Here is a 54260-nt window from a genome sequence, read left to right as displayed (position 1 = left end):
GGCACGCCACCTGGCGGTGTATGCACGCGCCCGTCTTCGTTCGCCATCGCCCGGCGTGGTACTGCGCCGCATGCCGGAAGATGCCGCGGCCGCCGCCCGGGAACTTTTCGCGGCCCTGCGGGACTTCGATGACGCGGGTGTGAAACTCATCTGGGTGGAAACACCGCCGGAGACACCGGACTGGGAAGGCGTGAGGGACCGCCTGCAGCGGGCAGCCGCCGCCTGAATTCGCGGGACGCCTCGGCGACACCCCCGGTTGCAAAGCCTTACAGCGCCAGTCGTTACACTCTTGCTCAATTTTCCTGGAGAACAACATATGGCAGCAAATTGGATGCGCCGCTCCTTCCTGATCGCCGCCTGCGCATCGGCGGCGCTCGTGGCAGCCTGCGGTTCCAGCACCACGGAGTCGGCCCTGACGCCCGATCGCATCATCACCTTCGGCGATGGCTTCACCGACGTCGGCCAGAACGGTGCCCTCTACACCGTGAACGACGGCTCCATCAACAACTGGACGCTGCAGATCGCCAACAACTACGGTCGCCCGCTCGCGCCCTCCGCTTCTGGCGGGATGGCCTACGCCCGGGGCAACGCCCGGGTGACGGCATCCACCGATGCCGCGGGGGGCTCGGCACCGTCCACCACCCAGCAGATCACCACGTTCCTGGCATCCAACACGCTGGGCGGCAACGACCTGGTGCTCATGAACGGCGGCATCAGCGACCTCATCGCCGGCATGTCCGCCGTCACGGCCGGCACGATGACGAGCGACCAGTTCCTCTCGGCCGCGGCCACCGCCGGCACCGAACTGGCCGCCCAGGTGCGCCGCCTGTCGAACGCGGGCGCCAAGCACGTGGTGGTCATCGGCACCTACGATCTCGGCAAGAGCCCCTGGGCCGTGGCGCTGGGCCAGCAGAGCCTGCTGAGCACCGCCAGCACGCGCTTCAACCAGTCGCTGCTCGTGAACATCGAAGATCTGGGCAAGACCGTGCTCTACGTGGACCTGGAGTACTACGGCAACCTGTTCATCGGCTCGCCGGGCGGATACAACTTCACCAACAAGGACAACCCGGTCTGCACGTCGGTCGCTTCGGGCAACGACATCGGCATCGGCGCGGGCCAGGTCAGCTCCCTGCGCTGCAATGCGTCCACCCTGGTGAGCGGCGCGGACCAGAACCGCTACGTGTTCGCCGACAGCATCTACATGACGCCGTCCGCCCACCGCCAGTTCGGCACCTACGCTTACGACCGCCTGCGCGCCCGCTGGTGAAGCGGGGTCGCGCCGGCCTGGGCCGGTGCGGTCCGGCACCTGGAGCGCCAACGCAAAAGCCGACCCGAGGGTCGGCTTTTTCATGTGCCACTGCGACTTTGGGTTCAGAACCGGTAGCCGATGCCCACGGCAAAGACGTTGGGATTCAGCCGGATGTCGATGGTCTGGCCGCTGGACAGATGCGTCCTGGTCTTCAGGAAGCTCTTGTAGTAGGCCGCATCGACGAACCACTTGTCGTTGATGTTCCAGACGAAGCCGATCTGCGGCGTGATGCCCCATTTGTCGTCGATGGACGCCGTCGTGGGATTGGCGGGCGTGCCGCCCGTGAGGCCGTTCAGCGTGGCGGTGGTGCGCTCCTTGAAGAACTTGGCGTAGGTCACGCCCAGGCCCACGTAGGGGCGGAAGGCGGACTTCGCCTCGCCGAAGCGGTACTGCGCGAACACGGTGGCGGGCAACACCTTGGTCTCGCCGACCTTGCCCACGCCGTCGATGGCGCCGGCGCCGCGGAATTCATGCTTGAACGGCAGGCCGAACGGCACATCGACCGCCCAGTTGTCGGTCACCATGTAGTTGATGCCGCCCGTGAATGCGGTGTCCGATCCCACATCCACCCGGGTGTCGGGAAAGGCCGGGGCGGACAGGTTGCCGCTCTTGACCTGCGGCGAAATGTGCGTGGCACCCAGGCGCACGCTCCAGGTGCCCGCGACCTGCGCGGAGGCGCCGGAACATGCGAGCAGGGCGAGGGCACCGGCGGCCAGCGCGGCGGCGGAAGGACGGAAAGAGAGGAATCGAGCCATGGCGAACACTCCTATCCGCATCAGAGCCAGCCCGCCTGGGCCAGCGAACGTGCCACCAGCTGGCCGATCAGCTGATGGCCATAGGGCGTGGGATGGAAGCTGTCGGCGAAGCCGTAGCTCTTCCACCAGTCGGCGCCGCCGGTGGCTCCTGCGGGCGGGGTGGCGGCAGACAGCGCGGCGGCCGTGCAGGTGGGGAAGTTGTAGGTCGGCAGGCCATCGCTGTCCACGCCGGTCGCGGGGCAGACCGGCGTGGTCGCGTTGGTCAGCTGGTACTGCGCCGGGTTGGTGGCCTGGTCCTTGAAGTTGCTGTAGAAATCGACCACCGTCACCCGGCTGTCGCCGCTCAACGAAGCGCCGAGGCGGGCATTGAAGGCCTGCACCCAGCCGTCGAACACGGCGGCGGCCTGGGTGGCCGCCGCGGCGCCATTGGCGGCGGCGACACCGGCCAGCACGAAGCGGAAGCGCGGCGTGAGCGTGACGCCGGGCGCATTGAGCACGGCGACCCGCTTGGCGCCCTTTTCCAGGACGTTGGAGCGGATGGTGCCGGCGAACTGCGTGGCCAGCGCCTGCATGTACAGGCCGCCCGCCTGAGCGAGCCCGGCCGCACCTGCGGCGAAGGCATTGGCGACGGTGGCCGCGTCGAGCTGCGTGAGCAGCAGCGCGCGGTAGGCTGCCCCCCCGTCGCGGGGCACCCGCAGGTAGGCGCCGATGATGTCCGCGGCATCGTTGCCGCCGCCATCGATCAGGACGAGATCGCCGTCGGAGAACCCGGCCGAGCCGGCATCCTTGATCTGCTGGGTGATCGACGCGGGCGCATTCGGTGCCGTGGGATTGTTGATGCGGCCGCCTCCCACCGCGTAGTTGGTGCACGCGGGGTTGACGGTGAACGAGGCGCCGTTGAAGAGGTAGTGGGCGCACAGCGTCTGGCTGTAATTGGCCGCGACGCGTTCCGGCCAGATCTGCGTGGACCCCGCGCCCGTGGCTGCCGTGCCCTGCACGGTGAACTTGAGGCCGAAGGTGCCGCTGTCGGCCAGGCTGTCGCCCATGACCTTCACGGAAGTCACCCGCGCCGCCGGTGCGGTGTCGGAACCGCCACCGCCGCAGGCCGCAAGCATGCAGGCGGCGGCCACCACGGACCAGGACGCTCTGTTGTAGATGGTTTTAGAGATCACGTTTGCTCCGTCTGGTTAAAAAAGCACGATCGTGCGCTTTATCGGAACCCATCGTAATCCTGCACACATTCCACCCAGGGCAGGGGAATTACCGATACCACGCCCGCCCGGTCTGGAAGATAAGTCGCGCGGTCAACTCCAGCGCAAGACTCGCATACCTGCCGTGGCGTGCGCGTATCGTGCCCTGGCCTCAGCGCTCCGACGCGGCCCAGTCCACCAGGGCCTCCATGGCCGGGCGGGCCGCCGCGGCGTTGGGGTGGTTGGCCAGCGCCACGACCACGTAGCGGCGCCCTCCCGCTGCGTGCACGATGCCGGCGAGCGCGGACACGTCGCGCAGCGTGCCGGTCTTGAGATGCGCGGCACGCGCGGCGCGCCCCATCGCGGAACGGCGCAGGGTGCCGTCGGTTCCAGCGATGGGCAGGGACGAGAGCAGTTCCGGCATGACGGGAGAGGCCCAGGCGGCCTGCAGCATGCGCGCGAGCGACGCAGCGCTCACGCGTGCCTCGCGGCTCAGGCCCGCGCCGTTGTCCAGCACGGGCGCCTCGGCCGCCGGCACGCGCTGGCGCCACCACTGGGCCACGGCATTGCGCGCGCCGTCGAAGGTGGCCGTGCCGTTCTTCTGCAGCGCGATGGTCAGGAAGAGCTGCTGCGTCATCACGTTGTTGCTGTATTTGTTGATGGCGCGCACCGTTTCGGCCAGGGGCGGGGACGACACCGTGAACGATGGCGCGAGCCCCGCGGGCACCCGCCCCTCCCGCACGCTGCCGGTGAGCTTGCCACCCAGTTCGCGCCACATGCCCTCCACGGCGCGGGCCGCGAAGCCCTGCGGATCGGGCGGCGCGACGGACCAGACGCGCTCGCCGCAGGCCGCAGGGAACACGCCCTGGAAGGCGACGCCGCCCACGGCACCGCCTGCCGCCGCCTCGGGCCGCAGCGCCGCGCGCCAGTCGCCGCATTCCGAGCCCGGCGCCGCGAGCGGCACCGTGGACGGCCATGGCGCCCCGGCCATCGGCGGCTCGGCCGCCACGCGCGCCAAGCCGGCCGCCACGTCGGGCACGAAGGTCAGCGTGACCGATTTGAAATTGACCAGCAGCGCGTCCGGCGCGGCGTTGTAGGGGCGCAGCGGCTCGCCGTCGAACAGCCCGGCGTCGTGGGACGGCAGGTCGAAGGCGGAGCGATCGAGCACGATGTCGCCGACGATGACCTGCACGCCCTGTGCCTGCAGACGCCGCAGCATCAGCCAGAGCCGCTCCATCACCAGCTGCGGGTCGCCCACGCCCTTGATGTACACATTGCCGCGCAGGCTGCCGCCCTGCGGCCTGGCGTCGAGATAGACGGGGGTGTCCCAGGTATAGGCCGGCCCCAGCAGTTCCAGCGCGGCGTAGGTGGTGACGAGCTTCATCACCGATGCCGGATTCATGGGCTCCTGCGCGCGCCAGGACAGGCGTGGCGGCTGGCGGCCGTCGGCATCGGCCACCACGAAAGCGACGGCATCGGAGGGCACCTTGGCGCGCTGCAGGGCAGCCTCCACCGCGGCCGGCAGGGCGGTATCGGCCGTGCGGACCACCGCTGCGGGGCGTCCGGCGGCGGCCGGGAGGGCTTTCTGCGGCTGGGCGAGCGCCAGGGGCGCGAAAAGGCCCCCGCAGGCCATGCAGGCCCCCAGGGCCAGCAGGCGGCCCCAGGGAGCGAAGGAGGGTCGGCGGGACGGAGAAAGGGTCTGTGCGGGCATGGCCCGGGAGTCTAGCGATCCCCCTGACGCACCCCGCCCGGAGCGCAGCGCGGATAATCCCCCTCTTGCACGCCCCACCCGACCTGCACCGCGGCCGCGGGTCCGCAGCCCCCATCCCACCATGCACCTGCTCGCCTTCGACACCAGCACCGACACCCTGTCCATCGCCGTCCAGCGGCCGGCGGCGGACGGCGGACCGGCGTGCCTCTGGCAGCGCAGCGCCCCCGGCGGGGCCCATGCGTCGGCCGGACTGCTGCCGGCGATCCGGGAGCTGTTGTCGGAGGCCGGGCTGTCGTTCGATACGCTGGACGCCATCGTTTTTGGCCGCGGGCCCGGTTCCTTCACCGGATTGCGCACGGCCTGCGCCGTGGCCCAGGGCCTGGCATTCGGCGCCCGGGGCGGCGCGGGCGTGCCCGTGCTGCCGGTGGACACCCTGCTCGCGGTCGCCGAGGAGGCCCGCGCCGCCCACGGCTGCACGCAGGTGGTGGCGGTGCTCGACGCGCGGATGGACGAGGTCTATGCGGCACGCTATGCATGGCATGCCGAAGGAGGATGGCAGGCAGCGGACGGCGACACCTTCGGACTCTGCGCACCTGAAGCCGTCCAGGTGCCGGAAGGCCATGCCGTGGCCGGCAATGCCCGCGCCGCCTACGGGGAGCGCCTCGCGCCCGGCGCACCCGCCGCGGCGCACGTGGCCGCATTGCCCACGGCCGCGGCGCTGCTGCGCCTGGCGCCCGCGCTGCTGGCCGCCGGCCAGGCGGTGCCGGCTGAGGGCGCGCTACCGCGCTACGTCCGCGACAAGGTGGCGCAGACCACGGCCGAGCGGGCTGCCGCCCGCGAGGCGGCATCCATTGCCGGCAACCCATCCAGCGCCACGGGCGCTGGCGCGTCCCCGCAGCCATGAGCGTCCATTTCCCCCATCCGGACGAAGTCCGCTTCGAGCCGCTCACGCCAGGACGCCTGGACGCATTGCTGGAGATCGAGCGGCAGGCCTATTCGCATCCCTGGACGCGCGGCAATTTCACTGATGCGCTGGCCGCGGGCTACGAAGCGCCGCTGCTGGTGGCCGGCAACGGGGAGCTGATCGGCTACTTCGTGGCCATGCGCGGCGTGGACGAAGTCCACCTGCTCAATCTCACCGTCGCGCCCGCCCACCAGCGCCAGGGCTGGGCGCGCGTGCTGCTCGACGCGCTCGTGCTCTGGGCACGTGGCCAGCGGGCGCAGTGGCTCTGGCTGGAAGTGCGCGTGAGCAACCAGCGCGCCCGCGACATTTACCTGGCCCACGGCTTCCGCACCGTGGGGGAACGCAAGCGCTACTACCCCGCGGCGGACGGGGGCCGAGAAGATGCCATCGTGATGAGCCGCCCCCTATGAGCCTCGACCTCGACGCCCGCCAGCGCGCCATGCTGGCCGAAATGGGCATCACCGTATGGGCACCCACCCCCGTGGCACCGGCCGAGGCGCAGGCAGCCCCGGCACCGGCCACGCAGCCGGCCGTACCCGTCCGTGCCGCCGCCGTCCACGCCCCGCCTCCCGCCGGGGGCACCGGCGTGCGGCAGGCGCCCGCGCCGGCCACGCCGCGGCCCGCGGCCCCCGTGCAGCCTCCCCCAGCAGCGCCCGCCGCCGGAGCGCGCACGCCGGAGGCCACCGGGCCGTTGCTGCGACTCCATGCGCCGCTGCCCCTCTATCCGCAGGCGGACCCCGCCGCCGCGCCCGCCGAGCTCGGCAGCGGCTGGCTCGTGGTCGGCGAAAGCCCGTCGCCCGGGGCGCCGCTGTCCGGGGATACCGGCAAGCTGCTGGACAACATGCTGCGCGCGATGCGCCTGCACCGCCATCCGCGCGCGCATTTTTCCGCCGTGGAGCGGGCCGCCCCCGGGGCAGCAGAGGGCGAGGAGGACACCGCAGGATCGCTGCAGGCCGCCATCGCCACGCTGCGGCCGGCGATGGTGCTGGTGCTGGGCCTGCCGGCCGCCCGGGCCGTTCTGGGCAGCCGCGAGCCGCTCGGCCGGCTGCGCGCCACGGCGCACCAGTTGCCGGACGGCACGCCCGCGGTCGTCACCTACGACCCGGCCTATCTGCTGCGCGCGCCCGAAGCCAAGGCCGCGGCCTGGGCCGACCTGTGCCGGGCGCTCGCCAGGGTGCGCGCGGCTTCGGCGCCGCCACCCGGATGACCGCTCGCTGGCCCCGGCATGACACGCGGCCGTCACACAGCCGCTCTGCCGCGATGCGATAATTCGCGGCTTGCTTTTTTGGAGAAAGCTCCGTGGAAACCTACCCTAGTCGGTAGCTTTCAACTCCCGGCATGCCCAGGGCTTTCGGGGGGTTGAAAGCACCCTTGCGTCATCCCTTCGCCAACGGCGCCGCCGCGCCAACCCACCGGGAACGAGCCCATGCTCAACATTTTCACGCTCGCCAACGGCCGCCTCGTCCAGGAAGAGATCGAATCCCTGGAAGACCTCGCCCGCTTCCAGCCGATCTGGGTGGACCTGGAATCGCCCACGCTCGAAGAGAAGCGCTGGATCAAGCAGCACTACGGCCTGCAGATCCCCGCGGACGCGATGGACGAGGACATCGAGGAATCCGCCCGCTTCTACGAGGAAGACAACGGCGAGCTGCATATCCGCAGCGACTTCCTGATCGACGACGAGGACAACCCCCGCTCGGTGCGCGTGGCGTTCATCCTCAACCTGGTCAACGACACGCTCAAGAGCAAGGGCGTGCTGTTCTCCATCCATGACGAGGACCTGCCCGTCTTCCGGCTGCTGCGCATGCGCGCGCGCCGGGCGCCCGGCCTGATCGAGGACGCCAAGGAAGTGCTGCTCAAGCTCTTCGACCTGGACGCGGAATACTCCGCCGACACGCTCGAGGGCATCTATGACGAACTGAAGGAAGTGAGCACCCAGGTGCTGGCGGGCGACGTGACGGACGCCCGCGCCGGCGAGGTGCTGGCCGCCATCGCGCGCCAGGAGGACCTGAACGGCCGCATCCGCCGCAACGTGATGGACACGCGCCGCGCCGTGAGCTTCATGATGCGCAGCAAGATGCTGAACGCCGAGCAGTTCGAGGACGCGCGGCAGATCCTGCGCGACATCGAGTCGCTGGACAACCACACGGCGTTCCTGTTCGACAAGATCAACTTCCTGATGGATGCCACGGTCGGCTTCATCAACATCAACCAGAACAAGATCATCAAGATCTTCTCGGTGGCGAGCGTGGCGCTGCTGCCGCCCACGCTCATCGCGAGCGTGTACGGGATGAACTTCCAGTACATGCCGGAATTGCAGTGGACCTACGGCTACGCCTACGGCATCGCGCTGATGGTGGCGAGCGCGGTGGGACCCATGTGGTATTTCCGTAAGCGCGGATGGTTGAAGTGAATCCCCGCTGAGGCGCTGCGCGCGCTCCCCCCTGGAGGAACGACGCCGGTGGCGCGGCGGAGCCGGTGGCGCGGCGTATGCCGGCCTGGGCCGCGCCTCCTGCGTGGCACGGGGAAGCATCGGAGGCTGTCGCATCACGCTGTGGATCGGCAGCTCTCCTGGTTTAAAGCATTTGCAGCAAGCGGCGGATGATGCCGTCCGCATAGCGGGCGGCCACGGCCTCCACGAAGCGGGCGAAATCCACGTGCGCCGTGTCGTCGGCGCGGTCGGAGATCGTTCGCACGGCGCCGAAGGGGATGCCATAGTCCGCGCAGACCTGGGCGACCGCGGCGCCTTCCATCTCGACGGCCAGCACGTCGTGGTCCGCGGCGCGCAGTGCGTCGCACAGCGCTTTGGCACCGGCCGCGGTGGAGACGAACAGGTCGCCGCTGGCGACGAGGCCGGCGTGGCGGCGGGGTGCGCGCGCGGGGCCGTCCACGCCGCCGGCCGGCGTGCCAAGGTCCGGATCCTGCAGGCAGCCGTCCACCGCGGCCGAGAGCATGGCGGCCAATGGGGGATCGCACGCCAGCCGCGCGCGGCCGTAGCCGGGCAGCTCCCAGCGCGGAAACAGCGGCGACGCGTCCATGTCGTGCTGCAGGTAATCGTGCGCGACCACCACGTCTCCCACCCGCACGCCGTCACCCAGGCCGCCCGCCACGCCGGTGAACACGATGCGCGCGGCGCCGAAGCGCTCGATGAGCGCCGTGGCGGTAGTCGCCGCCGCCACCTTGCCGATGCCCGACAGGGCCAGCACCACGTCCTGCCCCTCCAGCGTGCCGCAGAAGAACGTCCTGCCGGCGTGCACGATGCGTTCGCCCGATAGCAGGGCGGAGGACAGACCCGCCTGTTCTTCGGGCAGGGCGCTCAGGATGGCGGTTCGGAGCATGGAGGGCAACGCCGTTGCCGGCGACGAAAGACACAGCGATAAAAAAAGCCGGCGGCATCGCGCCGCCGGCCGCCGGGCGAAGTCCCGTTCAGGACTTCTTGCTGTCGCGCAGCTCGCGGCGCAGGATCTTGCCCACGGGTGTCTTGGGCAGTGATTCGCGGAACTCGATCACGCGCGGCTGCTTGTAGCCGGTGAGGTTGGACTTGCAGAACTCGCGCACCTGCGCTTCGGTCAATTCCTGGTTCTTCTTGACGATGACCAGCTTCACGGCCTCGCCGGTCTTCTCGTCGGGCACGCCCACCACGGCGCACTCCATCACGCCCGGCAGCGTGGCCACCACGTCTTCCACTTCGTTCGGGTAGACGTTGAAGCCGCTGACCAGCACCATGTCCTTCTTGCGGTCCACGATCTTGAAGAAGCCGCGCTCGTCCATGGTGCCGATGTCGCCGGTCTTGAAGTAGCCGTCCTCGGTCATGACCTTGGCCGTCTCGTCGGGGCGCTGCCAGTAGCCGGCCATGACCTGCGGGCCGTGGATGACGATCTCGCCGGTGCGGCCGGGTTCGGTCACCGTGCGGCCTTCGTCGTCGATGAGCTTCATGCGCGTGCTGGGCAGGGGCACGCCGATGGTGCCGGTGTATTCCTTCGTGGTGACGGGATTGCAGCTCGCCGAGGGGCTGGTCTCCGACAGGCCGTAGCCCTCGCAGATGGGGCAGCCGGTCTTCTCGAGCCACAGGCGCGCCACCGCGCTCTGCACGGCCATGCCGCCGCCGACGGACACCTTGAGATTCTTCCAGTCCACCGTGTTGAAGTCCGGATGGTTGGCCAGGCCGTTGAAGAGCGTGTTCACGGCCGGAAAGCTGTGGAAGGTGTGCTTGGAGAGTTCCTTGAGCACCGCGGCGAGGTCGCGCGGGTTGGGGATCAGGATGGTCTTGGCGCCGGTGCGCATGGCCAGCATCATGTTCGCGGTGAACGCGAAGATATGGTAGAGCGGCAGCGCGCACACGCTCGCGGGCTGGACGCCCTCCGGGATCTTGCGCATCGCGGGCTCGTTCCAGGCCTCCGACTGCAGCACGTTGGCGATGAGGTTGCGGTGCAGCAGCACGGCGCCCTTCGACACCCCGGTGGTGCCGCCCGTGTACTGCAGCAGCGCGACGTCGTCGGGCCGCAGGTCGGGCTTGGCCAGGCTGGCCCGCGCGCCGCGCGCCAGCGCGTCGTTGAACCGCACGGCCCCCTGCAGCGAGAAGGGCGGCACCATCTTCTTGACCTTGCGCACCACGTAGTTCACGAGCATGCCCTTGAGCAGGCCCAGCTGGTCGCCCATGGCGCACAGCACCACGTGCCGGACCTGCGTGGCGGCGATGCAGGCCTGCAGCGTCGCGGCGAAGTTCTCGATGATGATGATCGCCCGCGCACCCGAGTCCTTGAGCTGGTGCTCCAGTTCGCGCGGCGTGTAGAGCGGGTTCACGTTGACCACCACGAAACCCGCCCGCAGGATGGCGGCGACGGCGACCGGGTACTGGGGCACGTTGGGCATCATGACCGCCACGCGGTCGCCGCGGACGAGGCCCAGGCCCTGCAGGTAGGCGGCCAGGTGGCGGCTCTGCACTTCGGTGTCGGCAAAGCGGATGTCCTTGCCCATGAAACTGTAGGCCGTGCGGTCCGCGTGCTGCCGGAAGGCCTCCTCCATCAGGGCGACGAGCGACGGGTACTGCGTCGGGTCGATGTCGGCCGGCACCCCTTCGGGGTACGCGGCAAGCCACGGACGGTCGTTCATGCTGTATGTCTCCAGAACCTGCTGTTACAAAGGAACCCGCATTCTCGGGGTACCGGCCCCGGGCGCGTGTCTGGGCTTACCCTAGCGCCCGCCCCGCCGGGCCGTCACTGCGCGGGAGGAATCGCCGGCGAAATGGGGAACGGAGGGAAGACCATCCGCCCGTCCATCATCGACACGCTCAGGCGCGCCGCGTCTGCGAGTTTCTCGCTCCAGCGGAAGGCGGGCCGCCCGGCCACGAGGAACTCGTCGTTGGTGTGGGTGACGGGCCGCAGCAGGCTCTGGGCCGCGACCACGTCCACCGAGATGAAGCCGCCGCGGTTGTTCGCGTAGCGGTACATCACGTGCGAATAGGGCACCCCGGGGGCCATGCGCTGCTCCGCCATCCACCGGGACACCCCGGGGCGACTGAGCGCGAGGTAATTGCCCGTATCGGCGCGCCGGCGGTAGCGCAGGCAGTCGGCGCGGGCCGGGCTTGCGCGCGTGCGGTCCTCCACGAAGACGCCATCCTGCTGCGGGCAGGGCAGCGTCCACAGCGTGGTGTCGCGCGGGTAATTGGTGGCATTGGTCTGCACGAAGACCAGGGCCAGCAGCGGACGGTCCTTGCCGGGGCCGCGCAGGGCCATGATGGTGGTTTCCATCGGAAGGTCGTCGGCCGTGTCGTCGGGCAGCACGTCCACGACCATCGGCTTGCCGGGCTGCAGCACTTCCCAGTCGCCCGGGGGCAGTTCAACCTGGGCCCGGCCGACGTGCGGCAGCGACGGCTTCACCGGGGCGCAGGCCGCGAGGGTCAGCAGGACGGCCCCGGCGAGGGGAAGGCATAGACCCGCGCGCGCGGGCAGAAACGACAGGGGCGGCTTTTTCACGGAACTGGGCGCCTCGAAAGGAATGCGGAAGAACCCCGCGGACATCCGGCCGGGCCGCGACGAAGGGCGCGACCCGGCCGAAAGGCGGAGTGCGAGCTTAACCCGGACCCGCAGCCCCGCTCCCCGGTGCGTCAGTTCACCACCTGTGCCAGCGCGCCCGAGGCGTACAGGCCGGCCATCTCCTGCAGGGAGCGGCCCTTGATCTTCGCGCCCTGGCCTTCGCAGCCGAACTCGATGTAGCGCTGCTTGCAGATCTGCCTGGCGGCTTCGCGGGCAGGCTTGAGCCACTCGCGGGCGTCGAACTTGTCGGGGTTCTCGGCCAGGAACTTGCGCACGGCGCCGGTCATCGCCAGGCGGATGTCGGTGTCGATGTTGATCTTGCGCACGCCGTACTTGATGGCTTCCTGGATTTCCTTCACGGGCACGCCGTAGGTTTCCTTCATCTTGCCGCCGTACTGGTTGATGACGGCCAGCAGCTCCTGCGGCACGGAGGAGGAACCGTGCATCACCAGGTGGGTATTGGGGATGCGGGCGTGGATTTCCTTGACGCGGCTGATGGCCAGGATGTCGCCCGTGGGCGGGCGGCTGAACTTGTAGGCGCCGTGGCTGGTGCCGATGGCGATGGCCAGCGCGTCGAGCTGGGTGGCCTTGACGAACTGCGCGGCCTCTTCGGGATCGGTCAGCATCTGGCTGTGGTCCAGCTTGCCCTCGGCGCCGATGCCGTCTTCCTCGCCGGCATCGCCGGTTTCCAGGTTGCCCAGGCAGCCCAGTTCGCCTTCCACCGTCGCGCCGACCTTGTGGGCCATGGCCACGACCTTCTGCGTGACATCGACGTTGTAGTCGAACGACGACGGCGTCTTGCCGTCGGACATCAGGGAGCCGTCCATCATCACCGAGCCGAAGCCCAGGTCCAGCGCGCCCTGGCACACCTCGGGGCTGGTGCCGTGGTCCTGGTGCATCACCAGGGGAATGTGGGGGTACATCTCGGCGGCGGCCTGGATGAGGTGCTTGATGAAGGGCTCGCCGGCGTACTTGCGGGCGCCGGCGCTGGCCTGCAGGATCACCGGGGCGCCGACCTCGTCGGCCGCCGACATCACCGCCTGCACCTGCTCCAGGTTGTTGACGTTGAAGGCGGGGATGCCGTAGCGGTTTTCAGCGGCATGGTCGAGCATTTCGCGCATCGAGACGAGTGGCATGGGGTGGTTCCATTCAAGGGTGGGGATGGAGCGTCCGGCCCGTGCAGAGCGCACGGCGGGCCGGGGCATTCTCGGCGGGCCGGCGGTGGTAACCGCTTCGTAACCGGAACATTTTAGCCGGGGGCACCCGCCCCTGCGGCGGTGCGCAGTTCCACCCGGTAACACGTGGTGAAAGGCGCGGGCGCCGCGGCTTCGGCGAAGCGGCCGCCGTGCGCTTCGGCCACGCGGGCGATGATCTCGTGGCCCAGGTGCAGGCTGTCCACCGGCGCACGCGCGTTGCCGGCACCGCGTGCCCCTTCCAGGGCTCCCGGCACGGCGGTGGAAGCGTTTCCGGGTTCCGTGGCACGCCGGCCGTCGTCGCACACCTGCAGCCAGCCGCCGCCCGCGCCCAGGGGACCGGCCTGGATCTCCACGCGCGTGCCGGCCGGTGTGTGGCGCAGCGCGTTCTCCACCAGGTTGCGCAGCGCCATGTCGAGCAGCACGGCATTGCCGCGCACCGGCACCGGGACGTCGGCCGCCACCCCCAGCGCGGCGCCGTGCTGCCAGGCGGCCTGGGCGAAGTCGGCGGCCACGCTGCGCGCCAGCGCCGCCAGGTCCAGCTCCGCCTCCAGCTCGTGCAGCCGCGTGCGGCTGGCCCGGGCGAGCGCCAGCAGCTGGTTGAGCACATGGCCGGCGCGCAGTGCGTCCTGCCCGATGCGTGCGAGCGCCTCCGCCTGCGCCGGGCCGTCCAGGCCGCCGCCGAGCGCCCGGGCCTGCAGCACGATGGACGACAGCGGCGTGCGCAATTCGTGCGCCACTTCGTTGGCCAGGCGGCGCTCGCGCACCAGCGCCTCCTGCTGCCGGTCGAGCAGCGTGTTGATGGAGGCCACGACGGATTCGAACTCGCGCGGCGTCTCGCCGGTGGACAGACGCCCGGCGCCGGCCACGTCCAGCGCGGCCACGTCGTGCGACAGGGTGTAGAGCGGCCGCAGGCCGCGCCGCACCGCGAAGCCCAGCACCAGCATCACGACGGGCAGCAGCCACAGGCCGGGCTGCACCATCTGCGCGGCGATGTCCTCGGCGAGGTCGTCGCGTTCCTGCAGGTCGAGCAGCACGGCCACCTTGCGCGAGCGCGGACCGTCCCATTGCGAGAAGCTGCGCCAGGGCGTGGACTTCTGCCCAAGGTGCAGGGTGGCGAAGCCTTCGGGCACGTCGAAGGGCGGCAGCGGTGCCTCGCCGCTGTGCGAGAGCAGGCGGCCGGAAGCGTCCCACTGCACCACGTTGAGCGACTGCTGGTAATCGTGCGCCCGCAGCCAGGGCGTGGGGGCGCGCTGCGTGGCGTCGGCCGGGTCCACCGTCTCGCCGGGGCGCAGGTTGAGCAGCAGGGCCGCGACGCTGGCGAGGTGCCCGTCGGTGAGTTCGTCGGCCTCCTCGATGCCGGTGAGGTAGGCCACGCCGACGAAGGTGGCCCACACGACCAGCAGCGCGCCGAGCGTCCAGAGCACCAGGCGGCGCGTGAGGGAGGGGATGCGCGCGGCAGGGCGCTGCGGTGCGGAGGCCATGGCGCCGGTCACTCCCACGGAACGAAGTAGCCCACGCCGCGCATGGTCTGGATGCGCTCGCTGCCGAGCTTCTTGCGCAGGTGGTGGATGTGCACCTCGATGGCGTTGCTCTCCACGCCGCTCTGCCAGTTGTAGAGGCGCTCCTCGATCTGCTGGCGCGAGAGGACGCGCCCGCGGGCGTCGAGCAGCACCAGCAGCACGGAGAATTCGCGCGGCGACATCTCCACCAGTTGACCGGCCCGCCGCACGGTGCGCGCCGCCGGGTCCAGTTCGATGTCGTGCACGCGGATGACGGGCGAGGCGCGCCCCGCGGCGCGGCGCAGCAGGGCACGCAGCCGCGCCTCCAGTTCGTCCACGTCGAACGGCTTGGCCAGGTAGTCGTCCGCGCCCTGGTCCAGGCCGGCGATGCGCTGGTGGACCTGATCGCGCGCGGTCAGGATGAGCACCGGCGTGGCCGGGTCCGGCAGTCTGCCGGGCTGGCCGCCCGGCGCGGCGGGCGGCGCCGCACGCAGCCGCGTGAGCAGTTCGCCGCCGTCCCCGTCGGGCAGGCCCAGGTCCAGCAGGACGGCATCGAACCGTTCGGATCGCAGCGCGCTCCAGGCCGGGGCGATGCCGCCGCACACGTCCACGGCGTAGCCGCGCTGCTGCAGGTTGGCCCGCAGGCCCGCGGCGATGCCGTCATCGTCTTCGACTACGAGGATTCTCATGGCGCCGATTGTGGCGGTGCCCGCGGCGCGGCGCCATACGCGCGCGTGAGCATGACGGAAGCCACGGCCCCGGCCCCACGGAGGGGAGCGGGCCGTGGGGTCATTAAGACGGCGTTAATGCACGCTCCCTAAGGTCGCGCTCCATGTTTTCCGCGCACTCCTCCACCCCGCCGTCCGCAGCCACCGCCGCGGGGGCCGCAGGTTCGCCCTCCCGCCTCCAGGCCGGCACCCTCTTCTGCACCCTGGCCTGCCTGGGCCTCATCGCCGCCTGGGACGCCACCGCCTTCGATACCGCGCTCGCGCGCGTCTTCGGCAACGCCGGCGGGTTTCCGCTGCGCGACAACTGGTTCTTCGTGTCCGTGATGCACGAGGACGCGCGGCGCGCGGGCTGGGTGCTGATGGTGCTGCTGGCCGCCTCGGTCTGGTGGCCGGTGGGCTGGCTGCGCCGGCTCGCCACCGCGGACCGCATGCAGATGGCAGCCAGCGCCCTGCTCGCGCTCGCCGTGATCGCGGTCTTCAAGCGGGCCAGCGCCACCAGTTGTCCGTGGGATCTGGCCGAGTTCGGCGGCGTGGCCCGGTACGTCTCGCACTGGTCGCGCGGCATGTTCGACGGCGGTGGCGGCCATTGCTTTCCTGCCGGCCATGCCGCTGCCGGCTTCGCGTTCCTGGGAGGCTACTTTCCGCTGCGCCGATGCCTGCCGCGCGTGGCCCGCTGGTGGCTGGCCGCCTCCCTCGCCGCGGGCTTCACGCTCGGCCTGGCGCAGCAGGTGCGCGGTGCGCATTTCATGAGCCACACGCTGTGGACGGCCTGGCTGTGCTGGACCACGGGCTGGGCCTGCGATCTCGCGATGGCCGCGCTGCAGCGCCTGCGCCCCCTGCCGGGCGCCCCACTGCCCGACGGCATCGACACGGCCCGATGATGACCGGCCTCGACACCACCCTCTTCCTGGCGCTGAACGCCACGACCGCCACGCCGGCCGACGTCATCGCCGCCGCACGCTGGCTGTCGGAGGATCTGCCCGTATTCGCCGGCCTGTTGCTGCTGCTGGAACTCGCGCGCGGGCTGCCGGCCACGCGTCGTGCCGCCGCCTGCGGGCTGCTGTCGATGCTGCTCGCCTGGTGCGCCGTGCGCGGCTTCCGCGAGCTGGTGTACATCCCGCGCCCGGCGGAACTCGGCCTGGGTATGCAGTGGATCGAGCAGGGTACCCGCCCGGGCTTCCCGAGCATGCATGCGGCGGCGGCCTTCGCGCTGGCGCGCGGCTTCGTGCGGGGCCTGGGGCGCGGCACGCCGCCCCTCTGGCGGTGGCTGGCCTACGGGATCGCGGCCGCCATCGCCTGGAGCCGCCTGTGCCTGGGCGTGCACATGCCGTCGGACGTGGTGGCCGGCGCGCTGGTGGGCATGGCCTGCGCGTGGCCGGCCCACCGGATGCTGCGCGCGTGGATCAGCCGGCGCGGCAGATCTTCAGCATATTGGTTCCGCCGGGTGCGCCCATCGGCTCTCCGCAGGTGATCACGTAGAGATCGCCCTGCTGCACGATGTTGCGGCTCTTGAGGTGGCTTTCGGCCTGCTCCAGCGCCGTGTCGCGGTCCACGCTGGTATCCATCAGCAGGGGCCGCACGTTGCGGTACATGGCCATCTTGCGCTGGGTGGCGACTTTGGGCGTGAGCGCGTAGATGGGGATGTGGATGCGGTGGCGGCTCATCCAGAGCGCCGTGGAGCCGCTGTCCGTCAGGGCCACGAGGGCCTTGGCGCCCAGGTGGTGGGCGGTGAAGAGCGCGCCCATGGCGATGGACTGGTCGATGCGGCCCAGCGTCTGGCCCGTGAAATCCGAATCGCGCTCCGGATCCTCGGCGGCCTCGGCGGCGGCGCAGATCTTGGCCATTTCCTCCACCGTCTCCAGCGGATAGCGGCCGGCGGCCGTCTCGGCGCTGAGCATCACGGCGTCGGTACCGTCGAGCACCGCGTTGGCCACGTCGCTCACCTCGGCGCGCGTGGGCACCGGATTGGTGATCATGCTCTCCATCATCTGCGTGGCGGTGATGACGACCTTGTCCATGTCGCGCGCCATGCGGATCATCTTCTTCTGCAGCGCGGGCACGGCGGCATTGCCCACCTCCACGGCCAGGTCGCCGCGCGCGACCATGATGCCGTCGGACACGCGCAGGATCTCTTCCAGGCGCGGCACGGCCTCGGCGCGCTCGATCTTCGCGATCAGGCCCGGCTTGTGGCGGAACTCGGCGGCGGCCACGTTGCAGAGCTGCCGCGCCATTTCCATGTCGGTGGCGTTCTTGGGGAAGCTGACGGCCACGTAGTCGGCCTGGAAGCTCATGGCGGTCTTGATGTCCTCCATGTCCTTGGCCGTGAGCGCCGGCGCCGTGAGGCCCCCGCCCTGCTTGTTGATGCCCTTGTTGTTCGACAGCTCGCCGCCCACGCGCACAGTGGTGAGCACCTGCTCGCCGCGCACCGCGTTCACCGTGAGCACGATGAGGCCGTCGTTGAGCAGCAGCACGTCACCGGGCTTCACGTCGCGGGGCAGTTCCTTGTAGTCCAGGCCCACGCCGGCCACGTCGCCGGGCTCGGTGCGCGATGCATCGAGCACGAAGGCAGCGCCGGACTCCAGCCAGACCTTGCCCTCGGCGAACCTGCCCACGCGGATCTTGGGGCCCTGCAGGTCCGCCATGATCGCGACTTCGCGGCCGGCGCGCTGGGCCGCGGCCCGCACCTTCTCTGCCCGGTCGATGTGGTCCTGCGCCGTGCCGTGGCTGAAGTTGAGCCGCACCACGTTCACGCCCATGGCGATCATCCGCTCCAGCAGGACCGGATCGCTCGACGCGGGCCCCAGGGTGGCGACGATCTTGGTGGCTCGGCGGATGCGCATGGGGGTGGTCTCCTTGTGGACGGCGTTGGGATGTAATCGGGTTTCAATTCTGCATGAAAACCGGTTACAGCAAATTGGGACAGCCTCCGAACGTCCCAAACCACCAACAAAAAAGAACATCGCTCGACATGCCAAGAGGGCCTCACGTCCTGGAAAGCACCAGCCCTGCCGGCAGCCAGTCGCTCAGTGCGGACAAAAAGCGGTCCAGCCCGGCAGCCCCCCCCCCCCCCCCCCCCCCCCCCCCCCCCCCCCCCCCCCCCCCCCCCCCCCCCCCCCCCCCCCCCCCCCCCCCCCCCCGCGTCCAGGTACATGCGGGATGCAGATCGGTCAGGCGCCATGGAGGCTTCTGTTAGCTCCCATTGGGAGGGCCTGCGCTGCGGCGCCCGTCAGGCACGCATCAGCGCCTCGATCTCGTCCGCTTCCACCGGCACGTCGCGCGTGATCAGCTCGCAGCCGCTGTCCGTGACGATCGCGTCGTCCTCGATGCGGATGCCGATGTGGTGGAACGCCTCGGGCACGCCGGGAGCGGGGCGGATGTAGAGGCCCGGTTCGATGGTGAGGACCATGCCGGGGCGCAGGATGCGGCTGGGGCGGTTGGTGATGGTTTCGCCCGACAGCGGGTCCTTGCGCTCGCTGGTGTCGCCCACCTCCGACGGCTCCACGTAGCTGCCGCAGTCGTGAACATCCATCCCGAGCCAATGGCCGGTGCGGTGCATGTAGAACGGGAAATACGCGCGCTGCTCGATCACGTCCTGCGCGGAGCCGTACTTGCTCTTGTCGAGCAGGCCCAGGTCCAGCAGGCCCTGCGACAGCACGGCCACGGTGGCTTCGTGCGGGTCGTTGAAGCGCGCGCCCGCCTTCGTGGCGGCCACGGCCGCATGCTGGCTCGCGAGCACGAGGTCGTACACGTCGCGCTGCGGCCCCGTGAAGCGGCCGTCGGCCGGGAAGGTGCGCGTGATGTCGCTGGCATAGCCGTCCAGCTCGCAGCCGGCGTCGATCAGCACCAGCTCGCCCGCGCGCACGGGCGCAGCATCGGCGCGGTAGTGCAGCACGCAGGCATTGGCACCGGCAGCGACGATGGAGTTGTACGCCACCGCCTGCGAGCCGTGGCGGCGGAACTCGTGCAGCAGCTCGGCGTCGAGGTGGTATTCGCGCACGTCCTCGCCGGCGCGCAGCATGCGCGCGCTGCACTGCATGGCACGGATGTGGGCGCCTGCGCTGATGCGGGCGGCCCGGCGCATCACGTCCTGCTCGTGCGCGTCCTTCACCAGCCGCATCTCGTCGAGCAGGGTGCAGAGGTCTCCCTGCTGCGCCGGACAGAGCGCGCCGAAGCGCACGCGGGCGCGCACTTTCTGCAGCCAGCCGTCCACCCGTGCCGCCAGACCCTCGTGCGTGGCGAAGGGGAACCACACCCGCTCCCGGTTTTCGAGCAGCCGCGGCAGCAGCAGCTCCAGCTGCGCCGTCGAGTGCGCGGCGTCCACGCCCAGCGCCTCCACGGCCGCGTCGGGCCCCAGTCGGTAGCCGTCCCAGATCTCGCGCTCCAGGTCCTTGGGCTGGCAAAAGAGCGTGGAACGCCCTTCCGCGGTAAGCACCAGCCAGGCCTGGGGTTCGGTGAATCCGGTGAGGTAGTAGAAGTAGCTGTCGTGCCGGTAGAGGTAATCGGTGTCCCGGTTGCGCAGATGCTCGGGCGCCGTGGGGACGATGGCGATGCCGCCCTCGCCCAGCTGGGAGGCGAGGTGGGCGCGACGGCGGGCGTGGAGGGAGGAAAGGGCGGTCATCGTTCGGTCTGTCTGGTACTGGAATGCGGATCGGGATGCCGGCGGGGGCGTACCTCGCCCGGCCTTCGCACAGAACCGGGTTCTACCACCGACAGGGCGGCCCCTCCTCGGCGGGGCCATGTATAGGGTACGCCGGATTCCCGTACAGCCCGCGCACGGAACGCGGTTTTCAGCGATTCAACGCCGCCAGCCGCTCCGGCGTCCCCACGTCGGTCCACCGCCCGGTGTAGAGCGACGCCGTGACGCGCCCCTGGTCCATGGCACGACGCAGCAGCGGTGCGAGCGGCGCGGCCGCGCCGCCGGGATTGCCTGCGGGGATATCGCACCAGGGCTCGGCGAAGAGGTCCGCCCGCAGCAGCGCGAGCGTGCTGTAGGTGTAACGCGGCCCTGGATGATCCGCCGGGAGGTTGAGCGCGCGGCCGTCCGGCGAGAGGCCGAAATCGCCGCGCGGGTGGTGTGGCGGATTGGGCACGAGCCAGAGATGGGCCAGCGCCTCGCCAGCTTTGAAAGCCGCCGCATCCTCCGCCGCGAACCGGAAATCGGGTGCGAACACATCCCCCGCCGCCAGCCAGAACACGTCCCCCAGCTGCGGCAGGGCGCGGGCGATGCCACCCGCCGTCTCCAGCGCGGCACCGAAGTCGCGGCCTTCATGCGAGTACGCGATCGACAACGCCTCGCCCGCTGTCCCGTCGCCCGCGGTGAACCGGCCTCCGAACCGCTCGCCGATCTGCTCGCCCAGCCAGGCCGTGTTGACCACGGCCGAGCGCACGCCGGCCGCGATCAGGGCCTCCAGGTGCCACTGCAGCAGCGGGCGACCGCGCACGGCCAGCAGCGGCTTCGGGGTGGCGTCGGTCAGCGGGCGCATGCGTTCGCCCCGGCCGGCGGCCAGCAGCATGGCCGGCGGCTGCGGGGCCGTGGCGGAGAGGGGCGGAGCGGGAGATGTCGTCGGTGGAATCGTCATGCGGGAAACGGATCGTGAGGCAGGTCAGCGGCATCGTGGCGGCCATCGCCGGGCACGAGGGGCGCCCCGCGCCGCAGCGCGTGCCGCTGTACGCCGGCCGGCTCGAAAAGCGCCAGCAGCGCATCCATCAAGGCATGGGCCTGCGCGGAATGGTCGGCGCCGAAGTTGCACACGTACACGTCGAGCGTGACGGCGCGGCGCTCCGGCCAGGTGTGGATGCACAGGTGCGACTCCGCCAGCAGTACGGTGGCGGTGACGCCGCCCGGACCATGCGCGGTAGCGGGGAAGGAATGGAACAGCCGGCCCACCGCCTGCAGGCCGGCCGCACGCACGGCATCCAGGCAGGCCCGGCCCAGCGCATCGGCATCGAGCAGCCAGCGCGGCGCGCATCGGCAGCCATGGAGATCGGCGGTGAGGTGCAGGCCTTGCATGGCCCGCACTGTAGTGCAGGGCACGGCCATTCCATGGGCAAAGCAAGGGGTGGCCCGGTAAAATGCGCGGTTTTCCCCTCCCCAGCCCCTTCCGGAGCCGCCCCTGATGGCCAATTCTCAACAGATGGCGAATGCGATCCGCGCACTCGCAATGGATGCAGTTCAACAGGCCAATTCCGGCCATCCCGGTGCCCCGATGGGCATGGCCGACATGGCCGTCGCGCTGTGGTCCCGCCACCTCCGCCACAACCCCGCCAATCCGCAGTGGGCCGACCGCGACCGCTTCGTGCTCTCCAACGGCCACGGCTCCATGCTGCTGTACGCGCTGCTGCACCTCACGGGCTACGACCTGCCCATCGAGGAGCTGAAGAACTTCCGCCAGCTGCACAGCAAGACGGCCGGCCACCCCGAATACGGCATCACCCCCGGCGTCGAGACGACCACCGGCCCGCTGGGCCAGGGCATCACCAACGCCGTGGGCTTCGCGCTGGCCGAGAAGCTGCTGGCCCGCGAGTTCAACCGCAGGAACGGCGACGTGGACCACACCATCGTGGACCACCACACCTACGTGTTCCTCGGCGACGGCTGCCTGATGGAGGGCATCAGCCAGGAGGCGATCTCGCTGGCCGGCGCCTGGAAGCTGGGCAAGCTGATCGCGCTCTACGACGACAACGGCATCTCCATCGACGGCCAGGTCGCGCCCTGGTTCGTGGACGACACGCCGGGCCGCTTCCGCGCCAGCGGCTGGAACGTGATCGGACCGGTCGATGGCCACGACGTGGAGGCCGTGGCCGCCGCGGTGCAGAGCGCCAAGACCAGCATCGACAAGCCCACCCTGATCGTCTGCAAGACCGCCATCGGCAAGGGTTCGCCCAACCGCGCCGGCACCTCCAAGGCCCACGGCGAGCCGCTGGGCGCCGACGAGATCACCCTGACGCGCAACGCCATCGGCTGGAGCCACGTGCCCTTCGAGATCCCGGCCGAGGTCTATGCGGACTGGAACGCCAAGGACGCCGGCGCGCAGGCCGAGGCCGACTGGCAGCAGCGCTTCGACGCCTACGCCGCCGCGTATCCCGAACTGGCCGCCGAATTCCTGCGCCGCATGGCGGGCGACCTGCCCAGGCACTTCGCCCAGACCGCCGTGGACACCGTGGTGAACGCCCACACCAAGGCCGAGACCGTGGCCAGCCGCAAGGCCAGCCAGCTCGCGCTGGAAGCCTTCACGGCCGCGCTGCCCGAACTGCTCGGCGGCAGCGCCGACCTGACGGGCTCCAACCTCACCAACACCAAGAGCACGCCCGCGCTGCGCTTCGACGAGCAGGGCGACGTGGTGCAGGTGGAAGTCAACACCGGCGGCGCGGAAACCGCCAAGCTGGGCGGCCGCCACATCAACTACGGCGTGCGCGAGTTCGGCATGGCCGCGATCATGAACGGCATCGCGCTGCACGGCGGCTTCATCCCCTACGGCGGCACCTTCCTCACGTTCAGCGACTACAGCCGCAACGCCATCCGCATGGCCGCGCTCATGAAGCTGCGCGTGGTGCACGTGTTCACGCACGACTCCATCGGCCTGGGCGAAGACGGCCCCACCCACCAGTCGATCGAGCATGCCGCCAGCCTGCGACTGATCCCGGGCCTGGACGTCTGGCGCCCCGCCGACACGGCCGAGACCGCCGTGGCCTGGAGCGTGGCCCTGTCCAACCGCAACCGGCCCACCGCCCTGCTGCTGTCGCGCCAGAACCTGGCCTACGCGGCCAAGCGCGACCTGGGCGACATCTCGCGCGGCGCCTACGTGCTCTCCGAGCCGGCCGACGCGGGCATCAAGAAAAAGGCCCAGGCCGTGATCATCGCCACGGGCTCCGAAGTCCAGCTGGCCCTGGCCGCGCAGAAGCTGCTGGCCGAGAAGAAGATCGCCGTGCGCGTGGTCTCCATGCCCAGCACCACCACCTTCGACCGCGAGGATGCGAAGTACAAGGCCAGCGTGCTGCCGGCCGGCGTGCCGCGCATCGCCGTGGAGATGGGCGTGACCGACTTCTGGTGGAAGTACGGCTGCGCCGCCGTGGTCGGCATCGATACCTTCGGCGAATCGGCCCCGGCCCCGGTGCTGTTCAAGCACTTCGGCTTCACGCCGGAGAACGTGGCCGACTCCGTGATGGTGGCGATCGGCGCCGCGCGGCTGAAGAAGGCCCGCTGACACCGCGGCACGGCACCTCAGTCGATCCAGCGATGGCAACCAGCAGCAAAGTGAGCAAGGCTCTGGTATTCGTGGCGACGGGGGCGGTGGGTGCCGTGGTGCTGTTCTTCGCCCTGGCATGGGCCACATTCGACGTCAGCGACGTCAGGCGCGGATCGCTCACCTATCGCATCGCCGCCCCTGCATCGCTGAAGTCTGTGGAGCTGGTAGGAGAGTGCCGGGCCGCAACGGCCCGCTGGAAGGGGCGCGATGGAGAGGGGGCTCCCTTCAGTGTGGTTTCGTATGGAAGCTCACTTCCAAGCGAAGACATACTGGACTTCTATCGCGCCACCTTCACGAAGCAGCGGTGCCAGCCCGACCTGACGATCAACGCGTCGGAATCAAGAAATCTTCTTGCCATGGCCTGCAATCACCCGGATTTTGTATCGGTCAAGGTGGTGGTCGGAGCCACAGGCGCCTGCAAAGACGTCGATGTTGAGTTCATAGAGAGCTATTGAAACCAGCATACCGCCATGTTCGATCGCGTACATATCTTCAACGAATGGTGCCCATGGCGGCGGTAATCATGGCGGGCACCTACGCTTATAACGAACTCTCTCAACTTTCTCCAGAGGAGCTTTTCTTCTGGATAGGTATAGACCAGACCCTGGATCAGCTGGGCGGCGTGGATATTGCTGCTGCAGCGGCCATCCTCTCGGGGCAGCCCATACTGCCAACGCGCGGCAAGTTCGGAGGTGCCACGCAGGGAACATCCGTGGCTTCCGTCATATCGAGAAGATTACTCCAGCACCGTTTGCCATTCGCACTGCCAACAATTACAGGAGCCAGCCTGACCACGCTCAAAATAACGTTCACCAAAAACCTGGGGGCCTTCGTGGGCCGTCTGGTTCCCGGTGTCGGCTGGACTATATTGGCATATGACGTTTTTCAGATCGTCAACAAGATGATAACGACCTACAACGCTCTCGCAAGGGAGGAAGACCGCCTATGGTAAGCTCCTCCGACCTGTGGGAACAATTGGTCCAGCTTGCGTCGAACATCGACTCGGTAGGCTTGCGCCAGTTGGGGCGCCGTATTACCTACACCAGGGACACTGAATTGGTGAAAGACCTGGGGCTTACGGGGGATGATGCATTCCAATTCATGGAAGATTTTGCATCCAGATTCAATGTCATGACAGGAGATTATCGCTCCGAAGATTACTTTGAACCCGAAGGCCTCTGGCTTCTTTCTGCTTTCAGAAAAAAGAAAGCCACCACCCCGGTGACGCTGGGCATGCTTCTCCTGGCGGCACGCGACGGGATCTGGGATAAGAATCGGCTCGAGCAGGCGTACTACCGGAAAGAATACGACTGAGCTTCATCCCTCCTGCAGAAATACATCACCGCGGAATTCATTGTTTCCATCCTTTCTTTCACTTCCATAAAGGACTACCCATGACCATCAAGATCGGTATCAACGGCTTCGGCCGCATCGGCCGCAACGTGCTGCGCTCGGCCGTGCAGAACTTCAGCGACATCGAAGTCGTGGGCATCAACGACCTGCTGGAGCCCGACTACCTGGCCTACATGCTGCAGTACGACTCGGTGCACGGCCGCTTCGAGGGCACCGTGTCGGTCGAGGGCAATACGCTGGTGGTGAACGGCAAGAAGATCCGCCTGACGCAGGAACGCGATCCGGCCAACCTGAAGTGGGGCGAGATCGGCGCCGAGGTGGTGATCGAGTCCACGGGTCTGTTCCTCGACAAGACGACGGCCCAGAAGCACCTGGACGCGGGCGCGAAGAAGGTCGTGCTGTCGGCGCCTTCCAAGGACGACACGCCGATGTTCGTCTATGGCGTGAACCACGACACGTACGCCGGCCAGGCCATCATCTCCAACGCCTCGTGCACCACGAACTGCCTGGCCCCCGTGGCCAAGGTGCTCAACGACAAGTGGGGCATCAAGCGCGGCCTGATGACCACGGTGCACGCCGCCACGGCCACGCAGAAGACGGTGGACGGCCCCTCCAACAAGGACTGGCGCGGCGGCCGCGGCATCCTGGAGAACATCATCCCCTCCTCCACCGGCGCCGCCAAGGCCGTGGGCGTGGTGATTCCCGCGCTGAACAAGAAGCTGACCGGCATGTCCTTCCGCGTGCCCACCTCCGACGTGTCGGTGGTGGACCTGACGGTGGAGCTGGAGAAGGCCGCCACGTACGAAGAGATCAAGGCCGAGATGAAGGCCCAGTCCGAAGGCGCACTGAAGGGCGTGCTGGGCTACACGGAAGACAAGGTGGTCGCCACCGACTTCCGCGGTGACGCACGCACCTCCATCTTCGACGCCGATGCCGGCATCGCGCTGGACGGCACCTTCGTGAAGGTCGTCTCCTGGTACGACAACGAGTGGGGTTACTCCAACAAGTGCCTGGAAATGGTGCGCGTGGTCGCGGGCAAGTAAGCCGCTACCCATGCCGGGCCGCCGCGAGGCGGTTCAGGCGCGATCGAAGCCCGGGGCCTGCGGCCGCCGGGCTTTTTCATGGGCGCTCGTGCCCGCCGCCCTCCGCCCATGGCAACGTGCTACGGACTGCGTGGAGCGTCGGCCGGCACCCGAGGCACCATCAGCCACCGTCCCGCCAGCGTGCAGGCCGCCGCGGCGCCCCAGACCGCCCCCCAGCCCCAGGGAGCCAGCAAATGGGGGATGAGCAACGGCACCAGGAAGCACACGATGAATACGCTGGTGTTGGCCATGCCCAGCGCCGTGCCCGCGCGGCCGGCGCCCACCCGCACCACCAGTTCCGTGTACGCCACGCCGTGCCAGGCCGACACGCACAGTCCGCAGGCCGCCAGCAACGCCAGCAGCACCCCTTGCATGCTCCGTGCCGATCCCTCCGCGCTCCATCCGGCCAGCACCGCCATGGCGGCGAACAGCAGGGCAGCGAGTGCGCAGCAGGCCCGCAGATAGGCAGGCCGATTGCGGCGACGGTCGGTCCAGCGCCCGCTCCACACGCGCAGCGCCATGGCGCCGACCTGAACGGCCGCCATGGTCGCGGTGGTGGCCTCCAGCCCGGCTCGCACGAAGTCGTGCAGGAACACGGTACCGAACGACAGCACCGCGAACTGCGGCGCGCATGACAGGCCGATGCCCGCGGCCAGGCGCCAGGCACGTGCATCGCGCAGCGGCCCTCCCGGGTCCATGGCGGGCGCGGCGGCAACGCCATGTGCCACCTGCCCGGGCTCGCGCACCCAGGCAGCCGCCATGAGGGCCGCCAGCAGGGACAGCGCCGCCAACACCCCGTACACGGCGGCGAAACCGCCGTGCAATGCCAGCGCGGGCAGCAGCAGCGCGCCGATCGCGCCGCCGAGCGGTACGGATGTCTGGCGGATGCTCATGGCCAGGCCCCGCTCGCCCTCGGCGAACCATTGCATGATGGCCCGGCCGCTGGCGCCATTGACGCTGCCCCCCAGCAGGCCGACCAGCACCAGTCCGCCCGCGAGCAGCCCCCGCGCCGGCACATGCCCGGCCGACGGCACGGCCCAGAAGGCCATGGCTGCCAGGGCCAGCGCGGTGCCTGCCAGCCCTGCCAGCAGCACGGGCCGGTCGCCCCAGCGGTCGGTGAGCATGCCCCACGGCATTTCGCTCACGGCGATGCCCAGCCCCATGAGGCCCAGCATCAGCCCGAGGACGGCGGCATCGAGCTGGTAGCTGCTGCGCATCATCACGGCGGTCATGGGGATGCCGCTGAAGGCGACGGAAAACGCCGCGTTGGCGCACACCCCGGCCGCCAGCACTTTCCAGCGGTGGCGGGAACGGGAGGTACCGGGGACGGGAGGCCGTGCGGCACAGGCCGCGGACATCGAAGTGCAGGTCGTCATGCGGCGCAGTGTCCGCGCCCGCGACCATTCTGAAAATCAGAAAATAATGGCGCCATCATCCTGATTTTCAGGACGGTTCCACCCAGGAAGCCCACATCATGGCCCGCACCCTCTACGACCTCGACGTGCTGCGCACCTTCACCACCGGCGTGGCACTCGGAAGCTTCGTGCGCGCCGCGGACAGGCTGGGGCGCTCCACTTCGGCGGTGAGCGCGCAATTGAAGAAGCTGGAATCGCAGGCGGGCACGCCCCTGCTGCGCAAGTCCGGCCGCGGCCTGGTGCTCACCGAGGCCGGCGAAATCCTGCTGGCCTATGCCCACCGCCTGCTCGACCTGAACGACGAAGCCGCCGCCGCCGTGAGCGGCAGCCCGCTGCACGGGCTGGTCCGCCTGGGCCTGCAGGAAGATCTGGGTGAGACGCTGCTGCCCGGGGTGCTGGGGCGTTTCGCGCGGGCGCATCCGCAGGTGCGTATCGAGGTCTGCGCGGCCCGCAGCACCGAACTGCGCGAGCGGTTCGCCGTGGGCCAGCTGGACCTGGCACTGCTTTGGGATGCGGGCATCGATCTGTCGTGCATGCGGGCCGAGCGGATCATTCGCCAGCCCCTGCACTGGATCGGCCCGGCCGGCGCGGACACGCTGGACGAAGCCCCCTGGTGGCAGGGCCGGCATGCGCTCACGCCATCGAGCCGGCCGCCGCTGCCGCTGGTGCTGCTCGAAGACCCCTGCCCCCTGCGGCGCATCGTCACGACCGCGCTGGATCACGCGGGCCTGCCCTGGCGCCACGCCTTCCACAGCAGCAGCCTGGGCGCGATGTGGGCGGCGACGGCGGCGGGGCTGGGGCTTTCCGTGCGCACGTCCTTCGGCCTTCCGGCGCACGTCAGGCCCCTGTCGGCCTCGGCCTGCGGACTGCCCGAGCTCCCGTCCATGGAGCTGGTGCTGGGACGCGCCCGGGACCCGCTGGATGCCGCCTCGGAGCGGCTGGCCGCGTTGCTGCTGGATGCCGTGCGGGAGCACATGGGCTTTTCCGGCAAGGGCGGCATCGTGCCGGCCGCCTGACGTTCCGGCGACCGGGCCTGTAACCGTAAGAAACGGCCCACGGCGCCTGCTGCGCTGCACCTACGCGGCCGGCCGGGGCGGCTGCCAACAATCGGAAACCTTCCTTACCGTCGCGCTCACCGCCTCCGGTATTCGCACCCATTCAAAGGAGTTCCGCCATGCAGACTGCCACCTTCTTTCGCACCGCCACGGCCGTTCTGGCTCTGGGAGCGCTCGCGGCATGCTCGTCCACGCCGCCACCCACCGACCAGATGGCCGTGACCCGCACCACGGTCAACCGCGTGGCCGGCGAGCCGCAGGTCACGGCCAATGCGCCCGTGGAGCTGCAGCGGGCCCGCGACAAGCTGGCGGCCGCCGAGAAGGCCATGGCCGACAAGCAGTACGACATGGCCCGCCGCTACGCCGCAGAAGCCGAAGCGGATGCCCGCATCGCGGAGACCAAGGCCGAAGCCGCCAACAACGCCGCCACGCTGCAGCAGGTGCGCACCAGCATCCAGTCGCTCCAGTCGGAAATCACCCGGCGCGATCCCGCGCCCGCGGCCGCCCCCGGCGCGGCCGCCGTGCCCGCCCCGATGCCTGCGCCCATGACCGCGCCTGCGGTTGCGCCCCGGCCGGCCGCCACCCCGACCGCCGTGCCCGGCATGCCGGTGCCCCCCAACCCGGTCCCCGCCCGCTGAGCCCGACCGAACGAACGACCACCCGACAGGGAGAACCACACCATGCGCCATACCCTTCGCCGCTCCACCGCCCTCGCCGCCGCGCTCGTTGCCTCAGGCCTCCTGGCCGCCTGCGCGACGCGCGCGCCACTCGATTCGGTCGAAACCGCCCGCATCGCCGTCAACCGTGCGGCCAATGACCCGGCCGTCGTGCAGAACGCACCGCTGGAACTGAAGGCCGCCACCGATACGCTCGCCCGTGCGGACCGTGTCTGGAGCGACAAGAACGACGCCGCCGAGGCCAACCACCTCGCCTATCTCGCCACGCAGCGCGCCGATATCGCCTCCAACGTGGCCCGCTCGCGGGTGCTGGACGCCGACATCAAGAAGGCGGGCGCCGATGCCGAGCGCCTGCGCCTGACCAGCGAAGCCGACCGGGCCCGCATGCAGGCCGAGGCCAACGCCCGCAGCGCCCAGCAGGCACAACTGCAGGCCGCGAGCGCCGAACAGCGTGCCGCCGACAATGCCGCCCGCGTCCGTGCGCTGGAAGCGCAACTGCGCGACATCGAGGCGCAGCAGACCGAGCGCGGCCTGCTGGTAACGCTGGGCGACGTGCTGTTCGCCTTCAACAAGGCCGAACTGTCCGCCCAGGCCGGGCCGCGGCTGGACAAGCTGGCGAACTTCCTGCGCCAGTTCCCGGACCGCAAGCTCATCATCGAAGGCCATACCGACAGCGTGGGCGGCGACGCCTACAACCAGAGCCTGTCGGAGCGCCGTGCGCAGGCCGTGCAGAGCGCGCTGGTGCAGCGCGGCGTCGCACCGGACCGCATCACCGCCCGCGGATACGGCAAGACCTACCCGGTGGCCGACAACAGTTCGCCCGAAGGCCGCGCCATGAACCGGCGCGTGGAAATCGTCATCGCCGACGAGAAGGGCAATCTGCGGGGCCGCTGATCCCCAGGCCCAGGCCCTGACCGCGCCCGCGCCGGCAGGGCCTTTTTGCCGCGCGGCGCGGCTCTGTCCGATACTGCATCCCATGACCGCCCAAGACGTCCTCCATTTCTGGTTCGATGCAACCACGCCCGAGCAATGGTTCCGCAAGGACGATGCCTTCGACGAGGCCATCCGCGAGCGCTTCGCAACCCTGCACCGCCGGGCGTCGCTGGGCGAGCTGTGGGAATGGCGCACGGATGCGGAAGGGCGCCTGGCCGAGGTGATCGTGCTCGACCAGTTCTCGCGCAACCTGCTGCGCGGGCAGGCGGCGTCGTTCGCCCAGGACGGCATGGCCCTGGCGCTCGCGCAGGAAGCCATCGCTCAGGGCCTGGACGCCGAACTGCCGCCGCCCCGGCGCGCATTCCTGTACATGCCGTTCATGCACAGCGAGTCGGCGCGCATCCAGGCGGAATCCGTGCGGCTCTTCACCGCACTGGGGCAGCCGAACAACCTGGACTACGCGCTGCAGCACCAGGCGATCGTGGACCGCTTCGGCCGGTTCCCGCACCGCAACGCAGTGCTGGGCCGCGAAACCACGCCGGAGGAGGCGCTGTTCCTGCAGCAGCCAGGCAGCTCCTTCTGACGAGCTCCTTCTGACGCTCCGGCCCCGCGTGGCACCGGAGCCCATCGGAGCAAAGGCATGCGCTCCGCATGGGCTTTGGGCATGCCGGGCCCAGGACACTGTAAATTAATACAGTGTCCACCCTGTCCAAGCTCGCCATCCTCGCAGACGCCGCCAAGTACGACGCATCGTGCGCCTCCAGCGGCACGTCGGCACGCAACTCCGTGGGCGGCAAGGGCATCGGATCGACCGAGGGCATGGGCATCTGCCACAGCTATGCGCCCGATGGGCGCTGCATCTCGCTGCTCAAGATCCTGCTCACCAATTACTGCCAGTACGACTGCCTGTATTGCGTGAACCGCGTCAGCAGCAACGTGCCCCGCGCCCGCTTCTCGGTGCAGGAGGTGGTGGATCTCACGCTGGACTTCTACCGGCGCAACTGCATCGAAGGGCTGTTCCTCTCCAGCGGCATCATCCAGAACCCCGACTACACCATGGAGCGGGTGGTCGAGGTGGCCCGGGCACTGCGCGAGGACCACGACTTCCGCGGCTACATCCACCTCAAGACGATTCCGGACGCCGCCCCCGAGCTGCTGGAGCGCGCGGGCCGCTACGCCGACCGGCTGAGCATCAACATCGAGCTGCCCACCTCGCAGGGCCTGGCAGCGCTGGCGCCCGAGAAGGACGGCGCCGCCATCCAGCGCTCCATGGGCCGCATGGCGGTGCACATCGACGAAGCACGGCAGGCGCGGGCGCAGCAGCAGGGGCGGCGCGCCGGCACGGAGCGCATCGTCTCCCTGCCCGGCCGCGCCCGGCGGGCCGAAGCGCCGCGCTTCGCGCCCGGCGGGCAGAGCACGCAGATGATCGTGGGCGCGGACGGCGCGGACGACCGCACCATCCTGGCCACGAGCGCACGGCTCTACGGAGGCTTCGGCCTGCGCCGCGTGTACTACTCCGCCTTCAGCCCCATTCCCGACGCCCCGCGCGCCCTGCCCCTGGCCGCGCCGCCGCTGGTGCGCGAGCACCGGCTCTACCAGGCCGACTGGCTCATGCGGTTCTACGGGTTCACCCACGACGAGATCGTCCCGCCCGCGCCGCGCGGCGACGGCACGGGCGGGATGCTGTCGCTGGACATGGATCCCAAGCTCGCCTGGGCCGTGGCGCACCCGGAGCATTTCCCCGTGGACCTGAACACCGCGGCGCGCGAGCGGCTGCTGCGCGTGCCCGGCCTGGGGGTGCGCACGGTGGAGCGCCTGCTGGCCGCCCGCCGCGTGCGCCGGCTGGGCCATGCCGACCTGGGCCGGCTGCACGTGCCCCTGTCCCGCGTGCTGCCCTTCGTCTGCGTGGCAGACCATCGCCCCGCCGAGCGGCTGCGCGACCCGGCACGCCTGCGCGCCTGGCTGTCGCCGCAGCCGTCGCAGGCCCGCCTGTTCGCATGACCGCCGTCGGCACCGCGCACCGCACCGTCGTCCTGCAGCATCCTGCCGACTGGCAGGGGTTCCGGGCGGGCGCACGCGCCTGCCTGCATGCCGGGATGGCGCCGGAACAGGTGGCCTGGCAGGTCGTCGGCGCGGTGGAAGACGATCTCTTCGGCACTGCCGATGCCCGGCACGCAGCCGGCGGCGCGCATGGCGCCGCGCCACCCTCCGGCCCGGAAGGCGCAGGGGGGCCGGCCGGCACGCCCGTGCATGTGCCGCGGGCCTTCGTGGCGCTGTGCGAGAGCGCCTGCCTGCACCGCGATCCGGCCCGCTTCGCCCTGCTCTACCGCGCGCTCTGGCGCATGGCGCACGAAGCGGCGTTGCGCCACGACCCGCTGGACGCGGACATCGCGCGCGTGCAGCGCATGGCCGCCGCCGTGCGGCGGGACATGCACAAGATGCGGGCCTTCGTGCGCTTCCGCCCGGTGGACGATGGCGGCGCCGGGCCGCTGCACGTGGCCTGGTTCGAGCCGGACCATTTCATCGTGCGGGCCAATGCCGCCTTCTTCGTGCAGCGCTTCACGCAGATGCGATGGGCACTGCTCACGCCCGAATGCAGCCTGCACTGGGACGGCACCGCGCTGAAGACCGGGCCGGGTGCCACGCGCGCGGATGCCCCGCCCCCCGATGCCGGCGAAGCGCTCTGGCTGACCTACTACCGGCACACCTTCAACCCCGCGCGCCTCAAGCTGGACATGATGCGGCGCGAGATGCCGGTGCGCTACTGGAAGAATCTGCCGGAGGCCGCGCTGATCGGCGAGTTGGCGCAGGGCGCGGCCGAGCGCAGCGGGCGGATGGTCGAGGCGCCGGCCACGGTGCCCCGCCGGCGCATCGCGCAGGGCCGCGCCCTTACTCCGTGACGGTGCGGATGGTTTCGCGCCCGTTCTTGTCCTTCAGCCGGCCGAGGTCGGTATCGATGGCACGGGCCAGCTTGTCCACGGCCGCCGTGAAGGCATCGGCGACCTTGTCGGCGTCGGCGTTCACGGCGATCGGCTGCCGGCCGGCGAGCCGCGCCTCGGCCACGCAGCGCTTGTCGCCTCCGCCGGACTTGCCGGCATCGAGGTCCGACAGATGCACTTCCACCCGGGTCAGATGGTCCCGGAAACGCGCCAGCCGGCTGGCGGTTTCGGTCTGGACCCACTGGACGAGCGACTCGCCGCCCTGGATGTGTTCGTCGTACTGGACCTGTACTTGCATGGATGCCTCCTCGGTGGGAACGAAAAAAGGTGCTGTCACAAGGAGAGTCGCGGCGCAGGCCGGAAATGCAAGAGCCGCCCGGCACGGCTGTGCTTCCAAAGGTGACGAAACGCGCAGTCGCACGCACGTTCGCCGCCTGCGTGAACCGTGGGAACAGGGAGAGAGGCGCAGGCACGCGGGCGGCGGGTTCCTACAGCAGAGTCGCGCGGGATGGGCTAAAAATTCCCCATGCTTGATGTTCCCCCTTTCCGCGGGCCGCCACCCGCGCGGCGTGCCACGGCACTCCCGGCCGCCCAGCGGCTCAAGATCGGGCTGTCGGCCTGCTTCTCGCATGCCGACCCGGCCCGGTCGCTGTTCACCAACAAGACGCTGCAGTACGTCGAACAATCCATCGCGCACTGGATCATGTCGGCCGGCGCCATGGTCGTCATGGTGCCGTGCCCCACGGGCGAAACGGCCCGGGGCGACGTGACCCTGGCCCACTACGCCGAATGGCTGGACGGTGTCGTGATGCATGGCGGCGCCGATGTGTGGCCCGGCAGCTATGGCGAGGTGCCGCTGAAGGATGCCTGGCTCGGCGATCGCATCCGCGACCTGTACGACCTGGCCGTGGTGGAAGCCTTCGAGCAGGCGGGCAAGCCCATCTTCGGCGTGTGCCGGGGGCTGCAGCTCATCAACGTGGCCTTCGGCGGCACGCTCTACCAGGACATCGAGACCCAGCACCCGGGTGCCCAGCAGCACCGCAACGCGGTCACCTACGACCAGCACTTCCACGAGGTGGAGATCGTGCCAGGCACGCGGCTGTCGCAGCTGTATCCCCAGCAGCCGCGCATGGTGGTCAACAGCATCCACCACCAGGGCATCAAGAACCTGGCGCCCGGCTTCGAGATCGAGGCCTGGAGCCATCCCGACGGCGTGCCCGAGGCGATCCGCCGCAACGCCCACTCCGGGCGCGGCTACATCGCCGCGACGCAGTGGCATCCGGAATTCTTCAAGCCGGGCGCCTCGCAGACCATGGACGACGCGCCCATCCTGCATGACTTCCTGGCGGCCTGCATCCGTGCGAAATCGCGACCCGCGCCCGGGCACAGCCCCTTCCGGATCCGCGACCGCGCGGCCCGGCTGCTGCGCCAGGCCCTGCTTCGGCGCTAGCCGCAACCGGGCCGTTGCAGCTCGGCAGTAGTGCGGGCCGATGGCTGCGGCCAGTGCTTGCTCTGGAATTCCACTTATACGCGGGCATTCCCATCGCCCTTAACATGCTGTACAACAGCACGACAGAGGTGGCTTGATCCACCCGGGCTTCCCGCGGGAAGCCGCTTTTCTTTTTAGAGGCAGGGGCAAAAACGCCACGGACGGCGGCGAGCGGTACCGACCGCAGCTTCCGCACCGGTTTTTTTCTGTGGAGGAGAAAGCGATGGAAGCGACATCCAACCATTTGGCACCGCGGCGGGGCCGGATTGCCGGGCGCAAGGCACGCACCCTGGCCACTGCAGGCGTGCTGGCGCTGGCCGCGGGCGCCGCGCCGCTCGGGGCCGCCACCCTGTCCGGCGTGCTCGGCGCGCGCATGATGCTCACGTCCGGCTGCGTGATCAACGGCGGCCCGGGGACTGTATCGGGCGCGGATTTCGGCACACTGGACTTCGGATCCCGGCCGGCGACCTTCGTGGGCACGGCCACCGCCACGGCCAGCGGCGGAGAAGGCGGCGCGGGCGCCACCCAGATCGTGTGCTCGCCCGAGATCACCGCGTTCAGCATCACGATCGACAGCGGCACGCATGCCGGACAAGGCGCCGGCATCGGCACGGGCACGCGCGCGATGTCCAACGGCAGCGCCTTCCTTCCCTACGACGTGTACCGCGATCCGGGCCATACGGTGCCCTATACGGCGGCCACGGCCGTCACAGGCATCGCCGTGCCGTCGGCGGGCAACCCGTTCACCCTGCCCATCTATGGCCTGGTGAACAAAACCAACGCGGTGGCGCTGCCCGCGGGCCTCTACACCGACCAGCTGCAGGTCACGCTGACCTTCTGAATCAGGGAGCGCCGGAGCCTCCGGCGGCGAGGGAGATCTTTCGATGCCACATGCCATCCGCCCCGCGGCGTGGAGCGGGCGGGCCGCCGCCTGGCCGGCAGGACCGCTGCTGAGCCTGGCCACGCTGCTGCCGCTGTCCGCGGTACCCGCCACGATCCCGACCACGGCCACCCTGTCGGTGAACGCCGCCATCGTGCGCGGCTGCCTGGTGTCGGGCGCTCCCGGGCAGGTCACGGGCGTGAATTTCGGCACGATCGATTTCGGCACGCACTCCGCCGTCCGCACGGGCAGCGAGATGCGGCTCGCCGGCTCCGGTGCCGGCGGGCAGGCGTTGATCCAGTGCACCCCGGGCACGGCCGTGCAGGTGGCGGCGGATGCCGGGCAGAACGCGCAGGGCAGCCAGCGCAGGCTCTCCAACAACGCGGGCGCCTATGTGCCCTACGCGCTGGCACTGGCCACGGGCCCCGCCACGGCGCTCGTCCCGAACGTGCCCGCCGGCCTCACGCTCGGCGCCAGCGCCGCCGCCCTGCCGGTCCAGGGCACGGCCACGTTCCCAGGGTTCGGCCTGCCGGCGGGCGTCTATACCGATACGGTACAGGTGACGCTGTCATGGTAGGGGCCTGTCCGCCTTCCCTCCTGCGCTGCCCGGACCGCAGGGCCTGCCTGCGGAGGATGGCCACGGCGCTGGCATGGGCGCTGCTGCCGGCCCTGCCGGGGACGGCGCACGCGGCAGCCCCGCTGATGATCTGGCCGGTGGATCCCGTCATCGCGGGCGAGCAGCGGGCGGTCGCGCTCTGGGTGGAGAACCGGGGGACCGAGCCGGTGGCCATGCAGGCCAGGGTGTTCGCCTGGCGCCAGGAAGAGGGCGATGACCGCTTCACGCCCCAGCAGGCGGTGGTGGCGAGCCCGCCCATCAGCCAGATCCCCCCGGGAGCGCGGCAGATGGTGCGGCTCATCGCGACCCAGCCCGTACCGCCCGGGCAGGAACAGGCCTTCCGGGTGCTGCTCGACGAATTGCCGACGCCCCCCGCTGCCCCGGGCACCACGCAGGGCGCCTCCCAGGCAGCGCCCCCCGCCCAGTTCGGCGTGCGACTGCAGATCCGCTACGCGATCCCGCTGTTCGTCTATGCCCCCGGCACGATGGGCCCGCGCATGCCCGCCACCTACGCGGACCTGCTGTCCGCGCTGTCCACGGGCGCCACGCTGGAGCCGGCCCTGCGCTGGAGCGTGGACCGCGGCCCGGACGGCAGGCAGCACCTCGTGGTCCGCAACACGGGGGCCGGCCATGCGCGGCTCACGGCCGTGCGCTGGCAGGCCCCGGGCCGGGAGGGGCCGGTCGTCACGCCGGGGCTGCTCGGCTACGTGCTGCCGCACAGCCAACGGCGCTGGGTGCTGGACCAGCCTCCCCCCGCGAAGCCGGAACTGCTTGCCACCGTCAACGGGCGCGAGGCGCCCCTGCCCCGTGCCGAGCCATGACACCGCGGGCCACCGCCCTGCCCCCGCGCGTGCCCACGGGCTGGCGGTGCTGCTGGCCTGCCTGCCCCAATGGCTGTCCGCAGGCGACCTTCCACCGCCGCCGTCCGCCACGGGCGTGTCCACGGAGGCCGCCGCCCTCTACCTGGAGGTGGAAGTGAACGGCCGGCCCGGGGAGGGTCTCGTCGCGGTCCGACAGCGCGGATCGCATTTCGAGATCGATGCGGCCACGCTGCGGCGCCTGCACGTGCAGACCGACGAGCCCGACGGCACGCCCGTGGCCGTGGACACCCTGCCGGGCGTTTCCGTGGCCTACGACAGCCTCGCGCAGCGCCTGCGCATCGACGTGCCGGCGCAGTGGCTGCCGATGCAGCGGCTGGCCGGAGAGTCGCCGGAGGATGTGGCCCTCTCCCGGGGCACCGGGCTGCTGATGAACTACGAGTTCTACGCCACGCGGACCCAGGGCCGCACGGCGGCCTCGCTGTGGTCGGAGCAGCGCTTTTTCGGCCTGCACGGAGTGGTTTCCCACACGGGCGTGCTGCGCCGCGTGGACGGCGGCGCCAGCAACGGCTACCTGCGCTACGACACCGCCTGGACGGACACCGATGCCGGCAGCGCCACGGCCTGGACGGCCGGGGACGTCATCACCGGCGCGCTGCCCTGGACCACGTCCGTGCGCCTGGGCGGGGTGCAATGGGCGCGCAATTTCGCCGCGCGGCCCGACCTGGTGACGTATCCGATGCCCGAGTTCGCCGGGCAGGCGGCCGTACCGTCGGCCGTGGACGTCTTCGTCAACGGCTTCCGCGCCGGCCGGCACACCGTGCAGCCCGGACCTTTCACGCTGGGGGAGCTGCCGGCCGTGAATGGCGCCGGCATGGCGTCCGTGGTCACCACCGATGCGCTGGGCCGTCAGGTGGTGACGTCCGTGCCGTTCTACGTCAGCAGCCAGCTGCTGCGGCCGGGGTGGACCGATTACTCGCTCTCGATCGGTGCGCTGCGGCGCGGCTACGGCGTGCGCAGCTTCGCCTACGGCCGGCCGCTGGCCGCGGGCGTGCTGCGGCGGGGCGTGACCGATGCGATCACGGTCGAGGCCCAGGCCCAGGCCGCCCGTGGCCTGGGCGTGCTGGGCGCGGGCGGGCTCATGCGCTGGGGCACCCTGGGCGTGTTCAGCGCTTCGCTCACCTACGGCCGCGCGGTACCCGGCGACACCGCGCTGCCGGACCGCAGCGGCGGCTGGCAGTGGAGCGCGGGCTACCAGTACAACACGCCGCGCGGCGGAATCTCGCTGCTGGAAACGCGGCGCCTGCACGGCTTCGGTGATGCCGCGGACTACGGCGGCAGCCTGCAGCCATCCCGCCTCAGCCGGCAGGTGAACGCGAGCCTGGTCGTCGGCTCCGCGTCGCTGGGCGCAGGATGGATCGATCTGCGCGGCGCGGGCGCGGAGCGCAGCCGGCTCGCCTATGCCAGCTACAGCACGCCCCTCGGGCGCGACGCCTTCTTTTCGCTGACGGCGGGCCGCACCGTCGAGACCGGAGAAACCCAGGTCCGCGCCCAGTTGACGTACCTGCTCGATCCGCTGCTGACGGCGCAGGCCGCCGCGGCGCACACCGGCGGGCGGACGCAGGGGGAAGCGGGGCTGCAGCGCAGCCTGCCGAGCAACGGCGGCTTCGGCTGGCGCATCGCCCAGACGCGCGGCGGCGGGCCCGCTGGCGGCGCGGGCGGCAACTACCGCCTCGCGAGCGCGCAATACCAGGGCCGGCATGGCATGGTGCAGGGCGGGCTCTTCGGCGCGGCCGCGGACACCACGCACTGGGCGGGTGCTTCGGGATCGCTGGGCGCCATGGACGGCTATGTGTTCGCCGCCAACCGCGTCACGGACGGCTTCGCGCTCGTATCGACGGACGGTGCGCCCGGCGTGCCGATCACGTTCAACCACCAATCCGTGGGACGCACCGACAGCCAGGGCTATCTGCTGGTTCCCAACGTGCCCGCCTACTATCCCGCGCGCTACGCGATCGACCCGCTGTCCCTCCCGCCGGACGTGCACACGCCCGCTCTGGAACGGCGCATAGCCGTGGCGCGGGGCACGGGCACGCTGGTGCGCATGCCGGTGCTGCGCATGCGCACGGCCACCCTGACGCTGGTGGACGCGGCCGGCGAGCCGCTGCCTCCGGGCAGCGCCGTCGTGCACGAGCAGGGCCAGGTACCCACGGTGGTGGGGTGGGACGGCGTGGTCTACCTGACGGCGCTGCACACGCGCAACACGCTCGCGGCCCGCATGCCCGACGGGCGGGAATGCCGGGCCGCCTTCGATGCGGCGGAGCACGCGGCGCAGCGCGACCTGCGCGTGGTCTGCCGCGAGGGCGGGGCGCCGCGTTCTTCCGTCAGCTCCGGGGGGGAGGCGCTGTGACCCGCGCAGCACGTCCGGCACGGAGGGCGCCGGGGGCCGCCCTGCCGCTGGCGGCAGCGGGGCTGCTGGCGGCCCTCTGCCGCACGGCATCGGCCGATTGCGTGAACAGCGAAACCGGCGGCAATCTCGGCACGGTGCCCTCGCAGCGGGTGCTCTCCGGCCCCGCCGTCACCACCACGGCGCAGTTCACGCTGGGGTGCGGGGGCATCGTGCTGTCCACGCTGGGCACGTCGACGGTGCAGGCGAAATTCTTGAGCCCCACGACCGGGCTCACGCTCAAGGACGGAACGAAGCCGGCCATTCCCTACCAGATCACCAACCTCGCGGGCGCCAGCTACACGCAGGGCGCGCTGGTGATCAATGCCAGCGGCGCGAACGTGATCGCGCTGCTGAGCAACAACACCGCGTCGCTGCCGCTGCGCGTCACCACCGCGGTCGGCGCGAACGTGCCCGCGGGCACCTACACGGACACCATCACCGTGAACTGGGCCTACGCCAACATCTGCGAAGGCCTGCTCGGCGTGGGTGGCATCTGCGTGGGCACGCCGCGCAATGGCAACGTGAACCGACTGCTGACCGTGCGGCTGGTGGTCACGAACGACTGCACCCTGTCCGCGCCGAACCTGCAGTTCGGCTCCGCGCCCCTGCCGGCGGCTTTCCCGGCGGTGTCCGGCAACATCTCGGTGGTCTGCACGCGCGGATTGTCCGTGACCGTGGGGCTCGGCCCGGGCGCCTATCCCTCGGGCGGCCGCAGGCAGATGGCCAGCGGCGCGAACCGGCTGGCCTACGACCTGTTCCGGGCCGACGGCAGCCTCTGGGGCACGGCCGCGGGCACGCGCACGGCCGGAACGGCCGTCACGGACGGCACCGCGCCCATCGTTCTGCCCTACACGGCGCGCATCTACGGCGACCAGACACCGCCGCCGCCCGGGGTGTACCAGGACAACGTGGTGGTGGACGTGCAGTACTGAACGGGCTCAGTGGTGGTGGCCGTGCCCGCCGTGCACATGGCGGTGGGCGACCTCATCGGCCGTGGCCGGCCGCACTTCGGTCACCTTGCAGGAAAAGCGCAGGGCCTGGCCCGCCAGGGGGTGGTTGCCGTCCAGGTGCACGACGGGGCCCTTGATCTTCACCACGTTGAAAAGCTGCGGCTGGCCGTCGTCGCCGACGCCGCGCAGCTGGCCGCCCACTTTCACGCCGGGCGGGAATTCGGTCTTGGGGATGGTGCGCACCAGGCTCTCGTCGCGCTCGCCGAAGGCGTCCGCCACCGCCAGCTCGACGGTGGTGGCGAAGCCGGGCGCCTGGCCGTCCAGCGCCGCCTCGACCTTCGGGAACAGGTTCTCGTAGCCGCCGTGCAGGTAGGCAACATGGCCCGAATCCAGCGGCTTGCCTTCGGGGCTGGTGATCTTGTAGCTCAGGGTGACGGCGGTGTCCTTGGAGATATTCATGGCGGCAGGGGCTGGCGGTACGGTGGAGTCGGAAGAAGAATGTGCGCCGATTGTCCCGCATCGCCGGCCGGCGGCGCACTCCGCCGGCCCCGCGCCCGGTGCGGGATCAGGTCGCGATCGCCTCGGGCACTTCGTCGGCGGCTTCGCCGGGCCGCCGCGCGAAGCGGCGCGGCTGCGGGCCGTGCACGGGCGCGCCGTCGCCCCAGGGCCAGCCGCCGAACTGCGTGCGGCGGTAGTCCGCCAGCGCCTGGTGGATCTGTGCCTCGGAGTTCATCACGAAGGGGCCGTACTGCACCACCGGCTCGCCCAGGGGGCGCCCCTGGAGCAGCAGGAACTCGGCGGCCTGTTCAGCGCTGCCGTTCACCAGTTCCACCGCGGCGCCCGCGCGCAGCTCCAGCGCGGCATGGCCCACGGCCTCGCCGGCCACGCGCACGCCCTCGCCCGCGAAGTGGTAGAGCATGCGCCGCGTGCCCTCTCCCGCCGCGGCGGGCAGGGTGTAACGCGCGCCGGGCGCGAGCCGCAGCGTCCAGATCGCCACGTCCGAGGCATCGCGCGCCGCCCAGGAGTGCGGGGGCGGTGCGAGCGGCTGTGCGCCCGCACCGGGCACCCGCCCGGCGATCACGGTCAGTTCGGTGCGGTGCCCGGCATCGTCGGTGGACACCAGGCGCGGGATGTCACCGGCCCAGAACATGGTGAAGTGCGGCGGCACCATCTTGTCCGCCGCGGGCAGGTTGAGCCAGATCTGGAACAGCTCGAGCGGGTTGGGCCGCTGCACGTCCAGCAGCGGGAACATTTCGGAATGCACGATGCCCTGGCCCGCGGTCAGCCACTGCACGTCGCCCTGCCCGAACCGGGCGGCGGCGCCCAGCGAGTCGGCATGGTCGATGAGGCCGGTGCGCACGATGGTCACGGTCTCGAAACCGCGGTGCGGATGGGGCGGGAAGCCGGGCACCTCGTCGCCGTGGTACATGCTCCAGCCGTCCTTGCGCGAGAAATCCTGCCCGATCTGCCGGCCCGTGAGCGGCGCATCGGGCCCCAGGCGGCCATTGCCGCGCGGATAGGCATCGTCGTGGTGGGCGCAGAAAAGGAACGGGTCCAGCGTGGGCCAGAGGGGGCCCAGGGGCTGGCTGCCGAGCAGGGGGGACGGGGTGGACATGCGTGGATTCTCCAGAAAAGCTCCGGAACACGTGGGGTTGTCCGCGGCAGTCCCAAGGCCCGGTGCCTGCAACGCACCGGCGCACGGATGGAACGATCGCCCCGCTCCACAGCGGCGTGCCGGGCGCCCTGGCCCGTCAATACAGGCGGGGGCGCTGGGCCGCGAATGGGTCCTGCAGCGGAAGCTCCAGTCCGCCGGACACGCCGTCGATGTCGCGATGCAGGAAAACCGCCACCGCGGTGCCTTGCGGCCATGGCGACGGATCGTCCGAGGTTCGAGCCCCTTGCGGCGCCGGTGCAACGAACACCGCGCACACCTCCGGATGCGCCAGGGCCTGCGGGTACTGCTGCGTATCGAAGGCCACTACCTGCAGACTGAACAGGCCCTGCATGCCGCTGCGGACATCCGATTCGCTGTACAGCAGATGGCGGCCGTATCCGTGTTCGCCCGCCGCGGAGGCCGCGTACACCGCGGGATCGAACCCCTGCGCCTGCAGCAGCGCGGGCAGTTCGCGGGCCAGGGCCGCGCGCAGGTCGCCGCCGTCCGCCCGGACCGCGCCGGCGCCCTCGCCCGACAGCCAGGACGCCAGGGCCGTATCCAATGTCCGCTGGTGCTGCTGGTGCGCGGCGAGGGCGGCGGGGCTGCCGGGCTGCGCGTACACCGCCGGCAGCAGCGCTTCGGCCCGGCCGAGCCAGCCCTGGTGCCCGTGCCACGTGCCGCGCGGCACGGCGGCGCCCACCATGGCATCCAGCGACAGGCTGCCGTCCGCGGAGCGGCTGGACGTGGCGATGCGGTAGGCCTCGGCCAGCAACGGATCGGGCGCATCGCCCGACGCTTCGAGCCGCTGCATGCCGGCCCTCCAGTAGTCGGCGCTCGGCCCGCCATAGTGCTTGCCGTCGCGCACGAATCCGCCTTCGCCCGCGATGAAGAAGGCCAGCCGCTCGGGGGTCAGCCCCGCCTCGTCGCCGAACGCGTGCCGCAGCGACTTGGCACCGTCGGGGTTGGTCTCGAACAGCAGCGCATGCACCGTGCTGCCATCCTGCAGCGTGACGGGTCGCACCGCCGGCTGGTACATCAGGCTGGAGCGGGGCCGGCCCTGGGCATCGGGCGGTGCGCGCAGGTCGGCCTCCGCGCCGATCTCGCGCGTCAGCAGCACGGTGAGCAATTCCTCCGCGCGATCGAAGGGCAGCTTCAGGAGCGTGCCGGGCACCTGCCCGCCAGGGGACGGCGCGATGGACGCCACGGCGCCGGGATGCTGCGGCCGGCCCCGGTATTCCGTGCTCGCCACGAAATCCATGCCGTAGTCGCCGATGCGCGCAGGGACCGTGTCACGGCCTTCCTGCACCTCGTCCTGGCTGGCCTTGCCCAGCTCCCGGTAGTTGTCGGTGCGCAGCGACCAGTGGCCGAACACGGGGATGAAATCGAGCCCTTCGGCCTCGACATGGCTGCGCAGCGCCTGCACCGCGGCCGCCAGCGCCTCCCGCTCCCGGGCGTTCAACCGCTGGCGCTGCGCGGGCGGCAGCATGGCGATGCGCTCCCAGGCCGCATCGGACAGGGCCGGGCGCGCCCCGGCGGCCATCGCACCCGCCGCACCTGTCACCGACGGCAACACGGCGGCACGCGGCCGCGGCGCGCCCGATGCCGACGCGGCCGCCGGAGCAGACCGCCGTGGTGCGCCGGACTCGGGCAGCCTGCCGGAGCGGCCCGACGTTGCGGAGGTGCCGGACGACGACGGGCTCCCGGCGCCGGCCGGGACGGCCGCGGCACGGGGGGAAGAAGGAGGCGTGATGGAAGGAGAGGAAACCATGATCGGAGAAAAGACATGAAGATGGGGAAACTGTACGGTTCCCTTCCATGGAATCCCGATCACCGGCCGAAGCCGGGACATGCAGCTCGAAGCCATGCACATGCCACGCGCTCCGGGATGTGGCTGAAAACTCGAAAAGCGGATATACGGGCAGCCATCCGACCACACCTCGCATAAGGATTTCCTCCTGCGGGGCCGCCTCCGGGACCGTCTCAGTCCGCGAGCGGCTGGATCAGCTCCGTGCGCCACCCGCCCGGGTCGCTGCCGGTTTCCGGCCCGGTGAGGTAGCGCTCCCACACGTCCTCCGCCGGCCGTACGCCCTGGGCACCGATCCACCGGTGGAATGTCTCCCACGCCTGCGGCAGGTCTTCATAACGTCCGCGGTACTCGGTGCGCGCCACGCGCATGGCCGGCCACTCGCCGGGCTGCAGGCCGCCGTCCGGCCCGGGGCCGACGGGCTTGTCCACGGGCACGCCGAGATGGAACTCGAAGGTGTCCGTCGGGCGGCGCAGATGGTGGGTGAAGAGCGGCCCGGCAGGAGAGACGCCCTGTGCGGCGAGCGCGTCCATCAGGGCGCGCACGCTCCGGCCCATGACCTGCTGGATTTCCTCGCGCGTGCACGACACGGGCCACAGCGCGGCCGGCTGCGCCTCCATCTGGACGATGCGGGGGGTTTCGATCATGGGGACACCTCCTGGGAAGAACCGCCGGCCTCCGGGACGTCGGCACGCGCGGGGGGAACCATCTGCACCTGGCGCACGGGCACGCCGAACTGCACGCCCAGCGTACCCAGCTCGCGCAGGATCGCGAGATTGATGGCCTGCTGCACGTCCATGTAGGCGTTGTAGCCCGCGTCCAGCACGATATAGACCACCTCGTATTCGAGCGCATTGGCGCCGAAGCCCTTGAGGTGCGCGCGGTCGAAGCGCACCTTGTCCTGCGCCTCGATGATGCGCTGCACCGCCCGGGCGACGGCCTCGGCCTGCGCCGCGGTGGTGGCGTAGCTCACGGAGAAGGTGAAGACGATGCGCCGCTCCTGCAGGTAGCGGTAGTTGTTGATGGTCTGCTTGAGCAGGTCGGTGTTGGACATCACGATCTGCTCGCCGCCCAGGCTGCGGATGCGCGTGGTCTTCACGCCGATGCGCTGCACCGTGCCCGCCACGCTGCCCACCACGATGAAATCGCCCACTTCGAAGGGCTTGTCCACCGCGATGGCCAGCGAGGCGAAAAGATCGCCCAGCACGTTCTGCACGGCCAGGGCGATGGCGATGCCGCCCACGCCCAGGCTCGCCACGAAGGCCGTGATGTTGACCCCGAGATTGGCGAGCATCGCCAGCACGATGGTGGCCCATAGCAAGGTGCGCAACCCCCAGGACATCAGCGTTCCCGAGGCGCTCACCTGCACCGACGGCGCCCCCAGGTGCCGCGCCTCATAGCGCCGGATGGCGATGCCGATCGCGCGCGTTCCCCACAGCGCCATCTGCAGCGCCAGCGCGATGAACCAGAGCTGCCCCACGCGCGCCTGCCAGCGCGGCGCCAGGTCCAGCATGCCCACGCCGACCAGCAGCGCCACCAGCAGGATCAGCAGGTGGCTGGTGCCGCCCAGCACTTCGGCGGCCACGGCCGCCACGCTGCCCGCCCCTTCGCGCCCCTGCGCCGCGCGCGCCTCGGCGAGCCGCCGGGTGCGCCGCTGCGCCACGCCCAGCAGCAGCGTGATGCCCAGGTACACGCCCAGCGCCGAGGCGACGGCCAGCGCGATGCTCGACAGCGAGAGGCCCCAGACGGTTTCGTCGCGGAGCCAGGACAGGAGGGAGGCGGTGGAGGGGGCGTCGTTCAGCATGCAGCTCCTTGCTCGATGGCCCGCCCCGCCTCCCTCGATAGGGAGATGCCGGAGCGGCGTCGGTGGAAGAAAAAAGTGGAAAAGGAAAGGAAAGGAATGCGGCAGCGACCCGTGGCCGGGCCGGCCCCGCGGCCCGGTTCAGGATGGTAGCGGTACCTGGAAGCCAGGCCGCTGCGGCGCTATCGCGGCCGGCTCAGACATCGGCCGCGATGGCCGGCTCGCCCTTGCCCAGGGCATCCAGGGTCACGTGGATCTGCGAAGCGTCGATGAGATCGGGCCGCTCGCCTCCCACGTCGGCCAGTGCGGTGAACTGGCCGTCGAGGAACAGGAAGGTGACCGCACCCACGATGGCGGCCAGCGCGTGCTCGGGCGATTCGAAGCCGCCCGCGGCGATCTTCTCGTCGGCATCGAGCTGGTAGGCATAGCCGGCGCCGTCGCGGTCCAGCCGGCCCAGGTCGATGAGCTTGTCCTTCACGTTGCTCGCATAGACCCGGCCGTTGGCCGCATAGAACGTGAAAGGCACGGCGGTGGGCGCGGCAGCGGCAGCGCGGACGCCGGCGGTGGGGGCGGAAGACTTCATGGCGTGTGTCCTGTGCTGGTGGTGCCGCTGCGCCGTGGGGCGTTCGGGGGGGGGAGCAGCCGGAACCGGCATGCGGCGGGCGGGCCGCGCGGCAGCGGCTGGAGCCATCCTAGGCATGCATCGCGCCAGCGGGTGTAGGAGGAGGCCCCACACGGCCGGCGCTGACCTTGCCCCGCCGTCAGTGCGGGGCCGGTTCCTGCCGGACCTGCGCGCGGGACGCTTCCGCCAGGGCCGCCACTTCGGGCGGAGACCACCGGTAGCCCGGACTGAGCACATCGCGGTCCGCACGATAGCCCTTCCAGTCGATGCGCAGCAACTGCACCAGCGTATGGCCCGCCCAGTCCGCGCGCAGTGGACGCCGGTCCAGCCCCTGCGGGGCCAGCGGCGCACGGCCGTTGTGCCACACGATGGCCGGAATGCGGTAGCCCGCCGGCGTGGCCGGGCTGTGCCCGGCCCAGTTGGCGCCGTGCCCCACTTCCTGTCCATGGTCGGAGAGGTACATGAAGGCCCGGTAGCCGCCCGGCGTGCCGCCTTCGCGGGTACGCCGCAGGACGGTGGAGACGATGCCGTCGTGGTAGAGCACCGCCGCGTCGTATTCCTCGCGCCGGTCGCGCAGCCAGGCCGGCCGGCCGGCGCGTTCCAGCATCGCGTCCACCGCATCCGGCCGGTCGTCGAAGGGATTGGCGCCCTCGGGGAAGCGCAGGTCGTAATGCGGGTGCGCGCCCATGAGATGCAGCACGAGCAGCTTGCGCGGCGCGGGATCGGCCAGCGCTTCCTCCAGGCCATCGAGCACTTCGCCGTCGAGCGACGCCCCGGAGCGGCCGGGCGTGCGGTTGTTCATCTCGGTGATGTCCGCCATGCGCGCGTGCATCTGCTCGATGCCCACGTCGTCGTGATTGCTCATCCACCAGACCTTGTAACCGGCCGCGCGCGCGATGGCCAGCGCATGGTGGGGGTGTGCCGCATCGGGTTCGCCGAAGCGGAAGAAATTGCGCAGCGCGGGCAGCGTGGTCGCATCGGCCGACCAGGCCTGGCGGAAGGCCGTGAACGCCTCGCCCAGCACTGCCTGCTGCGCCTGCAGCCCCGGCGTGGTGGGCCGGGCATAGCCGTAGAGCGACATGTTGTCGCGGTTCACGCTGTCGGAGATCACGAGCACCACGAGCGCGGGCCCGTCCTCGGCCATGGAAGGGGCATCGGCGCGCGCGCGTTCGAGCAGCGCCTGCCGCGCGCCCTGCTGCCCGGCCCAGTCGGCGCGCACGTGCTCGACCTTGTCGCCCCACTGCGTCCAGAAAAGCACCGGGTGCAGCCGCCGCCAGGGCTTGCTGGCATAGGCCGCGGCACCCGGCAGCATCACCGCGCCGCCCAGCCCCCACAGGGCCGCGCGGCGGGCGCGCGACGGCGGCCGGGGCCGTTCCCGGGCCGGCGGCTGCGGGCTGCGCAGCCCCCGCGCCAGGCAGACGGCCAGCACCGCCGCCACGGCCGTCACACCGGATACCGCCAGCAGCGCGGCGCGCCAGTGCATGCGCAGGTACTCCGCGCCCTCGCGCGCATTGGTGTTGGCCACGGCACCCAGCACCATCGCGCTGTCCGGCGCGGCCTGGTAGGCGTCCAGCAGGTAGGCGCGCGCCACACCGTCGAGCGCGAACGCCATCGCCCAGGCCCACAGCAGCGCAGACCGCAGGCGATGCACCCAGGCGCGGCGCACGGGCAGGAAAAGCCAGGCGAAGGGGGGCGCGGCCAGCGCCACGAGCTGCGCCACGCGCTTGCCGTCGTGGCCCAGCACGATCAGGCCCAGGGCCAGCAGGCAAACCAGTACCAGGGAGAACCATGCGCTGCGCAGCAGCGCATGCCCACGGGACACGAACCAGGAGAGCGAAAACACCATGGGAGGGCGGTCTGTCGCGGGCCCCGGCACGGCCCGGACCCGCAAAAACGCGGCATTGTGCCGCGCCTGCAATGCCCCCTCGACACGGTCGAGGTATTGATGAGTTGCAGCCGCCCCGGAGCAGCCGGTACGGTCAGTGGGTCAGCGCCGCTGGCGCCCGGCCCACCAGCCGTAGGCGATGCCCGCCACGCCCAGGGCCACCACCAGCCCCACCGCGCCGGCGCGGCGCTTGCGGTGGCCGCCCGCCACCGCCGTGCCCTGCGAGGGCGCGAAGAGATTGCCGTCGCTTTCGGGCTCCGGCCGCGCCCGCGCGAGGCCCCAGTCGGAGAGGCAGCGCATCCAGCGCGCCACGGTGTCCGGCGCCACCGCATGCGCCACCCGGCCGGGCAGCGCGCCCAGGCCCATCCAGGTCACGGAGCGCGGACGCAGGGCCCTCGACAACCCCACCACGGTTTCGGCGACCCGGTGCGGATCGACCATCGGCAGCGGCGGCCGGATGCGCCGGCCCGTGTAGTTGGCGCCATGCGAGAGGCCGGGCGAATCGACGAAGGTCGGCGCCACGTCGCAGACATGCACGTGCGGCAGATCGGACACCTCGGCGCGCAGGCTCTCGGACAGGCCCCGCAGGCCGAACTTGCTGGCGGTGTAGGCCGCGGCGTAGGGCGCCGGCACCCAGCCGCCTATGGAGATCAGGTTGATGAGCCGCCCCACCCCGCGCTCGCGGAAATGCGGCAGCACGGCGTGCGCGCCGTGCAGGTGCCCCAGCAGGTTGGCCTCCAGCACCCGGCGGTGGGCCTCCACCGGCACCTCGTCGAAGCGGCCTATCGCGCCCACGCCCACGCCGTTCACCCAGACGTCGATGCGGCCGAAATGCCGCAGCGCCTTCTGCGCAAGCACGCGCACCGCGGAGGCATCGGTCACGTCGGTGGGCACGCCGATGGCATGGCCGCCGGCCTTGCGGCAGGCCAGCGCCACGGGGGCCAGCGTATCGGGATTGCGCGATGCCAGCACCAGGCAGGCCCCGCGCCGCGCGAAGGCCAGCGCGATGGCATGGCCGATGCCGCTGGAGGCACCGGTGATGACCACCACCGGATGCTCGGGCACGTGGGCGGCGTCGGCCGCCCGGGCCTGCGTGTCCGCGTCGGCCGTCTCGGGATCGGAGGAAGAGGGATCTTCGCGCAGGGCGCGATCGGGATCGTCGGAAAGGGGCATGGAGATATCCTGCAAAAGCGATGCCCGGCCCTTGTGGCCGGGCTCTTGCCCCGGTTGTAGGCCATGCGGCGGCACGGCCGCGTAGGACGATGCCGGACGCACCCTCGCGCCGCCGCTCCGGATCAGTAGCCGTTGTCCAGCGCTTCCTGGGCAGCCCTGCGCTCGGCATCGTCGGCGGCCCTGCGCTCGGCGGCGGTGGTCGGGATACCGTCCATCATGCCCATGCCACCCATCCGGCGGAGGGCGCGATCGGCATCGCGCACCATGGCGTCGAGCGCGGCGTAGTTCTCGAAACCGCGCAGCACGGACTCCAGCTCCTGGCGTGCCGCGAGCGGCAGCTCGTGCTGCTTCAGTGCCGTCCTGAGGGTTTGGGCCTTCCCGGCCAGATCGCTGACGGGGCCGAACTGCGCCTGCGCGCTGCGCAGGGCGGCGGCATTGCTGCGCAGTGCCTGGGCCTGAAGGCGCAGCTCGCCCGCATGGCGCAGGGAGCGCGAGTCCACCAGAGCCGGCGCACCGGAGAATCCCCGCAGTGCCTGCATCTGCCGGGCACCGCCGCGGTCCGCGCCACTGAGGATATTGCTCATCAGAATGACGCCGGCCCGCTCCTGCTTGAGCGCGTTGATGGCAACCTCGGCGGCAGAGTAATCCTCGTCCGTTTCGGCGGAATCACGCGCGTTGGTCAGGTCATAGAGCTTGCGGCTCGACGCCTTCACCTGCTCCTGCAAATCGGCCGCGGCATCCGCGACCTCGTCCGCATGCGACCTGCGCACCGGCCCGGCAGGCGCCGGCTGGTACCCCGTGCGCAGGGGGGCGGCCTTAGTGGGCGATGCCGCATGCGCCGCGGCCGATGCCGGAGAGGCCATCGCCGCGATGTGCTGCAGGCCGACCGGCCCGGAGGCCGGCCGGGCCTGGGCCTGGGGCCGGGCCTGGGGCCGGGCCTGGGCCTGGGTGAAATGCGGTTGCGGCATGGCAGGGCCATGGGATGCCAGGGGCCGCTGCGGGGCCGGCCGCGTCGGTGCGGGCCGTGACGGCGGCGCGGCATGGCCCTGCGGCGCGGAATACCTCGCCGCTCCAGGGCGCGCCGGATTGCGCGGGGCCATCGGCGTGGGCCCCTGCCGTCCGTGCCGCGCGCCCAGGCCCTCGGGCTGGACGTGCTGGCCCGATCCGGCATGCGGACGGGTGGAAGAGTTCTTCGCCAGGCCGGTCAAGTGGCCCAGGCCGCTTTGGAGCCGCTTGGCCCCTTGGGAAAGTAATCGTGAGACGGACATCATTGCGCTCCGGGAACGCGAGGCACGGCGGGAGCGGCCAGATACCGCCCCTCACCGCAGGATCGCAGTGGGAATGCCCCAGCATGCGCTTGCGCCCCGCACGCCGGCCGCCAACGCACGAAACGATGCCCGGTCGCGCGAAGGCATGCCGCCCCCGTGCCGGCCGCCGTCAGGCCATGATCGCCAGCAGCCCCACGGCCAGCCCGGCCAACGCCATCGCACCGAGCATGAGCAACCCGTCGCGCGCCATCACCGACAGGCCGAACATCGCTACCGCCGACATGGGCGCGGAACTGGCGAACGGCACGAGCTCCAGCGGCGGCACCGTGCAGGCCAGCGCGATGCAGCCGGCCGCCGCCACGCGGATGAACACACCGCCCGTCAGCACGCACAGCCGCCCGTGGAACCAGCGGTCGGCGCGTTCCGCCCAGGGACGCAATGCGCGCACCGCACGCGACAGCCGCGCCGCGCCGAGGCTGCGCCGGGCCAGGAAGCCCGGGACCCACACATGGCGGCGGCCCACGAGCATCTGCGCCGCGAACAGCACCACCACGCACGCGAGCGCCGTCGGCACTCCGGGCACCGCGCCCACCGGCGACAGCTCCAGCAGGGCCGGCACCACGAGCAGCGGACCGTAGCTGCGGCGGCCGAACGCCGCCACCATATCCTCTACGCGCACTACGCCGGCCCGCCCGGCCAGCGCCGCCATCTGGTCGAGGATGTCCGTCAGGCTCTCGGCATGCACCACGTGCGCCGGCAGGGGCGCGTTGGCGGCACGGGCGGAGGCGGCCCGGTCCGGAGCGGCGGAGAGGTTCGAAGGATCGATGCTGCGTTTCATGGGCGGGCGCGAGGGGGACGGGTGCGCGGCCCTGCGCGGGCGGGCACGCGACCCGGCGGCGGCAGGCACCTTGTCCCACTGTGCAGCCCGCACGCTCCGGTGCGCTGTAGGACGGCTCCGCCCGGTCCCGCCAGCCCGTGCGGCGCTGTCAGGTCTGCGGCGCCACCACCATCCAGGACACGCCGAAACGGTCGGCCACCATGCCGAAGGCGGGCGAGAAGAACGCCGGACCCAGCGGCACCTGCACCTGCCCGCCTTCGCCCAGCGCGGTGAAGACGCGCTGCGCATCGGCCGCATCGGCCGGCGTGATCGCCAGCGAGATGCCTTCGAAGCGGGGCTGCCCGCCGCACATGCCGTCCGAAGCCAGCACGTGGGTTTCGCCGATGCGGAACTCGGCATGCATCACCTTGTCGGGCGACGGCGCGGGCGCCCCCGGCGCGCCGCCGCAGGTGCCTTCCTGGGGTGGATCGGGGTTGTCCTTGAAGCGCAGCAGCATGGTGACCTCGGCGCCCAGCGCCTTCTGGTAGAAGGCCAGCGCCTCCTCGCAGCGGCCGTCGAAGAAAAGGTACGGTTGGATTTTCATGGGGTCTCCTCGGCTGGGGGGCCATCCATATGTGAACACCGTCCACAAAGGTAGCAGAGACAATGGACACTGTCCACATCGCAAACGCCATGGCCTCTTCCACCCCGCCATCCGCCACCACCCCCCGCGCCACCTACCGCCACGGCGACCTGCGCCGCGCCCTGCTCGATGCCGGGCTGGAACTGGCGCGCCAGGGTCGCCCCGACGCCGTCGTGCTGCGCGAGGCCACCCGGCGCGCGGGCGTGGCGCCCAACGCGGCCTACCGCCATTTCGCGAGCCGGCAGCACCTGCTGGACGCCGTGCGCTCCGCCGCCGTGGCCGCCATGGCCGTGTTCATGGAAGAAGAGCTCGCCAACGTGCCCGAGGACGCCCCGGCCGCGGAGCGGGCCTACGGCAAGGTGCGCGCCGTCGGCCGGGGCTACCTGCGCTTCGCCCAGTCGGAAACCGGGCTGTTCCGCATGGCGTTCGGGCAACCCTTCACGGTGGAGAGCGAACCCGATCCCGACAAAGGCGGTGCCAGCGGGCTCAACCCCTTCGAGCACCTGGGCGCGGCCCTCGACGACCTCGTGGCCGCCGGTGCCCTGCCCGCCGAACGCCGGCCCGGCGCGGAATACCTCGCCTGGTCCACCGTGCACGGCATGGCCTTCCTCGCCATCGACGGCCCCCTGCGCAGCGCCCCCGAAGCGCTGCGCGAGGCGCTGGCGCAGCGGCTGCTCGACATGGTGGAGCGGGGGCTGTAGGGGAGCGCCCGGGGGCGGTCGGGCTCAGGCGCGCCAGAACTGCCACCAGCGGCGGGCGGGTGCAGGTGCAGCAGCGGATTCCTGATGATGCGCGGGGTACCGGGCACGCAACTGCGCCACCGCCTCGGCACGGGAAAGCTGCGCGAGCGCCTGCGCTGCCGGGTGGTGCGCCGCGCAGAAACAGGCCAGTCCTTCGGGATGCCCCAGGCCGGATGCCTCGGCGCCTGCGTAGTCGATGAACTGCACCCAGGCCCCTCGCGGACCCCTGCGGTCCGCCTCTTCGGCTCCCGAGGTACCGCACACCGGACAGACTGCAGGGTTCATCGTCCGGGCTCCGGGGCCGTCACGAACGTCCGCCCCACATGGGCGAGTGCGATGCGATCAAGGCGCCGGCTTCTGCACGAAGTCCACGCGCAGGCCACGCTCCGTCACCGTGATGGGCCCGGGCTGCATGCCCAGCCCGTCGGCCAGCGCCAGGTCCTGCGGACGCAGGGTGTGCAGCACCACCTCGCCGAGCGATTGCGTGGCCAGCTGCTGCGCGTAGGCGTTGAGCATCTCGGAGGCGGACGACCGGAGCCCTTCGATGCGCAGCGAATTGACGTGGATCTGCTGGGCGCGCAGCGTGCGGTCGGAGGGCTCGTAGCGCAGCCCGAAATCCACGTCGAGCGAGCCGGAGGCATCGCGTGCGCCATCGGACACCGCCAGCCCTGAAGCGACAACGGGCAGCACCGCGTTGATGCGGTTCTGCGCCGGCAGCAGGCGCAGCGCGGGCACCTGCACCTCCAGGTTCAGCAGTCCGCCGAGCCGGTAGCGGCGCGGCAGCTTTTCGGCCAGGGCATCCTGGATCTGCGGCGTGGTGATGGTGTAGGAGGGCTGGGCCTGCGCGGGCGGCGTGACCAGCGCCGCGCCCAGGCCCACGGCGCCGGACACCAGTGCGACTGCGCGGCAGAAGGCGCGCCGGGAGGGCTGCACGGGCCCGGTCAGAAAAGAGGAAATCGGCATGCGTGGATTTTCAGCGGCACGGCCAGGGGCGGGGCTGTTGAGGACGTAACACTTGGTTGTCGTACCTGCTCGAAGGTCATGGATGACCGAAGTCGAGTTCCATCTGTGCGCCGGGCAACGAAGGATCAACCCGGCGGAGCAGCAGCTTGCGAGCACAAACCATCCGCAACGCCATCACTGCGACGTAATAGGCAAGCGACAGAAAAAACCCCGCCCATATCGCCAGGTAGATCCATTGCTTTTTGAGCGCCTTGTCCACATAGAGCGTGTTATGAACTTCCCGCCGCAGCCAGCACCCGTGCGGCTGCAGGCAACATGAGCACGGCAAAGACCAGGAAATGCAGCCCGCCGAGCACTTCGGGTAGGCGCTCGTAGTCCCGCGTGAGTCTGCGGAATCTCGCCAGCCACCCGAAGCTGCGCTCTACCACCCAGCGCCGGGGCAGCAGCACGAAGCCCTTTTTCGCTTCGGGCAGCTTCACGATCTGCAGATCGATGCCGTTGTCCCTTGCAGCCTCTGCTGCCACCTCGCCCGTATAGCCCTGGTCCGCCCAGCCCAGCTTCACCGAGTGGCCCGTGGCCTGCTGTACGTCTCCGCACAGAC

At 70.8% G+C, this 54260-nt stretch carries 57 protein-coding genes (1 of these 57 running past the window's edge); 27 read left to right on the top strand and 30 right to left on the bottom strand.

Annotated elements, in window-relative coordinates; all coding sequences use genetic code 11:
- Nucleotides 1–226: the end of an L-threonylcarbamoyladenylate synthase gene (locus BLR99_RS15905; protein WP_011797569.1), read on the top strand. The gene continues 785 nt to the left of window position 1, outside the view; only the last 226 of its 1011 coding nucleotides appear in the window; its start codon lies off the left edge, out of view; the stop codon is at nucleotides 224–226.
- Between the two features lie 90 nt (nucleotides 227–316).
- Complete coding sequence (locus tag BLR99_RS15900) at nucleotides 317–1267, top strand: SGNH/GDSL hydrolase family protein (RefSeq protein ID WP_011797570.1); 951 nt, start codon at nucleotides 317–319, stop codon at nucleotides 1265–1267.
- A gap of 104 nt (nucleotides 1268–1371) precedes the next feature.
- On the opposite strand, the gene BLR99_RS15895 is transcribed toward BLR99_RS15900, so the two are convergent.
- The 3 genes from BLR99_RS15895 to dacB form a co-directional block, all read right to left on the bottom strand.
- The gene (locus tag BLR99_RS15895; protein WP_011797571.1) at nucleotides 1372–2064 is read right to left on the bottom strand and encodes an OmpW/AlkL family protein; all 693 of its coding nucleotides are present in this window, start codon (nucleotides 2062–2064) and stop codon (nucleotides 1372–1374) included.
- Between the two features lie 20 nt (nucleotides 2065–2084).
- Nucleotides 2085–3179, bottom strand: a complete 1095-nt coding sequence (locus tag BLR99_RS15890) for an SGNH/GDSL hydrolase family protein (protein WP_011797572.1) — start codon at nucleotides 3177–3179, stop codon at nucleotides 2085–2087.
- Nucleotides 3180–3426: 247 nt separating this feature from the next.
- Nucleotides 3427–4887, bottom strand: coding sequence for a D-alanyl-D-alanine carboxypeptidase/D-alanyl-D-alanine endopeptidase (gene dacB / locus BLR99_RS15885; RefSeq protein ID WP_046060659.1), 1461 nt, complete (start codon nucleotides 4885–4887; stop codon nucleotides 3427–3429).
- A gap of 199 nt (nucleotides 4888–5086) precedes the next feature.
- Between dacB and tsaB the strand changes: the two genes are divergently transcribed.
- From tsaB to corA, 4 genes are all read left to right on the top strand, one after another.
- Nucleotides 5087–5869 (top strand): tRNA (adenosine(37)-N6)-threonylcarbamoyltransferase complex dimerization subunit type 1 TsaB, encoded by a 783-nt coding sequence (gene tsaB / locus BLR99_RS15880; RefSeq protein ID WP_011797574.1) that lies wholly within the window; start codon nucleotides 5087–5089, stop codon nucleotides 5867–5869.
- Nucleotides 5866–6339: a ribosomal protein S18-alanine N-acetyltransferase gene (rimI, locus tag BLR99_RS15875; protein WP_011797575.1), complete on the top strand. Its 474-nt coding sequence runs from the start codon at nucleotides 5866–5868 to the stop codon at nucleotides 6337–6339. Before tsaB ends, rimI begins: the two co-directional genes overlap by 4 nt.
- Nucleotides 6336–7136: a uracil-DNA glycosylase family protein gene (locus tag BLR99_RS15870; protein WP_011797576.1), complete on the top strand. Its 801-nt coding sequence runs from the start codon at nucleotides 6336–6338 to the stop codon at nucleotides 7134–7136. Before rimI ends, BLR99_RS15870 begins: the two co-directional genes overlap by 4 nt.
- A 219-nt stretch (nucleotides 7137–7355) precedes the next feature.
- The gene (gene corA / locus BLR99_RS15865; RefSeq protein ID WP_011797577.1) at nucleotides 7356–8342 is read left to right on the top strand and encodes a magnesium/cobalt transporter CorA; all 987 of its coding nucleotides are present in this window, start codon (nucleotides 7356–7358) and stop codon (nucleotides 8340–8342) included.
- Between the two features lie 163 nt (nucleotides 8343–8505).
- Here the strand turns inward: corA and BLR99_RS15860 are convergent, their stop codons facing one another.
- From BLR99_RS15860 to BLR99_RS15835, 6 genes are all read right to left on the bottom strand, one after another.
- Nucleotides 8506–9267 (bottom strand): 5'-methylthioadenosine/adenosylhomocysteine nucleosidase, encoded by a 762-nt coding sequence (locus BLR99_RS15860; protein WP_011797578.1) that lies wholly within the window; start codon nucleotides 9265–9267, stop codon nucleotides 8506–8508.
- Between the two features lie 88 nt (nucleotides 9268–9355).
- Nucleotides 9356–11041 (bottom strand): long-chain-fatty-acid--CoA ligase, encoded by a 1686-nt coding sequence (locus BLR99_RS15855; RefSeq protein WP_011797579.1) that lies wholly within the window; start codon nucleotides 11039–11041, stop codon nucleotides 9356–9358.
- 104 nt (nucleotides 11042–11145) lie between these two features.
- Nucleotides 11146–11904 carry a hypothetical protein gene (locus tag BLR99_RS15850; RefSeq protein ID WP_228193940.1) on the bottom strand — a complete coding sequence of 253 codons (759 nt, stop codon included), beginning with the start codon at nucleotides 11902–11904 and terminating at the stop codon, nucleotides 11146–11148.
- Nucleotides 11905–12035: 131 nt separating this feature from the next.
- A complete protein-coding gene (fba, locus tag BLR99_RS15845; protein ID WP_011797581.1) occupies nucleotides 12036–13100 on the bottom strand; it encodes a class II fructose-bisphosphate aldolase in 1065 nt (354 codons plus the stop codon).
- Nucleotides 13101–13213: 113 nt separating this feature from the next.
- Complete coding sequence (locus BLR99_RS15840; protein ID WP_011797582.1) at nucleotides 13214–14641, bottom strand: histidine kinase dimerization/phospho-acceptor domain-containing protein; 1428 nt, start codon at nucleotides 14639–14641, stop codon at nucleotides 13214–13216.
- Between the two features lie 8 nt (nucleotides 14642–14649).
- The gene (locus tag BLR99_RS15835; protein ID WP_011797583.1) at nucleotides 14650–15348 is read right to left on the bottom strand and encodes a response regulator transcription factor; all 699 of its coding nucleotides are present in this window, start codon (nucleotides 15346–15348) and stop codon (nucleotides 14650–14652) included.
- A 143-nt stretch (nucleotides 15349–15491) separates the two neighbouring features.
- On the opposite strand from BLR99_RS15835, the gene BLR99_RS15830 reads away from it, so the two are divergent.
- Both BLR99_RS15830 and BLR99_RS15825 read left to right on the top strand, forming a co-directional pair.
- Complete coding sequence (locus BLR99_RS15830; protein ID WP_011797584.1) at nucleotides 15492–16268, top strand: phosphatase PAP2 family protein; 777 nt, start codon at nucleotides 15492–15494, stop codon at nucleotides 16266–16268.
- Nucleotides 16268–16858 (top strand): phosphatase PAP2 family protein, encoded by a 591-nt coding sequence (locus tag BLR99_RS15825; RefSeq protein ID WP_041827634.1) that lies wholly within the window; start codon nucleotides 16268–16270, stop codon nucleotides 16856–16858. Before BLR99_RS15830 ends, BLR99_RS15825 begins: the two co-directional genes overlap by 1 nt.
- Here the strand turns inward: BLR99_RS15825 and pyk are convergent.
- The 4 genes from pyk to BLR99_RS15805 form a co-directional block, all read right to left on the bottom strand.
- Nucleotides 16791–18227 carry a pyruvate kinase gene (gene pyk / locus BLR99_RS15820; protein WP_017438928.1) on the bottom strand — a complete coding sequence of 479 codons (1437 nt, stop codon included), beginning with the start codon at nucleotides 18225–18227 and terminating at the stop codon, nucleotides 16791–16793. The genes BLR99_RS15825 and pyk overlap by 68 nt on opposite strands.
- A gap of 386 nt (nucleotides 18228–18613) precedes the next feature.
- A complete protein-coding gene (locus BLR99_RS15815; RefSeq protein ID WP_011797587.1) occupies nucleotides 18614–20005 on the bottom strand; it encodes an aminopeptidase P N-terminal domain-containing protein in 1392 nt (463 codons plus the stop codon).
- 169 nt (nucleotides 20006–20174) lie between these two features.
- Entirely contained in the window at nucleotides 20175–20966 is a 792-nt protein-coding gene (locus BLR99_RS15810; protein WP_011797588.1) for a nucleotidyltransferase family protein, read from the bottom strand.
- Complete coding sequence (locus BLR99_RS15805) at nucleotides 20963–21397, bottom strand: S-adenosylmethionine decarboxylase family protein (protein WP_046060736.1); 435 nt, start codon at nucleotides 21395–21397, stop codon at nucleotides 20963–20965. The genes BLR99_RS15810 and BLR99_RS15805 overlap by 4 nt, the downstream gene beginning before the upstream one ends.
- A gap of 106 nt (nucleotides 21398–21503) precedes the next feature.
- Between BLR99_RS15805 and tkt the strand changes: the two genes are divergently transcribed.
- The 5 genes from tkt (at nucleotide 21504) to gap (ending at nucleotide 26029) form a co-directional block, all read left to right on the top strand.
- A complete protein-coding gene (gene tkt, locus BLR99_RS15800; protein ID WP_011797590.1) occupies nucleotides 21504–23591 on the top strand; it encodes a transketolase in 2088 nt (695 codons plus the stop codon).
- A gap of 32 nt (nucleotides 23592–23623) precedes the next feature.
- Nucleotides 23624–24088 (top strand): hypothetical protein, encoded by a 465-nt coding sequence (locus tag BLR99_RS15795; RefSeq protein WP_017438392.1) that lies wholly within the window; start codon nucleotides 23624–23626, stop codon nucleotides 24086–24088.
- A 68-nt stretch (nucleotides 24089–24156) separates the two neighbouring features.
- A complete protein-coding gene (locus tag BLR99_RS15790) occupies nucleotides 24157–24585 on the top strand; it encodes an STM2901 family protein (RefSeq protein ID WP_116212608.1) in 429 nt (142 codons plus the stop codon).
- Complete coding sequence (locus tag BLR99_RS15785; protein ID WP_011797592.1) at nucleotides 24579–24947, top strand: DUF1493 family protein; 369 nt, start codon at nucleotides 24579–24581, stop codon at nucleotides 24945–24947. Before BLR99_RS15790 ends, BLR99_RS15785 begins: the two co-directional genes overlap by 7 nt.
- An 80-nt stretch (nucleotides 24948–25027) precedes the next feature.
- Entirely contained in the window at nucleotides 25028–26029 is a 1002-nt protein-coding gene (gene gap / locus BLR99_RS15780) for a type I glyceraldehyde-3-phosphate dehydrogenase (RefSeq protein WP_011797593.1), read from the top strand.
- Between the two features lie 119 nt (nucleotides 26030–26148).
- Here the strand turns inward: gap and BLR99_RS15775 are convergent, their stop codons facing one another.
- Nucleotides 26149–27444: an MFS transporter gene (locus BLR99_RS15775; protein ID WP_011797594.1), complete on the bottom strand. Its 1296-nt coding sequence runs from the start codon at nucleotides 27442–27444 to the stop codon at nucleotides 26149–26151.
- Between the two features lie 98 nt (nucleotides 27445–27542).
- Between BLR99_RS15775 and BLR99_RS15770 the strand changes: the two genes are divergently transcribed.
- The 6 genes from BLR99_RS15770 to BLR99_RS15745 all read left to right on the top strand — a co-directional run bounded on the left by BLR99_RS15770 (nucleotide 27543) and on the right by BLR99_RS15745 (nucleotide 33048).
- Nucleotides 27543–28499, top strand: coding sequence for a LysR substrate-binding domain-containing protein (locus BLR99_RS15770; protein ID WP_017438394.1), 957 nt, complete (start codon nucleotides 27543–27545; stop codon nucleotides 28497–28499).
- Between the two features lie 158 nt (nucleotides 28500–28657).
- A complete protein-coding gene (locus BLR99_RS15765; RefSeq protein ID WP_011797596.1) occupies nucleotides 28658–29176 on the top strand; it encodes a DUF4398 domain-containing protein in 519 nt (172 codons plus the stop codon).
- Nucleotides 29177–29218: 42 nt separating this feature from the next.
- Entirely contained in the window at nucleotides 29219–30109 is an 891-nt protein-coding gene (locus BLR99_RS15760) for an OmpA family protein (protein ID WP_011797597.1), read from the top strand.
- An 82-nt stretch (nucleotides 30110–30191) separates the two neighbouring features.
- Nucleotides 30192–30731, top strand: coding sequence for a DUF924 family protein (locus BLR99_RS15755; RefSeq protein ID WP_011797598.1), 540 nt, complete (start codon nucleotides 30192–30194; stop codon nucleotides 30729–30731).
- A gap of 113 nt (nucleotides 30732–30844) precedes the next feature.
- A complete protein-coding gene (locus BLR99_RS15750; RefSeq protein WP_011797599.1) occupies nucleotides 30845–32149 on the top strand; it encodes a putative DNA modification/repair radical SAM protein in 1305 nt (434 codons plus the stop codon).
- Nucleotides 32146–33048, top strand: a complete 903-nt coding sequence (locus BLR99_RS15745) for a TIGR03915 family putative DNA repair protein (RefSeq protein WP_011797600.1) — start codon at nucleotides 32146–32148, stop codon at nucleotides 33046–33048. Before BLR99_RS15750 ends, BLR99_RS15745 begins: the two co-directional genes overlap by 4 nt.
- On the opposite strand, the gene BLR99_RS15740 is transcribed toward BLR99_RS15745, so the two are convergent.
- Nucleotides 33038–33385 (bottom strand): HPF/RaiA family ribosome-associated protein, encoded by a 348-nt coding sequence (locus BLR99_RS15740; protein WP_011797601.1) that lies wholly within the window; start codon nucleotides 33383–33385, stop codon nucleotides 33038–33040. The genes BLR99_RS15745 and BLR99_RS15740 overlap by 11 nt on opposite strands.
- 228 nt (nucleotides 33386–33613) lie before the next feature.
- Here BLR99_RS15740 and BLR99_RS15735 point away from each other — a divergent pair, with 228 nt between their 5' ends.
- The 6 genes from BLR99_RS15735 to BLR99_RS15710 all read left to right on the top strand — a co-directional run bounded on the left by BLR99_RS15735 (nucleotide 33614) and on the right by BLR99_RS15710 (nucleotide 40271).
- Nucleotides 33614–34537, top strand: a complete 924-nt coding sequence (locus BLR99_RS15735; RefSeq protein ID WP_011797602.1) for a gamma-glutamyl-gamma-aminobutyrate hydrolase family protein — start codon at nucleotides 33614–33616, stop codon at nucleotides 34535–34537.
- A 262-nt stretch (nucleotides 34538–34799) separates the two neighbouring features.
- Nucleotides 34800–35417, top strand: a complete 618-nt coding sequence (locus tag BLR99_RS15730; RefSeq protein ID WP_011797603.1) for a Csu type fimbrial protein — start codon at nucleotides 34800–34802, stop codon at nucleotides 35415–35417.
- Between the two features lie 43 nt (nucleotides 35418–35460).
- Complete coding sequence (locus tag BLR99_RS15725) at nucleotides 35461–36033, top strand: spore coat protein U domain-containing protein (protein ID WP_011797604.1); 573 nt, start codon at nucleotides 35461–35463, stop codon at nucleotides 36031–36033.
- Between the two features lie 56 nt (nucleotides 36034–36089).
- Nucleotides 36090–36893 (top strand): fimbrial biogenesis chaperone, encoded by an 804-nt coding sequence (locus tag BLR99_RS15720; RefSeq protein WP_228193939.1) that lies wholly within the window; start codon nucleotides 36090–36092, stop codon nucleotides 36891–36893.
- Nucleotides 36880–39300: a fimbria/pilus outer membrane usher protein gene (locus BLR99_RS15715; RefSeq protein ID WP_048857306.1), complete on the top strand. Its 2421-nt coding sequence runs from the start codon at nucleotides 36880–36882 to the stop codon at nucleotides 39298–39300. The genes BLR99_RS15720 and BLR99_RS15715 overlap by 14 nt, the downstream gene beginning before the upstream one ends.
- Nucleotides 39297–40271, top strand: a complete 975-nt coding sequence (locus tag BLR99_RS15710; RefSeq protein ID WP_011797607.1) for a Csu type fimbrial protein — start codon at nucleotides 39297–39299, stop codon at nucleotides 40269–40271. The genes BLR99_RS15715 and BLR99_RS15710 overlap by 4 nt, the downstream gene beginning before the upstream one ends.
- Nucleotides 40272–40277: 6 nt before the next feature.
- On the opposite strand, the gene BLR99_RS15705 is transcribed toward BLR99_RS15710, so the two are convergent.
- From BLR99_RS15705 to BLR99_RS15695, 3 genes are all read right to left on the bottom strand, one after another.
- Complete coding sequence (locus tag BLR99_RS15705) at nucleotides 40278–40748, bottom strand: FKBP-type peptidyl-prolyl cis-trans isomerase (protein ID WP_011797608.1); 471 nt, start codon at nucleotides 40746–40748, stop codon at nucleotides 40278–40280.
- Between the two features lie 106 nt (nucleotides 40749–40854).
- Nucleotides 40855–41904, bottom strand: coding sequence for a pirin family protein (locus tag BLR99_RS15700; RefSeq protein ID WP_011797609.1), 1050 nt, complete (start codon nucleotides 41902–41904; stop codon nucleotides 40855–40857).
- Nucleotides 41905–42040: 136 nt separating this feature from the next.
- Nucleotides 42041–43429 (bottom strand): gamma-glutamylcyclotransferase, encoded by a 1389-nt coding sequence (locus tag BLR99_RS15695; RefSeq protein ID WP_116212606.1) that lies wholly within the window; start codon nucleotides 43427–43429, stop codon nucleotides 42041–42043.
- On the opposite strand from BLR99_RS15695, the gene BLR99_RS22655 reads away from it, so the two are divergent.
- A complete protein-coding gene (locus BLR99_RS22655; protein ID WP_133246134.1) occupies nucleotides 43428–43730 on the top strand; it encodes a hypothetical protein in 303 nt (100 codons plus the stop codon). The two genes, BLR99_RS15695 and BLR99_RS22655, sit on opposite strands and share 2 nt — an antisense overlap.
- Nucleotides 43731–43923: 193 nt before the next feature.
- Here the strand turns inward: BLR99_RS22655 and BLR99_RS15690 are convergent, their stop codons facing one another.
- The 8 genes from BLR99_RS15690 to BLR99_RS15655 all read right to left on the bottom strand — a co-directional run bounded on the left by BLR99_RS15690 (nucleotide 43924) and on the right by BLR99_RS15655 (nucleotide 51917).
- A complete protein-coding gene (locus BLR99_RS15690) occupies nucleotides 43924–44394 on the bottom strand; it encodes a GyrI-like domain-containing protein (protein WP_011797611.1) in 471 nt (156 codons plus the stop codon).
- The gene (locus BLR99_RS15685; RefSeq protein ID WP_011797612.1) at nucleotides 44391–45551 is read right to left on the bottom strand and encodes a mechanosensitive ion channel family protein; all 1161 of its coding nucleotides are present in this window, start codon (nucleotides 45549–45551) and stop codon (nucleotides 44391–44393) included. Before BLR99_RS15685 ends, BLR99_RS15690 begins: the two co-directional genes overlap by 4 nt.
- Nucleotides 45552–45744: 193 nt before the next feature.
- A complete protein-coding gene (locus BLR99_RS15680; protein WP_011797613.1) occupies nucleotides 45745–46131 on the bottom strand; it encodes a hypothetical protein in 387 nt (128 codons plus the stop codon).
- A 178-nt stretch (nucleotides 46132–46309) separates the two neighbouring features.
- The gene (locus BLR99_RS15675; RefSeq protein WP_074687359.1) at nucleotides 46310–48016 is read right to left on the bottom strand and encodes a phosphoethanolamine transferase; all 1707 of its coding nucleotides are present in this window, start codon (nucleotides 48014–48016) and stop codon (nucleotides 46310–46312) included.
- A 141-nt stretch (nucleotides 48017–48157) separates the two neighbouring features.
- Complete coding sequence (locus tag BLR99_RS15670; RefSeq protein ID WP_011797615.1) at nucleotides 48158–49228, bottom strand: SDR family oxidoreductase; 1071 nt, start codon at nucleotides 49226–49228, stop codon at nucleotides 48158–48160.
- Nucleotides 49229–49350: 122 nt separating this feature from the next.
- Entirely contained in the window at nucleotides 49351–50196 is an 846-nt protein-coding gene (locus tag BLR99_RS15665; protein ID WP_233427235.1) for a hypothetical protein, read from the bottom strand.
- Between the two features lie 469 nt (nucleotides 50197–50665).
- Nucleotides 50666–51334: an exopolysaccharide biosynthesis protein gene (locus tag BLR99_RS15660; protein ID WP_011797617.1), complete on the bottom strand. Its 669-nt coding sequence runs from the start codon at nucleotides 51332–51334 to the stop codon at nucleotides 50666–50668.
- A gap of 148 nt (nucleotides 51335–51482) precedes the next feature.
- Nucleotides 51483–51917 (bottom strand): VOC family protein, encoded by a 435-nt coding sequence (locus tag BLR99_RS15655; protein ID WP_011797618.1) that lies wholly within the window; start codon nucleotides 51915–51917, stop codon nucleotides 51483–51485.
- A gap of 89 nt (nucleotides 51918–52006) precedes the next feature.
- Between BLR99_RS15655 and BLR99_RS15650 the strand changes: the two genes are divergently transcribed.
- A complete protein-coding gene (locus BLR99_RS15650; protein ID WP_233427234.1) occupies nucleotides 52007–52657 on the top strand; it encodes a TetR/AcrR family transcriptional regulator in 651 nt (216 codons plus the stop codon).
- Between the two features lie 24 nt (nucleotides 52658–52681).
- On the opposite strand, the gene BLR99_RS15645 is transcribed toward BLR99_RS15650, so the two are convergent.
- From BLR99_RS15645 to BLR99_RS15635, 4 genes are all read right to left on the bottom strand, one after another.
- On the bottom strand, nucleotides 52682–52981 hold the full coding sequence (locus tag BLR99_RS15645; RefSeq protein ID WP_133246136.1) for a hypothetical protein: 300 nt from the start codon (nucleotides 52979–52981) through the stop codon (nucleotides 52682–52684).
- A gap of 57 nt (nucleotides 52982–53038) precedes the next feature.
- Nucleotides 53039–53659 (bottom strand): hypothetical protein, encoded by a 621-nt coding sequence (locus BLR99_RS15640; RefSeq protein ID WP_011797620.1) that lies wholly within the window; start codon nucleotides 53657–53659, stop codon nucleotides 53039–53041.
- A gap of 76 nt (nucleotides 53660–53735) precedes the next feature.
- Complete coding sequence (locus BLR99_RS22650; protein ID WP_017440775.1) at nucleotides 53736–53918, bottom strand: hypothetical protein; 183 nt, start codon at nucleotides 53916–53918, stop codon at nucleotides 53736–53738.
- A 10-nt stretch (nucleotides 53919–53928) separates the two neighbouring features.
- Nucleotides 53929–54260: transposase (locus tag BLR99_RS15635; protein WP_139160167.1), on the bottom strand; the 332-nt coding region annotated here is incomplete at its 5' end.

The sequence above is a fragment of the Paracidovorax citrulli genome (assembly GCF_900100305.1).
Taxonomy (GTDB): Bacteria; Pseudomonadota; Gammaproteobacteria; order Burkholderiales; family Burkholderiaceae_C; genus Paracidovorax; species Paracidovorax citrulli.
The sequence above is the reverse complement of the archived record's forward strand: the minus strand, read 5'-3'. Positions and strand labels throughout refer to the sequence as shown.

What these genes read in the sequence shown, in the direction of transcription:
- BLR99_RS15650 (WP_233427234.1), top strand. Translation starts at nt 52,007, where the DNA reads ATGGCCTCTTCCACCCCGCCATCCGCCACCACCCCCCGCGCCACCTAC.
- pyk (WP_017438928.1), bottom strand. Translation starts at nt 18,227, where the DNA reads ATGCGCATCCGCCGAGCCACCAAGATCGTCGCCACCCTGGGGCCCGCG.
- BLR99_RS15810 (WP_011797588.1), bottom strand. Translation starts at nt 20,966, where the DNA reads ATGACGATTCCACCGACGACATCTCCCGCTCCGCCCCTCTCCGCCACG.
- rimI (WP_011797575.1), top strand. Translation starts at nt 5,866, where the DNA reads ATGAGCGTCCATTTCCCCCATCCGGACGAAGTCCGCTTCGAGCCGCTC.
- BLR99_RS15755 (WP_011797598.1), top strand. Translation starts at nt 30,192, where the DNA reads ATGACCGCCCAAGACGTCCTCCATTTCTGGTTCGATGCAACCACGCCC.
- BLR99_RS15720 (WP_228193939.1), top strand. Translation starts at nt 36,090, where the DNA reads ATGGCCACGGCGCTGGCATGGGCGCTGCTGCCGGCCCTGCCGGGGACG.
- BLR99_RS15675 (WP_074687359.1), bottom strand. Translation starts at nt 48,016, where the DNA reads ATGGTGTTTTCGCTCTCCTGGTTCGTGTCCCGTGGGCATGCGCTGCTG.
- BLR99_RS15825 (WP_041827634.1), top strand. Translation starts at nt 16,268, where the DNA reads ATGACCGGCCTCGACACCACCCTCTTCCTGGCGCTGAACGCCACGACC.
- fba (WP_011797581.1), bottom strand. Translation starts at nt 13,100, where the DNA reads ATGCCACTCGTCTCGATGCGCGAAATGCTCGACCATGCCGCTGAAAAC.
- BLR99_RS15660 (WP_011797617.1), bottom strand. Translation starts at nt 51,334, where the DNA reads ATGAAACGCAGCATCGATCCTTCGAACCTCTCCGCCGCTCCGGACCGG.
- corA (WP_011797577.1), top strand. Translation starts at nt 7,356, where the DNA reads ATGCTCAACATTTTCACGCTCGCCAACGGCCGCCTCGTCCAGGAAGAG.
- BLR99_RS15740 (WP_011797601.1), bottom strand. Translation starts at nt 33,385, where the DNA reads ATGCAAGTACAGGTCCAGTACGACGAACACATCCAGGGCGGCGAGTCG.
- BLR99_RS15760 (WP_011797597.1), top strand. Translation starts at nt 29,219, where the DNA reads ATGCGCCATACCCTTCGCCGCTCCACCGCCCTCGCCGCCGCGCTCGTT.
- BLR99_RS15725 (WP_011797604.1), top strand. Translation starts at nt 35,461, where the DNA reads ATGCCACATGCCATCCGCCCCGCGGCGTGGAGCGGGCGGGCCGCCGCC.
- BLR99_RS15695 (WP_116212606.1), bottom strand. Translation starts at nt 43,429, where the DNA reads ATGCTGCCGCCCGCGCAGCGCCAGCGGTTGAACGCCCGGGAGCGGGAG.
- BLR99_RS15730 (WP_011797603.1), top strand. Translation starts at nt 34,800, where the DNA reads ATGGAAGCGACATCCAACCATTTGGCACCGCGGCGGGGCCGGATTGCC.
- gap (WP_011797593.1), top strand. Translation starts at nt 25,028, where the DNA reads ATGACCATCAAGATCGGTATCAACGGCTTCGGCCGCATCGGCCGCAAC.
- BLR99_RS15860 (WP_011797578.1), bottom strand. Translation starts at nt 9,267, where the DNA reads ATGCTCCGAACCGCCATCCTGAGCGCCCTGCCCGAAGAACAGGCGGGT.
- tsaB (WP_011797574.1), top strand. Translation starts at nt 5,087, where the DNA reads ATGCACCTGCTCGCCTTCGACACCAGCACCGACACCCTGTCCATCGCC.
- BLR99_RS15815 (WP_011797587.1), bottom strand. Translation starts at nt 20,005, where the DNA reads ATGACCGCCCTTTCCTCCCTCCACGCCCGCCGTCGCGCCCACCTCGCC.
- BLR99_RS15840 (WP_011797582.1), bottom strand. Translation starts at nt 14,641, where the DNA reads ATGGCCTCCGCACCGCAGCGCCCTGCCGCGCGCATCCCCTCCCTCACG.
- BLR99_RS15685 (WP_011797612.1), bottom strand. Translation starts at nt 45,551, where the DNA reads ATGCTGAACGACGCCCCCTCCACCGCCTCCCTCCTGTCCTGGCTCCGC.
- dacB (WP_046060659.1), bottom strand. Translation starts at nt 4,887, where the DNA reads ATGGCCTGCGGGGGCCTTTTCGCGCCCCTGGCGCTCGCCCAGCCGCAG.
- BLR99_RS15870 (WP_011797576.1), top strand. Translation starts at nt 6,336, where the DNA reads ATGAGCCTCGACCTCGACGCCCGCCAGCGCGCCATGCTGGCCGAAATG.
- BLR99_RS15855 (WP_011797579.1), bottom strand. Translation starts at nt 11,041, where the DNA reads ATGAACGACCGTCCGTGGCTTGCCGCGTACCCCGAAGGGGTGCCGGCC.
- BLR99_RS15735 (WP_011797602.1), top strand. Translation starts at nt 33,614, where the DNA reads ATGCTTGATGTTCCCCCTTTCCGCGGGCCGCCACCCGCGCGGCGTGCC.
- BLR99_RS15670 (WP_011797615.1), bottom strand. Translation starts at nt 49,228, where the DNA reads ATGCCCCTTTCCGACGATCCCGATCGCGCCCTGCGCGAAGATCCCTCT.
- BLR99_RS15900 (WP_011797570.1), top strand. Translation starts at nt 317, where the DNA reads ATGGCAGCAAATTGGATGCGCCGCTCCTTCCTGATCGCCGCCTGCGCA.
- BLR99_RS15790 (WP_116212608.1), top strand. Translation starts at nt 24,157, where the DNA reads ATGGCGGGCACCTACGCTTATAACGAACTCTCTCAACTTTCTCCAGAG.
- BLR99_RS15765 (WP_011797596.1), top strand. Translation starts at nt 28,658, where the DNA reads ATGCAGACTGCCACCTTCTTTCGCACCGCCACGGCCGTTCTGGCTCTG.
- BLR99_RS15770 (WP_017438394.1), top strand. Translation starts at nt 27,543, where the DNA reads ATGGCCCGCACCCTCTACGACCTCGACGTGCTGCGCACCTTCACCACC.
- BLR99_RS15700 (WP_011797609.1), bottom strand. Translation starts at nt 41,904, where the DNA reads ATGTCCACCCCGTCCCCCCTGCTCGGCAGCCAGCCCCTGGGCCCCCTC.
- BLR99_RS15705 (WP_011797608.1), bottom strand. Translation starts at nt 40,748, where the DNA reads ATGAATATCTCCAAGGACACCGCCGTCACCCTGAGCTACAAGATCACC.
- BLR99_RS15680 (WP_011797613.1), bottom strand. Translation starts at nt 46,131, where the DNA reads ATGAAGTCTTCCGCCCCCACCGCCGGCGTCCGCGCTGCCGCTGCCGCG.
- BLR99_RS15795 (WP_017438392.1), top strand. Translation starts at nt 23,624, where the DNA reads ATGGCAACCAGCAGCAAAGTGAGCAAGGCTCTGGTATTCGTGGCGACG.
- BLR99_RS15665 (WP_233427235.1), bottom strand. Translation starts at nt 50,196, where the DNA reads ATGCCGCAACCGCATTTCACCCAGGCCCAGGCCCGGCCCCAGGCCCGG.
- BLR99_RS22655 (WP_133246134.1), top strand. Translation starts at nt 43,428, where the DNA reads ATGGCGATGCGCTCCCAGGCCGCATCGGACAGGGCCGGGCGCGCCCCG.
- BLR99_RS15775 (WP_011797594.1), bottom strand. Translation starts at nt 27,444, where the DNA reads ATGACGACCTGCACTTCGATGTCCGCGGCCTGTGCCGCACGGCCTCCC.
- BLR99_RS15895 (WP_011797571.1), bottom strand. Translation starts at nt 2,064, where the DNA reads ATGGCTCGATTCCTCTCTTTCCGTCCTTCCGCCGCCGCGCTGGCCGCC.
- BLR99_RS15745 (WP_011797600.1), top strand. Translation starts at nt 32,146, where the DNA reads ATGACCGCCGTCGGCACCGCGCACCGCACCGTCGTCCTGCAGCATCCT.
- BLR99_RS15655 (WP_011797618.1), bottom strand. Translation starts at nt 51,917, where the DNA reads ATGAAAATCCAACCGTACCTTTTCTTCGACGGCCGCTGCGAGGAGGCG.
- BLR99_RS15640 (WP_011797620.1), bottom strand. Translation starts at nt 53,659, where the DNA reads ATGCCGATTTCCTCTTTTCTGACCGGGCCCGTGCAGCCCTCCCGGCGC.
- BLR99_RS15830 (WP_011797584.1), top strand. Translation starts at nt 15,492, where the DNA reads ATGTTTTCCGCGCACTCCTCCACCCCGCCGTCCGCAGCCACCGCCGCG.
- BLR99_RS15835 (WP_011797583.1), bottom strand. Translation starts at nt 15,348, where the DNA reads ATGAGAATCCTCGTAGTCGAAGACGATGACGGCATCGCCGCGGGCCTG.
- BLR99_RS15690 (WP_011797611.1), bottom strand. Translation starts at nt 44,394, where the DNA reads ATGATCGAAACCCCCCGCATCGTCCAGATGGAGGCGCAGCCGGCCGCG.
- BLR99_RS15890 (WP_011797572.1), bottom strand. Translation starts at nt 3,179, where the DNA reads ATGCTTGCGGCCTGCGGCGGTGGCGGTTCCGACACCGCACCGGCGGCG.
- BLR99_RS15805 (WP_046060736.1), bottom strand. Translation starts at nt 21,397, where the DNA reads ATGCAAGGCCTGCACCTCACCGCCGATCTCCATGGCTGCCGATGCGCG.
- BLR99_RS15645 (WP_133246136.1), bottom strand. Translation starts at nt 52,981, where the DNA reads ATGAACCCTGCAGTCTGTCCGGTGTGCGGTACCTCGGGAGCCGAAGAG.
- tkt (WP_011797590.1), top strand. Translation starts at nt 21,504, where the DNA reads ATGGCCAATTCTCAACAGATGGCGAATGCGATCCGCGCACTCGCAATG.
- BLR99_RS15785 (WP_011797592.1), top strand. Translation starts at nt 24,579, where the DNA reads ATGGTAAGCTCCTCCGACCTGTGGGAACAATTGGTCCAGCTTGCGTCG.